This window comes from Acidimicrobiales bacterium (genome assembly GCA_016794585.1).
Lineage (GTDB): Bacteria > Actinomycetota > Acidimicrobiia > Acidimicrobiales > DATDAH01 > JAEUJM01.
On record JAEUJM010000001.1, the window covers coordinates 1 to 56930 of the forward strand.

At 72.8% G+C, this 56930-nt stretch carries 50 protein-coding genes (1 of these 50 running past the window's edge); 15 read left to right on the forward strand and 35 right to left on the reverse strand.

From position 1 onward, the window contains the following. Positions 1-4: 4 nt before the first annotated feature. On the reverse strand, positions 5-1312 hold the full coding sequence (locus tag JNK12_00005) for an ISL3 family transposase (GenBank protein ID MBL8774271.1): 1308 nt from the start codon (positions 1310-1312) through the stop codon (positions 5-7). Positions 1313-1475: 163 nt separating this feature from the next. Here JNK12_00005 and JNK12_00010 point away from each other — a divergent pair, with 163 nt between their 5' ends. Beyond that, positions 1476-2744, forward strand: coding sequence for an NYN domain-containing protein (locus tag JNK12_00010; protein ID MBL8774272.1), 1269 nt, complete (start codon positions 1476-1478; stop codon positions 2742-2744). Here the strand turns inward: JNK12_00010 and JNK12_00015 are convergent. Further along, positions 2737-4464: a hypothetical protein gene (locus JNK12_00015; GenBank protein ID MBL8774273.1), complete on the reverse strand. Its 1728-nt coding sequence runs from the start codon at positions 4462-4464 to the stop codon at positions 2737-2739. The two genes, JNK12_00010 and JNK12_00015, sit on opposite strands and share 8 nt — an antisense overlap. 129 nt (positions 4465-4593) lie before the next feature. Continuing rightward, positions 4594-5076, reverse strand: a complete 483-nt coding sequence (locus JNK12_00020; GenBank protein MBL8774274.1) for a universal stress protein — start codon at positions 5074-5076, stop codon at positions 4594-4596. 36 nt (positions 5077-5112) lie between these two features. On the opposite strand from JNK12_00020, the gene JNK12_00025 reads away from it, so the two are divergent. After that, entirely contained in the window at positions 5113-5577 is a 465-nt protein-coding gene (locus JNK12_00025; GenBank protein MBL8774275.1) for a universal stress protein, read from the forward strand. Positions 5578-5635: 58 nt separating this feature from the next. Here JNK12_00025 and JNK12_00030 read toward each other — a convergent pair whose 3' ends face one another. The 13 genes from JNK12_00030 to JNK12_00090 all read right to left on the reverse strand — a co-directional run bounded on the left by JNK12_00030 (position 5636) and on the right by JNK12_00090 (position 18271). Then, positions 5636-6367 (reverse strand): hypothetical protein, encoded by a 732-nt coding sequence (locus JNK12_00030; protein ID MBL8774276.1) that lies wholly within the window; start codon positions 6365-6367, stop codon positions 5636-5638. An 8-nt stretch (positions 6368-6375) separates the two neighbouring features. Next, positions 6376-7677: an MCE family protein gene (locus tag JNK12_00035; protein ID MBL8774277.1), complete on the reverse strand. Its 1302-nt coding sequence runs from the start codon at positions 7675-7677 to the stop codon at positions 6376-6378. After that, positions 7674-9059: an MCE family protein gene (locus JNK12_00040; GenBank protein MBL8774278.1), complete on the reverse strand. Its 1386-nt coding sequence runs from the start codon at positions 9057-9059 to the stop codon at positions 7674-7676. Before JNK12_00040 ends, JNK12_00035 begins: the two co-directional genes overlap by 4 nt. Continuing rightward, complete coding sequence (locus JNK12_00045) at positions 9056-10108, reverse strand: MCE family protein (GenBank protein MBL8774279.1); 1053 nt, start codon at positions 10106-10108, stop codon at positions 9056-9058. Before JNK12_00045 ends, JNK12_00040 begins: the two co-directional genes overlap by 4 nt. 191 nt (positions 10109-10299) lie before the next feature. After that, positions 10300-11412, reverse strand: a complete 1113-nt coding sequence (locus tag JNK12_00050; protein ID MBL8774280.1) for an MCE family protein — start codon at positions 11410-11412, stop codon at positions 10300-10302. Beyond that, on the reverse strand, positions 11409-12515 hold the full coding sequence (locus tag JNK12_00055; protein ID MBL8774281.1) for an MCE family protein: 1107 nt from the start codon (positions 12513-12515) through the stop codon (positions 11409-11411). Before JNK12_00055 ends, JNK12_00050 begins: the two co-directional genes overlap by 4 nt. Positions 12516-12552: 37 nt before the next feature. Next, positions 12553-13620 (reverse strand): MCE family protein, encoded by a 1068-nt coding sequence (locus tag JNK12_00060; GenBank protein MBL8774282.1) that lies wholly within the window; start codon positions 13618-13620, stop codon positions 12553-12555. Beyond that, positions 13621-14493: an ABC transporter permease gene (locus JNK12_00065; protein ID MBL8774283.1), complete on the reverse strand. Its 873-nt coding sequence runs from the start codon at positions 14491-14493 to the stop codon at positions 13621-13623. A 13-nt stretch (positions 14494-14506) separates the two neighbouring features. Next, positions 14507-15235, reverse strand: coding sequence for an ABC transporter permease (locus JNK12_00070; GenBank protein ID MBL8774284.1), 729 nt, complete (start codon positions 15233-15235; stop codon positions 14507-14509). A gap of 267 nt (positions 15236-15502) precedes the next feature. Then, positions 15503-16183 carry a DUF3618 domain-containing protein gene (locus tag JNK12_00075; protein ID MBL8774285.1) on the reverse strand — a complete coding sequence of 227 codons (681 nt, stop codon included), beginning with the start codon at positions 16181-16183 and terminating at the stop codon, positions 15503-15505. Positions 16184-16197: 14 nt separating this feature from the next. Further along, positions 16198-16620 (reverse strand): phage holin family protein, encoded by a 423-nt coding sequence (locus JNK12_00080; protein MBL8774286.1) that lies wholly within the window; start codon positions 16618-16620, stop codon positions 16198-16200. Then, entirely contained in the window at positions 16620-17414 is a 795-nt protein-coding gene (locus tag JNK12_00085; protein ID MBL8774287.1) for a hypothetical protein, read from the reverse strand. The genes JNK12_00080 and JNK12_00085 overlap by 1 nt, the downstream gene beginning before the upstream one ends. A gap of 41 nt (positions 17415-17455) precedes the next feature. Further along, entirely contained in the window at positions 17456-18271 is an 816-nt protein-coding gene (locus JNK12_00090; protein MBL8774288.1) for a hypothetical protein, read from the reverse strand. 195 nt (positions 18272-18466) lie between these two features. Here JNK12_00090 and JNK12_00095 point away from each other — a divergent pair, with 195 nt between their 5' ends. Continuing rightward, the gene (locus tag JNK12_00095; protein MBL8774289.1) at positions 18467-19504 is read left to right on the forward strand and encodes a DNA topoisomerase IB; all 1038 of its coding nucleotides are present in this window, start codon (positions 18467-18469) and stop codon (positions 19502-19504) included. Positions 19505-19529: 25 nt separating this feature from the next. Here JNK12_00095 and JNK12_00100 read toward each other — a convergent pair whose 3' ends face one another. Next, the gene (locus JNK12_00100; protein ID MBL8774290.1) at positions 19530-20543 is read right to left on the reverse strand and encodes an alpha/beta hydrolase; all 1014 of its coding nucleotides are present in this window, start codon (positions 20541-20543) and stop codon (positions 19530-19532) included. A 54-nt stretch (positions 20544-20597) separates the two neighbouring features. Here JNK12_00100 and JNK12_00105 point away from each other — a divergent pair, with 54 nt between their 5' ends. From JNK12_00105 to JNK12_00115, 3 genes are all read left to right on the forward strand, one after another. Beyond that, positions 20598-21779 carry a sulfotransferase gene (locus tag JNK12_00105; GenBank protein ID MBL8774291.1) on the forward strand — a complete coding sequence of 394 codons (1182 nt, stop codon included), beginning with the start codon at positions 20598-20600 and terminating at the stop codon, positions 21777-21779. Positions 21780-21867: 88 nt separating this feature from the next. Then, positions 21868-23190, forward strand: coding sequence for an aminotransferase class III-fold pyridoxal phosphate-dependent enzyme (locus JNK12_00110; GenBank protein MBL8774292.1), 1323 nt, complete (start codon positions 21868-21870; stop codon positions 23188-23190). A 5-nt stretch (positions 23191-23195) separates the two neighbouring features. Continuing rightward, on the forward strand, positions 23196-24254 hold the full coding sequence (locus JNK12_00115; protein MBL8774293.1) for an NAD(P)-dependent oxidoreductase: 1059 nt from the start codon (positions 23196-23198) through the stop codon (positions 24252-24254). 200 nt (positions 24255-24454) lie between these two features. On the opposite strand, the gene JNK12_00120 is transcribed toward JNK12_00115, so the two are convergent. From JNK12_00120 to JNK12_00130, 3 genes are all read right to left on the reverse strand, one after another. Further along, complete coding sequence (locus tag JNK12_00120) at positions 24455-25417, reverse strand: GNAT family N-acetyltransferase (protein MBL8774294.1); 963 nt, start codon at positions 25415-25417, stop codon at positions 24455-24457. A 73-nt stretch (positions 25418-25490) separates the two neighbouring features. Further along, on the reverse strand, positions 25491-26123 hold the full coding sequence (locus JNK12_00125; GenBank protein ID MBL8774295.1) for a hypothetical protein: 633 nt from the start codon (positions 26121-26123) through the stop codon (positions 25491-25493). Further along, positions 26120-27685, reverse strand: a complete 1566-nt coding sequence (locus JNK12_00130) for a succinate-semialdehyde dehydrogenase (NADP(+)) (protein ID MBL8774296.1) — start codon at positions 27683-27685, stop codon at positions 26120-26122. Before JNK12_00130 ends, JNK12_00125 begins: the two co-directional genes overlap by 4 nt. A 141-nt stretch (positions 27686-27826) precedes the next feature. On the opposite strand from JNK12_00130, the gene JNK12_00135 reads away from it, so the two are divergent. The 3 genes from JNK12_00135 to JNK12_00145 all read left to right on the forward strand — a co-directional run bounded on the left by JNK12_00135 (position 27827) and on the right by JNK12_00145 (position 31482). Next, on the forward strand, positions 27827-28246 hold the full coding sequence (locus tag JNK12_00135) for a pyridoxamine 5'-phosphate oxidase family protein (GenBank protein ID MBL8774297.1): 420 nt from the start codon (positions 27827-27829) through the stop codon (positions 28244-28246). 90 nt (positions 28247-28336) lie between these two features. Continuing rightward, the gene (locus JNK12_00140) at positions 28337-28807 is read left to right on the forward strand and encodes an SRPBCC family protein (protein ID MBL8774298.1); all 471 of its coding nucleotides are present in this window, start codon (positions 28337-28339) and stop codon (positions 28805-28807) included. Further along, positions 28804-31482 carry a sulfatase-like hydrolase/transferase gene (locus JNK12_00145; protein ID MBL8774299.1) on the forward strand — a complete coding sequence of 893 codons (2679 nt, stop codon included), beginning with the start codon at positions 28804-28806 and terminating at the stop codon, positions 31480-31482. Before JNK12_00140 ends, JNK12_00145 begins: the two co-directional genes overlap by 4 nt. A gap of 27 nt (positions 31483-31509) precedes the next feature. On the opposite strand, the gene JNK12_00150 is transcribed toward JNK12_00145, so the two are convergent. The 5 genes from JNK12_00150 to JNK12_00170 are packed head-to-tail and all read right to left on the reverse strand — an operon-like array spanning position 31510 to position 37282. Further along, positions 31510-32151, reverse strand: coding sequence for a TetR/AcrR family transcriptional regulator (locus JNK12_00150; GenBank protein MBL8774300.1), 642 nt, complete (start codon positions 32149-32151; stop codon positions 31510-31512). Positions 32152-32178: 27 nt separating this feature from the next. Beyond that, positions 32179-33000 (reverse strand): maleylpyruvate isomerase family mycothiol-dependent enzyme, encoded by an 822-nt coding sequence (locus JNK12_00155; GenBank protein MBL8774301.1) that lies wholly within the window; start codon positions 32998-33000, stop codon positions 32179-32181. Further along, on the reverse strand, positions 33000-33701 hold the full coding sequence (locus JNK12_00160; GenBank protein MBL8774302.1) for a DsbA family protein: 702 nt from the start codon (positions 33699-33701) through the stop codon (positions 33000-33002). The genes JNK12_00155 and JNK12_00160 overlap by 1 nt, the downstream gene beginning before the upstream one ends. Beyond that, positions 33698-35998, reverse strand: coding sequence for an arylsulfatase (locus JNK12_00165; protein ID MBL8774303.1), 2301 nt, complete (start codon positions 35996-35998; stop codon positions 33698-33700). The genes JNK12_00160 and JNK12_00165 overlap by 4 nt, the downstream gene beginning before the upstream one ends. Before the next feature lie 57 nt (positions 35999-36055). Further along, on the reverse strand, positions 36056-37282 hold the full coding sequence (locus JNK12_00170; protein MBL8774304.1) for an aspartate aminotransferase family protein: 1227 nt from the start codon (positions 37280-37282) through the stop codon (positions 36056-36058). 108 nt (positions 37283-37390) lie between these two features. Between JNK12_00170 and JNK12_00175 the strand changes: the two genes are divergently transcribed. Beyond that, on the forward strand, positions 37391-38386 hold the full coding sequence (locus JNK12_00175; protein MBL8774305.1) for a bifunctional DNA primase/polymerase: 996 nt from the start codon (positions 37391-37393) through the stop codon (positions 38384-38386). Between the two features lie 144 nt (positions 38387-38530). Here JNK12_00175 and JNK12_00180 read toward each other — a convergent pair whose 3' ends face one another. From JNK12_00180 to JNK12_00210, 7 genes are all read right to left on the reverse strand, one after another. Further along, positions 38531-39343, reverse strand: coding sequence for an alpha/beta fold hydrolase (locus tag JNK12_00180; protein ID MBL8774306.1), 813 nt, complete (start codon positions 39341-39343; stop codon positions 38531-38533). A gap of 64 nt (positions 39344-39407) precedes the next feature. Next, entirely contained in the window at positions 39408-40274 is an 867-nt protein-coding gene (locus tag JNK12_00185) for an LLM class F420-dependent oxidoreductase (GenBank protein ID MBL8774307.1), read from the reverse strand. Positions 40275-40295: 21 nt separating this feature from the next. Next, positions 40296-41849, reverse strand: coding sequence for a hypothetical protein (locus tag JNK12_00190; protein MBL8774308.1), 1554 nt, complete (start codon positions 41847-41849; stop codon positions 40296-40298). Between the two features lie 135 nt (positions 41850-41984). After that, complete coding sequence (locus JNK12_00195; protein MBL8774309.1) at positions 41985-42452, reverse strand: DsrE/DsrF/DrsH-like family protein; 468 nt, start codon at positions 42450-42452, stop codon at positions 41985-41987. 62 nt (positions 42453-42514) lie between these two features. Further along, entirely contained in the window at positions 42515-42832 is a 318-nt protein-coding gene (locus JNK12_00200; GenBank protein ID MBL8774310.1) for a TusE/DsrC/DsvC family sulfur relay protein, read from the reverse strand. 17 nt (positions 42833-42849) lie between these two features. Next, positions 42850-44112: an NAD(P)/FAD-dependent oxidoreductase gene (locus tag JNK12_00205; protein ID MBL8774311.1), complete on the reverse strand. Its 1263-nt coding sequence runs from the start codon at positions 44110-44112 to the stop codon at positions 42850-42852. A gap of 95 nt (positions 44113-44207) precedes the next feature. Further along, positions 44208-44477, reverse strand: a complete 270-nt coding sequence (locus JNK12_00210; protein ID MBL8774312.1) for a metal-sensitive transcriptional regulator — start codon at positions 44475-44477, stop codon at positions 44208-44210. 49 nt (positions 44478-44526) lie between these two features. On the opposite strand from JNK12_00210, the gene JNK12_00215 reads away from it, so the two are divergent. Both JNK12_00215 and JNK12_00220 read left to right on the forward strand, forming a co-directional pair. Then, positions 44527-45921, forward strand: coding sequence for an MBL fold metallo-hydrolase (locus JNK12_00215; protein ID MBL8774313.1), 1395 nt, complete (start codon positions 44527-44529; stop codon positions 45919-45921). Beyond that, positions 45918-46754, forward strand: coding sequence for a sulfite exporter TauE/SafE family protein (locus tag JNK12_00220; GenBank protein ID MBL8774314.1), 837 nt, complete (start codon positions 45918-45920; stop codon positions 46752-46754). The genes JNK12_00215 and JNK12_00220 overlap by 4 nt, the downstream gene beginning before the upstream one ends. On the opposite strand, the gene ppsA is transcribed toward JNK12_00220, so the two are convergent. Beyond that, positions 46751-49093: a phosphoenolpyruvate synthase gene (ppsA, locus tag JNK12_00225; protein ID MBL8774315.1), complete on the reverse strand. Its 2343-nt coding sequence runs from the start codon at positions 49091-49093 to the stop codon at positions 46751-46753. The genes JNK12_00220 and ppsA overlap by 4 nt on opposite strands. A gap of 182 nt (positions 49094-49275) precedes the next feature. Here ppsA and JNK12_00230 point away from each other — a divergent pair, with 182 nt between their 5' ends. From JNK12_00230 to JNK12_00240, 3 genes are read left to right on the forward strand one after another with little or no spacing between them, the layout of a single operon-like run. Further along, entirely contained in the window at positions 49276-51924 is a 2649-nt protein-coding gene (locus tag JNK12_00230; GenBank protein MBL8774316.1) for a cation-transporting P-type ATPase, read from the forward strand. Between the two features lie 11 nt (positions 51925-51935). Continuing rightward, the gene (locus JNK12_00235; protein ID MBL8774317.1) at positions 51936-52739 is read left to right on the forward strand and encodes an HAD-IA family hydrolase; all 804 of its coding nucleotides are present in this window, start codon (positions 51936-51938) and stop codon (positions 52737-52739) included. A 12-nt stretch (positions 52740-52751) separates the two neighbouring features. Beyond that, positions 52752-55217 (forward strand): glycoside hydrolase family 65 protein, encoded by a 2466-nt coding sequence (locus tag JNK12_00240; protein MBL8774318.1) that lies wholly within the window; start codon positions 52752-52754, stop codon positions 55215-55217. Here the strand turns inward: JNK12_00240 and JNK12_00245 are convergent. Both JNK12_00245 and JNK12_00250 read right to left on the reverse strand, forming a co-directional pair. Next, positions 55214-56452: a M15 family metallopeptidase gene (locus JNK12_00245; GenBank protein ID MBL8774319.1), complete on the reverse strand. Its 1239-nt coding sequence runs from the start codon at positions 56450-56452 to the stop codon at positions 55214-55216. The genes JNK12_00240 and JNK12_00245 overlap by 4 nt on opposite strands. Then, positions 56449-56930: the final stretch of a hypothetical protein gene (locus JNK12_00250; GenBank protein MBL8774320.1), read on the reverse strand. The gene runs 1471 nt beyond the window's last position; the window shows 482 of its 1953 coding nt (coding positions 1472-1953); the start codon falls outside the window, past its right edge — the gene reads right to left on this strand; its stop codon occupies positions 56449-56451. The genes JNK12_00245 and JNK12_00250 overlap by 4 nt, the downstream gene beginning before the upstream one ends.

The window sequence follows — 56930 nt, forward strand, 5'->3', positions numbered from 1 at the left end:
GGCTCTACGCGACTGAGTGGGGAGAGCGGGTTCGGATCCGGGGTGGGCGTGGGCGGGTGGGCCAGGTGATCCCGCCGGCGTGGAGCAGGACTCGGAGCCGGTAGTTCTCGAACGAGCGGAAGCCGTGACCGCACCGCTTGACCTTCTTGACGCACAGGTTCAGCCCTTCGGTGGGTCCGTTGGAGGCGCCGGTGGCGTGGTGGGCGAGGATCTCGGTCTTCCAGTTGGCGAGGGTCTCGCCGAGAGAGCGGATCTCTTCGACGTCGTCGGCGGCGCAGCCGGCGATGGTCTTGGTGAGCAGGGTCCGGGCGGCCCGTCGGGTGGGGGCGAGGTAGACGTCTCGGACGTTCTCCTTGGCGAGCCAGGCGCCGAGGACCTCGTCGTAGGGGTCGCCGTAGCGCAGGCCGAGCAGCATCCGGTCGCGGCCCCGGTCGTCGAGGCGTTCGTCGCCGGCGAGCATGATCTTGCGGATCCGATAGAGCGGGTCGTGCTTGCGGCCCCGGTGGCCGAGCTCGCGTTGCTGCACCCGGCGGCGCACTTGGTCGAGGCACCGGTTCGCGGCCCTCACCACGTGGAACGGGTCCGCCACGCGGGTGACGTGGTCGAGGTGCGGCGACAGGCCGGCCCGGTAGCTGTTGGTCAGATCGGTGGCCACCACCTTGATCTTGGCGAGCCAGTCCGGGTCCTGGGTGGCGCACCATCTCCGCAGGTCAGCGGCCGAATTGCCTTCGGTCATGTCGATCAGGATGTGGCGTTGCAGGTCGACCAGCCCGGTCGCGAACAGCGTCGGGTGGTCCCGGGTCGCGGCCAGGAACGAGGTCTCGTCGACGCCGAGCTGGCGGACCGTCCCGACCCGGCCGGGGTCATCGACCAGCGGCTGGCCGTGCTCGCGGACCGCGCCCATGACCGTCCACCAGCACACCCCCAACTCGACGGCCAGGCCGGCCACCGGCCGGGCGCACTCACCGACCTGGCGGCACGCGTCCATGCCCGCCCGCCGGGTCAACACCACCCGCGACGAGATCTCCGGGTGGGTCTCGGTCCACGTCCTCGCCGGACACAGCTCCTCGCGGCACCGCCACCGCCGCTTGTTCCACACCAGGCGCGCCGGCCGCCCGAAACACGCCAGATCCCTGATCTCGACCGGCATCCGATCCTGGGACTCCGCCCGCACCCCACACGACGCGCACCCCACCACCTGCACCGTGGTCTCGACCCAGATCACCACCTCGCCCGGGTCCTCCCGGACCTCGAGCACCCGGAACCCGGGCAGTCCCAACAACGCCTCCGCCAGACCAGTACCGTCGCTCACCGTCAGGGGTTCCTCTCTCGTCGCAGCCTTCAGACAGCCACGACGATGGCGGGACCCCTGACCCGCGTGGTGGACCCTCAGCTACCCCTCACTCCCCACTCCAACGCGGAGAGCCAGATTGCTAAGGTCGGCCTCTTCGCTTGTCCGAGGCGGGAGCATCGACGTGGCAGAACGGTTTCGATCGGCGCTCTTCGTCGATTTCGACAACATCTTCGGGGGCCTTCTGGACCTCGACCGCGCGGCGGCGATGGCGTTCGTCAACGAGCCGCACGAGTGGATCGAGCGCATGGCCGTCCTCGGCCTCCCTCCCGGCGACCGCCGTGACTTCCTCGTCCGACGCGCCTACCTCAACCCGGCTGGCTGGCGGATGGACCCGGAGCTGGGGAAGGACGCGGGACGCCTCGTCTTTCAACGTTTCCGCCCCAACCTCACCCGGGCGGGCTTCGAGGTCGTCGACTGCCCGGCCCTGACCTCACGGCACAAGAACGCGGCGGACATTCGCATCGTCATGGACGTGCTCGACTGCCTGGACGCCCGGACCCACTACGACGAGGTGGTCCTGGCCTCGAGCGACGCGGACTTCACCCCGCTGTTGCAGCGGATCCGCTCCCAGGACCGCCGCACCGCCCTCATGTCCGCCGGGCCGGCGGCTCCGGCCTACCGGAGCGTGGCGGACTGGTACCTCGACGAGGAGGCGCTGATCGATCTGCTCTTGGGCGAGCCCGAGCCGACGCACGAGGAGGCCGGCACCGTCGCTGGCGGTCCACTGTCGCCCGTCGACCGCGAGCCGGTGGAGCGCCTCGTGCGGGCGGTGCTGCAGCGCTCCGCGGCGCCGGTGCTGCTCTCGCAGATGGGTCTCGAGCTCCGCGACCACATGGGCGCGGAGATCACCGCCACCAAGTGGTTCGGGGCCCGGACGCTCGGCGAGTTCCTCCGCTCGATGGAGCCGCCGCTGGGTCTGGACAGCCGCTGCGTCTGGGACCCAGAGCGCCACGAGGCGCCCGTCGCCGCACCTCTGAGTGCCGACCCCCCGGCGAACACCAACGGGCTGCCGCCGCTCATCGTCAACGTGTGCCAGGTGACCGACCTCCCTCGCCTCGACACGGCGGTGTGGCCTCGGGTGCTGGCGGCCCTCGCCGAGTACGTCCGCACCCACGACTTCAACTTCAACGAGAGCAGCGCGTGGGTGAGGGATCAGCTCGCGGCGACCGAGCTGCCGGTGGGTCGTACCCCGGTCGTCCACACCGTCCGTGCCGCTCTCTACGGCGGCGCCTCGTTCAACGGCGATCCTGCGCCGTCCGCAGAAGACCTCCTGAGCGCGGTGCTGACCAACACCATCGACCGGGCTCAGTCTGCCGGCCTCCCTCTCACCGAGGCCGAGGTCGAGGAGCTCGAACAGTGGCTCCGCGGAAAGGGCGCCGCCGCTAGCTGATCTGAGACGTCCGCCGCTGGAACCACCAGAGCGCCGCCGCGCCCAGGAGCGCCAGGGGCACGAGCACCAGGGGTGACCGCTCGGAGGGTCCCGATGTCGCCGGCTGGGCGTCTGACTCGGGGAGCAGGCAGTGGGTCGGCAGGGGCAGCAACGGGGTGCCCGGGGGGCAGGTGGGCAGGCCCGGGATCGTGGGCAGCGGTGGCAGGGTCACCGGCGGCAGGGTGGGGGTGGGCAGCGGTGGCAACGGGACAGGGGAAGAGGGGACGGCGGGGAGGGGCGATGAACCGCCCCCTCCGGTCCCGCTGCCACCGCCACCCGTGCCACCTCCACCGGGCGCCGGCGTTGGGGGCACCGGAGCAGCAGGGGAGGAGGGCGTGCGCGGTGCGGGGGCGTCGCGGTCGTCGTCGTCGCCCAGGTCGCGCCGGTCGGCGGGTGTGAGGTCCGGCGCCTCGCCGTAGGCGAGAGGGCCGTCGTACTCGGGGAGGATGGCGGCGGGCCCGAACTGGCCGAGCCCGAAGCGCTCGAGGACGTCGATGCGCCAGAAGCTGGTGGCGCCCTGGCCGCCGTCCACGTCGAAGCTGATGTGCACGTGGTCCGTGTGCGCGTTGGGCCCGGTGTAGGGCCGCCACCCGGCGGCGGCGTCGTAGGCGCTCCAGATGTGGCCGTTGAAGATCACGTACATGACCCCGAGGCGGCGGGCCATGGCGAACTGGTGGCCGTACTCGTCGGTGGCCAGCAGCCAGCCGATCACCTCGGCCGCGGCCTGCTTCTGCTCGGGCCGATCGACGTGGACGCCCCAGTCCCAGGCCCGGCCCTCCTTGTGCTCGCTGCGACCACCCTGGGCGCAGTCGCGGCTGATGCCGAAGTCGCTCGAGCCCGGGTACGTGCGCAGGACGAGGTCGTGGAAGCCGACGGTGCCCGGCTTCGGGCTGGGGGAGCAGACCTGCTGCGGCTCGTAGTCGGCGAGAGGCTCGATGGTCTCGTCCCACAGACCCGCCCAGGGCGAGTCGGGGCCGAAGGTCGTGGCGTCGACCGGGCTCTCGCCGGGGACGAGGGCGGGGGCGCCGGCGCCGATGTCAGGCACGTCCACCAGGCTGGGCGCCGTCGTGGTCGACGTGTCCGGGGCGTCGTCGTCGTCGGCCGGATCCTCGCTGCCGGCGGGGCCGTCGCCGCCGGCCGGATCATCGCCGGCCCGGTCGTCATCGGGATCGGTGGCGGTCACGTCGGGGGAGATGGGATCGTCGCCCTCGGTCTCGTCGAAGCTGGGGACGAGGTTGATCTGCCAGCGGCCCTCGTCGTAGCGGGCGGTGAACCCGGCGTACGAGAATGCCGACCGGCGGCACCGCACGACGCCGTTCACGCGCCGCGTGCCCTCGTCGGGGGCGGGGCCGATGGGGGTCACGTGGGAGCCGCGATAGAACTCGCCGTCCGGGTCGCTCCAGCTCACGTCGAGGCGGTCGTCCGGGCAGGTGCCGCCGCGCCGCAGCGGCACGGCCTGCAGCTCGCTGGCCATCGCCACCGCCGACTGCTCGGCGCCGTCGCGGCCGGGATCGGTGCTGCCCTGCGGCAACGGCGGGCGAGGGCGCTCCGTGGCGACGGCCGGCGCCTCGCTGTCGGACAGGGTCGCGGCCAGCACGGCGACACCGCCGAGCAGGGTGACCAGCACGACCGCCACCAGGGTGACCACCCATCGTCGCTGTGTGGTGAACCGTGCCCGCATGTCCCTCCCCGGTGCCTGGCGCGTCCGGCGCGCTGCCGTCCCCCGACGGCATCCTGATGTTACATCACGACAAAGGTTGTAACAAGTGGAACTTGCCGCCCTGGTCGGGCGGCGCACTCGGCGAAGTGGTCAGTCGGTGGTCTGGACCACGAGCACGTCGCAGGGCGCGTGGTGGAGGACGGCTTGGGCCACGCTCCCGAGGAGGCGGCGGGGGCCCCGAAGGCCCACCGAGCCCACCACCACGAGATCGGCGTCGTGCAGCTCCACTGTCTCGAGCAGGACCGCCGCCGGGGCGCCGCTGTCGCTCGTCACCGTCACCTCCTCCGCCCCGGCCGCACGGGCCTCCCGCCGCCCCGCAGCCGCCGTCGCCTCGGCCTGCGCCCGGTCGGTCACCGTCCACTGGAGCTCGGCGGGGACCGTGGCCTGGCGGCTGGCGACCGCGGTGGACGGGGTCCCCGCGAGCTGTGCCAGCGCGTCGGCGTGGTGGGGGGTGAACGCCGTGGCGATCACCAGACGGGCGCCCTCGACGCCCGCCAGGAGGCCCGCTTCACGAACCGCACGGGTGGCGGTCTCGGACCCGTCCGTGCCCACCACGATGGTGCGATAGGTCATGCTGACACTCTAGACAATATGACCTAAAGTGTCACTATGTCTCCCACGGGTGGTACTGGCTCCGGCGGCGACCGCTCCGACGGCGACCGCTCCGAGGGAGGTCCGACCACTGGCGGCGAATCGGCGCCCGGGCGCTATCGGCGGATCCTCGTCGGCACCGACGGGTCGGCGACGGCTGCCCGGGCGGTGGACCGTGCGGTCGGGGTGGCCGCCGTGCACGGTGCCCAGCTGACCATCCTGTCGGCGGGGCGCGGCGCCGACCTCGTCCTCGATCGGGAGGTCGCCCGGCTGGCGGACCACCGCGTGGCCGTGACCACCCTCGCCACGCGGGGCGATGCCGCCCGGGCCCTGCGCGAGGAGGCGGTGCACGGGGGCTACGACCTGCTCGTGGTCGGCAACAAGGGCCTCCATGGCCTGCAGCGCCTCAACCCCCTGGGATCCGTGCCGGGGCGCATCAGCCACCAGGCCCCCTGCTCGCTGCTGGTCGTCAAGACGACCTGACGGAGGCGTCCGACACGGCGACACGGCGCCCCGGCGCCGTCGGTGGACGCCGCCGCGGTCAGCCTGCCGGTGCGGTGGTCGGGGTCGTCGCCCCCGCGGCGCCGGTCGGGCCGTCGAGTCCCTCCTGGGTGGTGGCGAGGAAGGTGAGGTCGTCGGCCCTCCACGCCCCACCCTCCTCGACGAGGTCGACCCGGACGTACGAGCCCGCGAGCCGGCGCGTGCCGATGGTGCTGCGGATCACGGCATCGAAGGAGACCACCGCGGTCGCGGTGCCGTCGCTCACGTCGCTCACGTACACGTCCCGCACGTGCACCCGGCCACGGGCCCGCAGCTCGTCGACCACCGGCTGGAGCTCCTCGAAGAAGGCGTTCTGGTACGTCTCGGCGTACTCGGTGGTGGCCAGATCGGTCACGGCGGCGAGGCTGCCGTCGAGGTCACGGTGGTCGTAGCTCATGGTCGCGGAGGCGAACTCGCCGGCCACGCTCGCCGCCGCTCGGCGGTCGTCGCGCTCGTCGGCGAGGCCGTCGGCGCGCAGGAACGACCAGGCGGCGATGCCCAACATGGCGACGCCCCACACGAGGAGGGCCAGGAGCAGCCAACGGGGGGGTCCACTGGACGCCGACCCCGGGTCGTCGCGGTGGTTGCTCCGCTCGCCGTCGACCGCCCGCGGTGTCGCGGTGGCGTCCCTCGCGGGTCGGTCGTCGCCGCCTTCGAGGTGCTGCTCGGCGCGTTCGGTCGGTCGTTCGTCGGTGACGGTGGTCATGTCTTCGCCCTCCGGTTCCGGGGTCATGGTTCGGGTCATCCGCCGCGTCGCGGTAGCCAGCGCCAGGGGCGCACCGCCGCGAGCGCGGCCAGTGCCAACAGCGCCAGCACGAGCACGAAGGGGTTGAAGCGGCTGCGGTCGTCCGCCTGGCGGGACGACTCCTGGTCCGCGGCCGCTTCCTGCGGCGCGCCCGGGTCCACGGCCGGGCTGTCGCCCGTCACGGCCCCGTTCCCCGAGGCGGCGAGCGTCGGGCTGGCCGCCGGCGCCTCTACGGGCTCCAGGTCCGGGCAGGCGGCCACCGCGGGAACGTCGGGCAGCTGACGAACCTCGTCGTAGACCGGGACGGGCTCCTCGCCGCCGATGTTCAGCGGGGGGATGGCGCGGATGTACGGGCCGTCGTCCTCGTTGGCGACGACGCCGCCCTGGCTGGAGTCGGTGAACACCTGAGCGGCGGCCGGCCCGGTGGCCAGCAGTTGCTCGATGGCTCCCAGCAGGTCGGGTCGGCCGAGGCGGACCGCCAGCGCGCCGAGGTCGCCCAGCACGCAGCTGACCTCGGGCTTGGCCGCCGCGAGCAGGTCGGCGGTCCGGTTCGAGAGGGAGTCACCGTCCTCGAGCACCCGCTGGAGATCGGCGTTGGCCTCCGCGAGGCTGCCCGTCACCACCTCCGCGTTGTCGAGGCCCCGGCCGAGCGCCTCGCGGTGATCGCTCAAGGTGCCCACGAGGTCGGCCATGTTGGCGGTGAACTCCTCGATCAGCTCGCTGTGGTCGGCGAAGGTGGCGAGGGCGTCGCTGCTGCCCGTGATGAGGCGGCGCAGGTCCTCGGAGCGGCCGTCCAGGCCGACGGCCAACTCGTGGAGGAGGGTGTCCAGGTCCTGGCGGGGCACGGCGCTCACCAGGTCGTCGAGGGCGTCGAACAGCTCCGCGTACGCCAACGGGGTCGACGTCCGCTCCCGGGTGATGTGGGCGCCCGGCTCGAGGAACGGCCCGTCGACGCCGGCGCCGGCGGGCGGCACCACGTCGACGTACGGCTCGCCGATGGCCGACTTCCGCCGCACGGCCAGCGAGGAGCCCTCGGGCACGTGGTGACCCTTGTCGATGGCGAGGGTGACGGAGACGCCGCCGTCCTCGAGGTCCACGGCCCGCACCCGGCCGATGGGGGTACCGAGGTAGCCCACGTCGAACCCTGGCTGGAGGCCGGGCGAGCTCTCGAAGTCGGCGGTGAGGGTGTACGGGCGGTCGACCAGATCGATCTGCAGGACGTTGCCGACCGCCCAGTAGGCGAGGACGGCGCCCAGCAGGGCGAAGACGGTCAGGTTCACGGCCACGCGGCGGTTCATCCGCCCACCCCCGGGAGGGGGAGGGGCAGCTCGCCGCCACCCGAGCCGCCTGAGCCCCCGGTGCCGGGCACGGGGACCGGTAGCGGGCCCTGACCCCCCGGCGCCGTCCCGCCCGGTGAGGTGCTCCCCCCGTCGGCAGGGCACACCTGGGGGAGCTGGGCGGCCAGGCCGAGGGCCAAGGTGTCGTCGACGGTCTGCTGGAGGCCGACGAGCTGGTCGCAGACCTCGTCGGGGAGGGTCACGCCCGGGAGCGCCCCCAACAGCCCGAGGATCGAGGCCACGAGGTTGTTGACGTCGTCGAGACCGTTGCGGGGGTCGGCGGGTGCCGCTACGGGCGGGGCGACCGGAGCCGGGTCGGTGGGCACGGGCGGCTCGGCGTCGCCGACGGTGCCGGAGGGCGTGGCCAGGCCCCGCGCCCAGATGTACTGGGCCTGGGCGGCGGCACCGGTGTCGCGGGCGGCCACGTTGTTCGAGATCTTGACCAGGAACTGGTTGACCGACTGCAGGAGGGACTCGATGAGCGGTCGCTGGCCCGCCACGGTCGCCACGATCGGGTCGAGGTCGCGCAGGGTCGAGATCAGGTCGTCGAGATGGGGGAGGAGCACGGTGTCGGTGCTGACCTCGCTCATGTCCCGGATCCCGGCCAGCGCCGTGAGCATCCGATCGCGGTTGGCGGCGAGGGTCACGGAGGCGCCGGCAAGGTCGTCGACGAGGCCGGCGACCTGCTCGTCGTTCGCGGCCAGGTCGCGGCTGAGCCGAGCGAAGCCGTCGATGGTCTGGGCGATCTGCTCCCGCTGGGAGCTCAGGTCGGTGACCACTGCGGAGAGGTCGCGCAGGAGGCCGTTGAGCTCACGCCCCCGGCCGCCGACGGCCTGGGCCCCGGTCGACACGATCGTGTTCAGGTCGCTCGCCGTGACCGCGCCGAGGAACTCGATGGCCCGCTCGGTCACCTCCTCGAACTCGGCCTCGGTGGTGGTCCGGGTGATCTCGTCCCCGTCGTGGAGGAGACCCGCGGTCGTGGGCAGGGAGCCGTCGGGAGGGCGTAGCTCGATGTACTGCTCGCCCAGCAGCGACGTCTTGGCGAGGACGGCGGTGGTGCCCACGGGCAGGGGGTGCCCGTCCTCGATCGACATCGTGACCTCCGCCCGGTAGCCGTCGAGCCGGACGTGGGTGACGGTGCCGATGGTGACGTCCGCGAGCTTGACCGAGTGGCCGACGACGAGGTTGTGGACGTCGTCGAAGGTGGCGGTCAGGCCGAGGTCGCCCTTGGGCGACCCGGCCGTGCGCAGCGAGCACCCGCCCGCGGTGAGCGCGACGGTCAGGCCCACGGCGGCGAGCCGGGCCCAACGCGGTGGGCGGGGCGGACGCGACGTGCGGGTCACGGGCAGGTCACCCCCGGCTGGGGCACGCACGGCGCCTGGAGCTGGAGGCCGAGGGCGGTGAAGAGCGGTCGCAGCACCTCGGCGGTGATGGGCGTGAGGTTGATGCGCTGCACCAGGACGCCCAGGCCCTCGTCGTAGGCGCCGATGAGGCCCTGCGAGTTCTGGTTCAACGCATCGACGAACAGCGCGACCGCGTCGAGGTTGGTGTGGGCCGATCGGGTGAGTCGGGCCAGCTGGGCGAGGTCCTCCGGGAGGTGGTCCTGCGCCGATCGCACGACGGCGTCGCCCTCCTGGGCGAGCTGGCCGAGGCCGGCGAGCAGGGCCTGGATGTCCTCGCGCTCGTCGGCCAGCACCTGCGACGCCGTGGCGAAGGACTCGATGACGTGCCCGAGCTGCTCCTCGCGGGTGCCGAGGGTCCCGGCGAGCTCATCCAGGTTGGCGGCCACGGCCACGAGCGAGTCGTCCTCGTCGGCGAGCAGCTGCGAGAGGTCGCCCATCTGGCGCAGGCCCTCGTTCAGGACGTCGCCCCGACCGTCGAGCGTCTCGGCCCCTTCGTGCACGAGGCGGGCGACCTCGTCCGGGTCGAGGCCCCGGGCGAGGTCGGTGAAGGCCTGGAGCGCCTCGTCGGGCTCGGCGGGCACGGTCGTGCGCTCCATCGGGATGACGTCGCCGTCCTGGGCGCGTGGGTCACCCTCCTGCCACGCCGGGAACAGGGTGACGCTCCGCTCGCCGATCAGCGACAGGGGCACCACGGAGGCCTTGACGTCGGCGGGCACGGGCACGTCGGCGTCGACCGAGATCTCGACCCGGACCCGGTCGCCCTCGGGCACGACCTCGTCGATGGTGCCGGCGGGCAGGCCGAGCACCCGCACGCTGGACCCGGGGTAGACCGCCACCGCCCGCCGGAACTCGACGGTGAGGTGGGTGCTGGACGCCGTGTCCCCGCCGCCGGCCAGCGAGCAGCCCCCGCCCGCGAGGGCGACGACACACGCCACGGCGACCGCCTTGAGCCGGGCCGCTCGGGCCCCGCCCTCGTCCCTCGGGCTCACGTTCCCCGCTCCTGGCTCGTTCCTCGCCGGGCCGCTCGGGCCCCGCCCTCGTCCCTCGGGCTCACGTTCCCCGCTCCTGGCTCGTTCCTCGCCGGGCCGCTCGGGCCCCGCCCTCGTCCCTCGGGCTCACGTTCCCCGCTCCTGGCTCGGTCCTCGCCGGGCCGCTCGGGCCCCGCCCTCGTCCCTCGGGCTCACGGGGTCCCCCCGGTGGTGGCCGTGGGGAGCGGCGACCCGCCCGCGGGCTGGCCGATCCCGAGCTGCGGGTACAACCGAGCGAGCGTGCCGATCACGTCGGGGCCGAGGGCGGTCGGGAGCACGTCGATGTAGGGCCCGTGCGAGGCGATGGCCGCCACCTGCTGGTAGGTGGGGCCCGACCAGGCGAGGAGTGTGTCGATGTCCTGCTGGTGCTCGGCGACCGCGTCGGTGGCGACGTCGAGGTCGGCGAGGACGGCCTCGAGCTGCGAGCGCCGGGAGGTCACGATCTCGGCGAGGCGGCGCACGGCGTCCGAGCCGTCCCCGAGGATGGTGGCCAGTTCGTCGCGCCGAGCCGCGATCTGGTCCAGCACGACGTTGCTGGCCTCGATGAGGCGCACGATGGCCTCGTCCTTGTCGGCCAGGGTGGCGGTCAGCACCTCGCTCTGGTCCAGCAGCTCCCGGATCACGGCCTGGCGCTCGTTGAACGCCCGCGAGACCTGGGTCAGCGCCCGGAGCACCCGCTCCACCCGCGGGCCGCTGTCCGTGGCGATGTCGGCGAACTCCGTGATCATGTCGTTGACGGCCTCGGTGTCGATCGCGTCGACGACGTCGGTCGCCTCGGTGAAGGTCTCGTTCACGGAGAAGGGCACGCTCGTGCGCGAGAGGGGGATGCGCCGTTCCTCGGCGGGCTGGTCGGCGAGGTGCGGGGTGCCCACGACGTCGCCGAGGCGCAGGTACTGCCCGCCCAGCAGCGTCGACAGGGCCACCCGGGCGGTCGTGCGGGGCCCGAGGGCGACGTCGTCCTCCACCTCGAAGGTGACGACCACCTGACCGAGACGACGGTCGGCCTCGAGCCCCGTGACCTCGCCGACCTCGACCCCGGCCAGGCGCACCAGCGACCCGGCTTTCAGGCCGGCGGCGTCGGGGAGGACCGCCCGCACCACGTAGCGGTGCTCGAGCAGGTCGAGCGTGCCGACCGAGAAGGCCGCGATGCACAGGGCGACGATGATCGACAGCGCGACGATGCCCACCGACCGTCGGTTCATCTCGGTGAACCGGCCCGGCACGAGCCGACCCGCCCATCGACGCACCTGCGTGCGGGCGGTCACGGTGCCCCTCCCGGGAGCAGGCCCTGGAGGGCGCCGGCGGAGGGCGACCCGGGGGTGGCCGTGCCCGACGGCCCCAGGGGGCCGAGGTTGGCGAGGGCGTCGGGTCCCGCCGCCACCGTGGAAGGCCCGGAGAGCCCGGGGAGGTCGGTGGGGGTGGGGCACGGGGGTGGGCCGGCGGCGAAGCACAGGGCCTGGATGACGATGTACTCGCCCCGGTTGGTCACCTCGTGCAGCGCCGCGAGGCCGCCGGGCAGGTTGGCCAGCTGCTCGCCGATGACGTCGATGTTGTCCGTGACGGTGTCGGTCACCGTCGCGAGGTTGGCGATGATGCTCTCGAGGTCCGCCTGGTTGGCCACCAGCACCTGATCGAGCGAGCCCGAGTACTGCGCCAGCTCGGTCAGGGTCGACCCGAGCAGCTCCTCGTTGCCGGCGAAGGTGCCCGTGAGGAGGGCGAGGTTGTCGATCATGGTGGCGATCTGGTCGTCACGGTCGGCCAGCGCGGCGCTCACGGTGTCGAAGTCGTCGAGCAGCTGGTCGATGGTGTCCTGGCGCTCGGCGAGGGTGGTCAGCAGATCGCCGGCGCTGTCGAGGAGGCGGGCCACCGCGGCCTCGTTGCCGTCGAGCGCCTCGCTCACCGCGGTCATGAGCGTGTTGAGCTGGGTCGGGTCGATGGCCGACACCAGGCCGCCCAGCTCGTTGATGAGCGCACCGATATCCACCACCGAGCGGGTCCGCTCGATGCGGTCGCCCTCTTCGAGCCTCCCCCCGGCGTCTCCGGGCTCGAGGTACACGACCCGCTGGCCGAGCAGGTTGCGCCAGCGCACGGACGCGACCGTGTCGGCGGGCAGCACCACGTCCGTCTCCAGCTCGAGGCGCACGACGGCGCGGCCCTCGGCGGAGGTGGCGATGTCGGACACCTGGCCGACCTTCACCCCCGCCACCTTCACGTCGTCGCCGTCGGTGAGCCCGGTGACGTCGTCGAAGGTGGCGACGATGCCGTAGGTGTCGCCGAACTGGACCTTGGCGATCTGGGCGCCGATCACCGCGGTGAGGAGCACCGTCAGCGCCGCGAACGCGCCGAACTTGAGCGCGGTCCGGATCACGGCGCACCCACCGGAACGATCATCCCGGTCATCCCGGTCATCCCGCGTCCGCCGCGGCCGGGCCGGGGTCGATGGTGGGCAGGCGGCACTCGGGGACGATCACGAGTGCCCGGCACGGGTCGGATCCCAGGAGGAACTGCTGGGTGGCCATGAGGTAGTTGGCGCTCGAGGAGGGCACCCGGATGACCTCGGCGAGGATCGAGCTGTAGTTCGAGACGAACTGGAGGTAGCCCACGAGCCCCGGGAGTTCGCCGGCGGTGACCCCCGCCAGGTCGGCGCCGGCCGCGGTGGCAGGCCCGAGCACGCTCCGGTTGGCGTCGAGGACCTCGGCGAGGTCGCGTGACAGCCGGGCGGTGCCGTCGAGGAGGCCGGCGAGCTCGTCCTCGTGCGACGAGAGCGTCTCGGCCGTCGGGTGGAAGCCCTCGGCGATGGCCACCACCGTCCGGCCCCGGTCGGCCAGTTCGCCGGAGAGCGCCGCCATGGCGTCGAGGAGCCGGTGGCGGTCCGGCGTGCTGTCGAGCGTGGCCCGCAGCACCGTCCGGGCATCCCGGATCGATCGGGACAGGGGCCCCTCGAGCCCGTCCAGCCCGTCGGCGAACGTGCGCAGGATCACCGTGAGGTCCTGCGGGTCGACGGCTCGGAGCAGGGCGTCGGCGTGCGCCAGGACGTCGCTCAGCTCGAGGGCGGTCTCGGTCCGGGCGATCTCGTCGCCGTCGCCGTAGAACGGGCCCTCCCCCTCGTCGCGGCCGGGGACGAGGTCGACGAACTTCGGCCCGAAGATCGAGATGGGCCGGATGGCGGCCACCGCGGTCCGGGGGACCTCCGTGCCCGGGTCGAGACGCATCGTCACGACGGCGCGGCCGTCCTCGCCGACGTCGATGCCGGTGACGCGGCCGACGTTGACGCCCCGCACCTTCACGTCCGACTGGGTGTCCAGGTTCTGGCCGGCTTCCCCGAAGTGGGCGGTGAGGGTGTACCCGGGGTCGAAAGCCCCGAAAGCGGCCTTCATGGCCACGGTCACGGACACGGCGAGCACGAGGGTGGCCACGACGCCGACGAGGGCCTGCTGGTTGCGGCTGATTCGCTCGAGCACGTGCGTCCCCATTCAGCCCGTCAGCGTCACCGTGCTGCCGTCGCCCCAGAAGAGCAGGGACAGCACGAAGTTGATGACGACGATGGTGACGATCGAGGCCCGGATGGCCCGGCCCACGGCCACGCCGACGCCCGCCGGCCCACCGGAGGCGTAGTAGCCGTAGTAGCAGTGGATCAGCGTCACGACGATCGTGAACACGATCATCTTGAGGACGCTGTAGACGATGTCGATGGGCGGCAGGTAGAGCCGGAAGTAGTAGTCGTAGACGCCCGGCGAGAGCCCGTAGAACTCGGTGGTCACGAGCTTGGTGGCCCAGAAACTGGCCAGCAGCGAGATGAGGTAGATGGGGATGAGGGCGATGAGGGTCGCCGTCACGCGGGTGGCCACCACGTAGACGAGCGGCGGGACGGCCATGACCTCGAGGGCGTCGATCTCGTCGGAGATGCGCATCGCGCCGATCTCGGCGGTGAAGCCGGCGCCCACCTGCGCGGCGAGGGCCGTCGCGGCGATGAGCGGGGTCACCTCACGCACGTTGGCGAAGCTGCCCACCAGCCCGGTGAAGGCCTCGGCGCCGATCTGCTCGAGGCCCTTGTAGCCCTGGAGGCCCACCTCGGTTCCGGTGAAGAACGACATGGTGAAGACCACGAACACCATGCCCGCGCCGAAGATCCACGCCCCCGAGCCCACGGCGACGTTGCTGACGTGGCGGGCGACCTCGCCGCGGTAGCGCTGGCGCACGATGATGTCGGTGCCGACCCGGCTGAGGACCCGCACGTAGAACACGAGGTGCCCGCCGAGCTCCGCGAACAGGTCCCGGGTGCCGCGGAACACGCCCACGAGCGCGGCGAGCGGACTGGGCAGGGGCGTGGTCGTCGGCGCGGTCATCGTGGCTGCCCCCTCACGCCGTCGCCGGGACGAGGACGAAGTACAGGGTCGTGATCACGTAGTTCGCCGCGAAGATCAAGAGGAAGGTGAGCACCACGGCCTGGTTGACGGCACGGCCCACGCCCGCCGGACCGGTCTCGCAGTTCATGCCCTTGTAGGTGGCGACCATGGCGGCGATGAACCCGAAGATCCAGGCCTTGAACAGCGAGGCCAGCAGGTCGGAGAGCTGGAGCAGTGACGTGGCGCCCTCGAAGTAGGCGCCGGGGGTCACGCCCTGGAGGACGACGTTGAAGAAATAGCCGCCGGCGACGCCCGAGAAGATGACCAGCGAGACGAGCAGGACGCCCACGGTGCTGGAGGCCCAGAGGCGGGGGGTGACGAGCCGGTAGATGGGGTTGACCCCCATCACCTCCATCGCCGCGAGCTCGTCGCGGATCCGGCGGCTGCCGAGGTCCGAGGACATCGCCGACCCGCCGGCGCCGGAGATGAGCAGTGCCGTGGCCACGGGGGCGACCTCCCGGACGATGGCGAGCACCACGGCCGACCCGGTGGCCGAGCCGGCGCCGAGCTGGCGGGCGAGCTGGCCCACCTGGAGCGAGATCGTCGCCCCGAGCGGGATGGCGATGAGCATGACCGGGAGGGTCGTGACCCGAACGAGGAACCAGCACTGGACGAGCCACTCGCGCCACCAGCTCTTCACGGCCCAGGTGTGGCGGAACCCCTCGCCCGCGATGGCGAACATGGTCCCCGTCTCGTCGAGCGTCCGTGCGACACGCCCCGGCATCGAGCCTCCCCAGTGCTCCCTCGGTGCGACCCGGCGGACCGCACCGCCGCCACGATGTCACAGAGTGGCAGAATCTGTCAATCCGTCACATCACGCGTTCCGGGAGGGCGGGGAGGGGACTCGACAACTCCTCGAGGGAAGGGTCCAGGGACGCAGTCGCGACGCGGCTCGGGCCACCCCCGGAGGGGCGGCCCGAGCCGAGACGGTGGGTTGGAGCGTGTGTGCTCAGCGGGCGGGCGGCGCCGCCGGCGGGGGACCGTCGCCCCGCACCTGATCGGCGGCGGTGCGCGCCTGGTCGGCCACCTCACCGCCGGCCTGCGTGGCCTGCTCGCGGACCTGCTGGGCGGCGTCCGTCGCCGATCCCTGGAGGTCCTGAGCCGCGGACCGTGCAGTCTCGGTGGTCGCCGCCATCGCTTCCTGGGCCTCGGCCTGCGCGGTGTGCGCCACCTCCTGGCCCAGGTCCCTGGCCTCGGCCTTGAGGGGCTCGAGCACCGGCTCGCTCAACTGCTCGGCCACCTGGGCCTCGACCCCGGTGCTCGGGGTCATCGACCCCACGAGCAGGCCGACGCCGAAGGCGACGGCACCGGCGGCGAGTGGGTTGCCCTGGGTCCCCGACTCGATGCCGTGCTCGATGCGTCCGGGTGCCGCCGCCACCGTTCCGGCGGCACCCGAGGCCGCGTCCGAGACGGTGCCGGCGACGCTGCCGACACCGTCACGCAGCGACCCCGCGGCGCCGCCGGCGGTGTCCCGGACGCTGCTCGCCGCCGACTGCGGCGTGCCCATGACCCGCTGGCCGGCCCGGGAGGTTGCCGCTCGGACCCGGTCCATCCGTCGCTGCACGACGCGCCCGGGACTCACCCGCTCACCGATCTCGTCGAGCGTCGTGCTCATGTGGTCGCGGGTCATCTCGATGTCCCGCCTCAGTTCCGCTGTTCGCTCAGCCACTGCTTGTCCTCCTTGAGGGTCTGGATGGTCTGTTCCGGGACCGGGTCGACGGTCTCGAGCTGCTTCTTGCCGGCCAGGAAGGCGGCGGTCGCCACGGCGACCAACAGGACGGTCACGATGAGGAAGGCGACCCAGGTGGGCATCACCTCGTCGAGGAGGAACCCGAGGGTCATGACCAGGCCCACGCCGGCGAGGATGCCGGCGTAGGCGGCGGCGCCGAAGCCGCCGCCGGCCCGGGCGGCCTTGGAGACCTCGACCTTGAGCTCCTCACGGGCCAGCTCGACCTCCTTGCGCAGGAGGGTCGACACGTCCTGGGTCATGTCGCCCACCAGCTCCGAGAGGCTGCGCTCGCGGACCTGGCCGTTCGCCACCGGGCGATCGGCGGACGGGGCCGCCATCAGAACGTCCCTCCCGCGGGGCCGGCTCCCGTCGGTCCCTGCTGGGGGACGGCGGGGGGCGGCGGCGGCGGGACCTGCCCCCCGGCGGGGCCGGGGACCGGACCCCCGGTCGAGGTGGGGTCCACGCCCAGCGGGGCGGTGGCCCCCATGGGGGTGGGGGCGGTGTCGCCGAGGGGACGAGGGCTGCCGAGCGGCGTGGTCGGCGCGGTCGCCGTCGGCGTCATGGCGCCGGACGACGACGAGCCACCCGCCTCCTTCGTGGCACGGGCGAGCCTTCCCACGAGGAGGCCGGCGCCGGCGGCACCGGCGAGGAAGAGCAGCGGTCGACGGCGGGCGAACTCCGACACCTCCTCGACCATCCCGCGCACGCCGAGGTCGTCCACCCGGTCGGCCATCGAATCCAGGCGCTCGCTCGCCTTCAGTGCGAGGTCCCGGGTGGTGCCGGCCTCCTCGGGACGGCCCTCGGCCAGGGCGCGGAGCTCACGGGAGCGGGAGCGGGCCATCTCGGTGGCGTCGCTGAGCCGCTCGTCCACCTGGCTGGTGATCTCGTCACCGGTCGTGGACAGGGCCCGACGGGCCTGATCACGGGCCTCGCTGGTGACGGTCCCCAGCTGCTGCTTGGCCTGCTGAGTCAGGTCCTTGGCCTGGTCGGCGGCCGTGCTGGCGAGCTCGCTGCCCTGCTCAGCCGCCTTGTGGGCCGTGTCGCGGGCGGCGGTCTGGGCGTGCTCGGCGGTCCCGCCTCCCGCCGCCGCGGGCTGACCGGTTCCGATGGTCTGCATGGTGTCGTTGCTCATGGATGTCTCCTGATGGGGGTGGCGGAAGCGGGACTACGGGACTAGAAGGTCGTGCGGCCGGCGGCGTGCTCGGCACGCTGGTGCTCGGCCCACTCGGCGGCGGTCAACCGCTCGTCGGACGGCGAGGCGGCACGGTCCCGGAGATCCAGGTGCTCCTCGTCGCGACGGGGAGCACCCGTCCGGTGGTCCGCCTCGGCCCGGGCGACGGCGGCGTCGCGCTGGAGGGCGGGGTCATGCTCGAGGCGACGCTGGGCGGCCACCTCGGCGGCGGCGGCCTGGTCCCACGCCTCGGCCTGGGGGCCGTAGGCGGGGTCGACGGCGCGCCGGGCCAGCTTGGTGTGCCAGTGCTCACCCAGCCACGACCCGACCAGCGAGCCGAGGAGGATGGCGACCAGGGAGACGATCACCCCGGCGATCGCGACGCCGGTGACCTGGTCGGAGCTGGTGGGGATGCCGATGCTGCGGAGGTTCTGCTCGAGCTCGGCGTTGTCGGCGATCCCGGTGACGACGGCGCCGGCGATGGCGCCGATCACCAGCGTCGTGACGAACACGGCGACGCCGTGCAGGATGGCCGCTCGGCGGGCCATACGACCGGCGACATAGCCGCCGAAGAGGTACGCCACGAACAGCACGACGGCGGTGATGGCCGAGGCGGCGGCGCCGCTGCTGGTCCAGTCGTCGGTGCGGAACTCGGTGGCGATGTCCGCCGCGTTGGTGACCGCGCCGGCGATCGCAGCGACCACGGCGAAGGTGCCGTAGGCGCAGACGACCCCCGCGAGCACGCTGAGGACGGAGACGGAGCCGAACCCGGCGTCGCGGGCGGTCTCCTTGTGGATGCGATGCGTTGCCTTGGCCATTGGGCTTCTCCCTGCCCGTTCACGGAACGGTCTCGTCTGTTGGAGTTCCCGGTGCGGCGGTGGCGTCGGCACGTCGCTCGGAGGTCATCTCGTTCGGATGTCGCCGGCACCGCCCCCCGACGCCAGGTCCCTACCCGCCCCCTCCGCCGAATGACCGGTCTGTCGCGCGTGCCGGAGGGGAAGGGGGCGCGACCCATGACCGACACGGCGGAAGCGGCAGAGCAGGCGGGACTGCACTACGTCACGGACGCGCCGCCGGGGATCCGAAGGGTCCGGAGGGGCAAGGGGTTCAGCTACCAGAGCCGAGACGGGCACGCGGTCGACGACCGGACCCGTGAGCGGATCCGGGCCCTCGTCATCCCGCCGGCGTGGACCGACGTCTGGATCTGCGCCGACCCTCGTGGTCACCTGCAGGCGACCGGACGGGACGCCCGGGGCCGCAAGCAGTACCGCTACCACGACCGGTGGCGGTCCGTGCGCGATGCCGACAAGTACGACCGGCTCCTCGACTTCGGTCACCACCTCGAGGCGGTCCGCCGCCAGGTCGACGAGGACAGCCGCCGTCCCGTGCTCGATCGCGACAAGGTGCTCGGTCTCGTCCTCCGCCTGCTCGACGAGACCCTGATCCGGGTCGGCAACCAGGAGTACGCCGACGACAACGACAGCTTCGGGCTGACCACCCTGCGCCACGAGCACGTCGAGGTGGGCACCCGACGGGTGAGCTTCGAGTTCGTGGGCAAGGGCGGCATCGAGCACGAGATCCGTGTCGACGACCCCCGACTCGCCCGGGCCGTCCGCCGCTGCCACGAGCTGGGAGGCAAGTCGCTCTTCGCGTACGAGACCGAGGCCGGTCCGGTGACGGTGACGTCGGCCGACGTGAACGAGCGCCTACGCGAGCTCGTCCCCGGTGCCGACGTGTCGGCGAAGGACTTCCGCACCTGGGGGGCGACGGTGCGCACCCTCGAGCACCTCGCCGGGGAGGAGGCTGCCGAGGACGAGCGGGGACGGGAGGCCCAGGTGCTGGAGGCCATCGACGAGGCCGCCCTGCTGCTGGGGAACACCCGGACCGTGTGCCGGTCCTGTTACGTGCACCCCGCCGTGCCGGCCGCCCACCTCGACGGCTCGTTGCCGGAGCACTGGCGCTCGTCCCGGGCGACCTCGTGGTATCGCCGTGGCGAGCGGGCGACGCTCTCGCTCCTGGAAGCGTCCCCCGCGACGCTGCCCGCCTGCTGAGCGCGGCCGGGCCGCACTTTGCGCTTCAGCGGCGGGTGAGCGGCTCGGAGTGGTCCCAGTCGGCGAGCAAGGTGCGCAGCGCGGTGAGCACCAGGAGGGGCTCGTCGAGCATGGCGTGGTGGCCGGCCTCGGGGATCTCGATGACCGGGGCCACCCGGCCGAGGCGCTCGTACATCGACTCGCCGATGGTCTCGGTGACGAGGCCGTTCTCCGAGCGCAGGAGCGCGAAGCGACAGGTGATCGACGCGAGGTAGGGGAGCGCGATCGAGCGCATGCCCTGGCTGAACTGGCTGAAGATGCGCCGGTCGAACTTCCACTGCCACCCGCCGTCGGTGGGCTTCATCGAGCGCCGCCCGACGTGGTCCATCACGTAGTCGAGGTAGTGCTCCTGCGCCGGCACGGTGCGGAAGCGGGCGAGGGCCTCGTCGACGTTGGCGTAGGTGCGGGGCCGGCCGAAGGCCTCGTTGAGCCGGAAGGAGGCGATCTCGGGGTCGGGCTCGCTCACCGGCGAGTCGCAGATGACCACGCCGGCGACCTGGTCGGCGTGCAGCGAGGCGGTGGCCATGGTGACGAAGCCGCCCATGCTGTGGCCGATGATCACCGGGTGCCCGGCGATCTCGGCGTCGCCGGCGGCCGCCATGACCTCGTGGGTCCACTGCTCGAGGGCGTAGACGTCGCGGTGGCCGCTGTCGCCGTGGCCCGAGAGGTCGACGGCCACCACCCGGTACTGGCCGGCGAAGGTGGCGGCCACGTGGGTCCACCAGTGGGCGTGGGCGCCGCCGCCGTGCACGAACACGAGGCCCCGGCGGCCCGGCTCGCCCCAGGCGAGGTAGTGGACCGGGCATCCCTCGACATCGACGGTCCGGTCCTCGAAGGGCACCGCCAGCGCCCGCCGGAACCACTCGGGGGCGTCGGCGTGGACCGGCATGGAGGCTCGCGTCTCGTGCCCGCTGCCTTGCGCCTCCTTCGTCGGCGCCCCTTCGGGATCCGAGGGCAGGCCCTGGGGCTGCTCCGCTCCGCTCCGCAGCGTCTCGTCCATCGCGCCAGTCAAGCCGACCGCCGGGGCAACGGTGCACTCCTACACTCGGCGGCCATGGCGATCCCGCGGTGGGCCGACCGCGAGCAGGAGCTCCACGAGCGCGCCGTCGCCTGCGAGGGCGGGGCCGACGACTTCGGCGACCCGTCGTACCTCGAGCCACTGCGCATCCTGCTCGACAGCTACGACCACGAGGCCCGCTTCACCCGCACCGGCAAGGTGATGGCCGAGTACTTCCTCGTGAACATCCTGCGGGGCCGCCTCCGGGCCGAGCGCTGGTGGGACCTGCGCCCGTCGGCGCTCGACGTGCCCGTCGAGCGACCCATCATCATCACCGGCCTCGTGCGTACCGGAAGCACCGCCCTGCACTACCTGATGGGCTCGAACCCCGACACGCAGTGCCTCGCCTACTGGTTGGCCACCCACCCCCAGCCGCGACCGCCCCGCCACTCGTGGGAGGCGGCCTACGACTACGCCGCCACCGAGTCCGAGCTCCGCATGATCTACCTCGGCGGCGAGAAGCTCGAGTCGATCCACCACATGACCGCGCCGGGCCCTGAGGAGTGCCGCCACTTCCTCGCCCAGAGCTTCACCGACGACTACTTCGAGGTGGCCAGCACGGTCCCCACCTACGCCGAGTGGTACCGCTCGCACCACCACGTCGAGTCGTACCGACGCCACAAGAAGCTGGTGCAGCTCGTCGGGTCGTACGCCGTCGGCACCCGGTGGCTGCTGAAGTACCCGGTGCACATCCGCCACATCGACGCCCTGCTCGAGGTCTACCCCGATGCGTGCATCGTCTGGACCCACCGCGACCCGGCCTCGGTGCTGGCGTCCTACGTCGGGCTCTGCGAGGGCTTCCGCACCCTCCAGGAGGTGCCGCCCGACCGGGAGCAGTTCGCCCAGCACCAGCTCGACGTGTGGTCCGAGGCCATGACCCGTGGCCTCGCCGCCCGGGCCGGTCGGGAGGACCAGTTCCACGACGTGTGGTTCGACGATCTGCTCGCCGACCCGATGGGCACCATCGCCGCCATCTACGACCACTTCGACGAGCCCCTCTCGGCCGAGGCCGAGCGCACCATGGCGGCCTGGCAGGCCGACAATCCGCCCGGCAAGTTCGGCGAGCACACCTACGGCAAGGACGACTTCGGCCTCACCGCCGGCGCCATCCACGAGCGCTTCGCCGACTACGTCGAGCGCTTCTTCCCCGACCTCCCGGCCGCCGGGGTGCCGTCGTGACGACCGACCGCTCGTTCCGTGTGCCGGACATTCGCCGCGCCGAGCCGGGCTCCGTACTCAGACGACAGGGTGGCGGGGTGACCCGCTGATGGCCGGGCTGTCGCCGAGGCGGCCGCGCACCGCGGAGGAGGCCGCACTGCTCGACGAGGCGCGCCGGCTGTTCCCCGAGGGCACCCGGGGCCCGTCGCTCGACGAGGGCCGCAAGTTCATCGTCGAGCGGGCCGCGGGCAGCCGCCTCTGGGACCGCAGCGGCAACGAGTACGTGGACTTCCTCCTCGGGTCGGGGCCCCACGTGCTCGGCCACGCCCATCCGGCGGTGCTGGAGGCGATCGGTCGGGCCGCCGCGGGGGGCACCTCCCATCTCGTCCTCACCGCCTCGGCGGTCGAGCTGGCCCAGGCGCTGTGCGAGACGGTGCCGTGCGCGGAGAAGGTGTCGTTCCACTCGACCGGCTCGGAGGCCACCTTCTTCGCCCTGCGCCTGGCCCGGGCGGCCACCGGGCGGGACAAGGTGCTCAAGTTCGAGGGCGCCTTCCACGGCATGCACGACTACGCCATGGTCAGCACCCAGTGGAACTGGGACCCGCCGCCGTTCCCCGCGGCCGTGGCCGACACCTTCGGCATCCCCGCCGCGGTGGTGCCCGAGGTGCTGGTGGCGCCCTTCAACGACCTGGCCACCGCCGAGGCGATCATCGCCGAGCACCGAGACGAGCTCGCCGCCGTGATCGTCGAGCCGATGCAGCGCACGTTCGTGCCCGCGCCCGGCTTCCTCGAGGGCCTGCGCCGGGTCACCCGCGACGCCGGCATCGTGCTCGTCTTCGACGAGGTGGTCACCGGGTTCCGTCTCGCCCTCGGAGGCGGCCAGGAGCGCTACGGCGTCGTGCCCGACCTGTGCGCCCTCGGCAAGACCATCTCCGGAGGCGTGCCCTTCGCCGCCATCTGCGGTCGGGCGGATCTGCTCGAGCTGGCCGACCCGGTGCGGCGCATGTCCGGCCTTCCCTTCACCATGCAGACCGGGACGTACTCCTCGAACCCGGTGGCGATGGCCGTGGCGCTGGCGGTCATCGGCGAGCTGCGCCGACCGGGCTTCTACGACGAGCTCGAGGCGACGGGCCGCGCGCTCATGGCCGGCGTCGGCGAGGCCATCACGGCGGCCGGCCTGCCCGTGCAGGTGCTGGGCGAGCCGGCGGCGTTCCACACGTGGTTCACCGACCAGCCGGTGGTGGACCACCGGTCGAGTCTCGCCGCCGACGCCTTCGCCAACCTCTGCTTCTCGGACTTCCTGCTCGACCGCGGCATCCTCCGGGCCCACGAGAAGTTCTTCGTGTCCGCGGCCCACACCGGCGAGGACGTCGCCCTCGCGGTGGCTGCCGCTCAGGAGGCCGCGGTCGCCGTAGCGGAGGCGCTCTCGTGAGGCCGATGGTGCTGGTGACGGGCGCCTGCGGGAACGTCGGCGCGGCGACGGTGCGCGAACTGGTCGACCGGGGCCTGCGGGTGCGGGCCCTCGACCTACCGTCGAAGGCGAATCGCGCCGTCGCCGCCGGCTTCAGCGCCCGGGTCGACCGGTGCTGGGGCTCGATCACCGACCGTGACCTGCTCAGCCGCGCCGTCGGCGGGGTCGACCACGTCCTGCACCTCGCTGCGGTCATCCCGCCCGCCACCGACGCCGACCAGCTCGCCGCGTACGCGGTGAACGTCGGCGGCATGCGCGCCCTGCTCGACGCCGCCGCCGCCTCGGCCACGCCGCCCGGGATCACCTTCACCTCGACCGCGCAGGTCTATGGGCGCAACGCCGACGCCACGGGCCCGCGCACCGTGGACGAGGAGCCCCACCCCGAGGACAACTACTCCCGGCAGAAGGTGGAGTGCGAGGCCCTGGTGCGGGCGTCGGGCCTGCGCTGGACCGTCTTCCGGCTCGGCATGACGCCGCCGGTGGCGCTGGTGCCCATCATCCCGTTCGTGTTCGAGCTGCACCCCGAGACCCGGGTGGAGTTCACCCACCCCCGGGACGTCGCCGCCGCGCTGGCGGCGACCGTCGGGAACGAGGCGGTGGCGGGCAAGACCCTGAACATCGCCGGCGGCGCCGACAAGCGGGCCCTCTACCGGGACTGGCTCAACGAGAGCCTCGCGGTGATGGGGGTGGCCCCGCTGCCCGTCGACGCCTTCGGCGACCGCCGCTTCTACACGGACTGGCTCGACACCGACGAGAGCCAGGCCCTGCTCGGCTACCAGCAGCGCTACTACTCGGACTACCTCGACGACATCCGCGGGCTCCTCGGCTCACGCCTCGCGGTCATCCGCGCCGCGGCCCCGGTCGTGCGCCGCTTCATCCTCGCCAACTCCCCCTACGCCGCCGGCGTCGACGCCCGCCGCCCGGTGGTGGCGGCGCGGGGCCAGGCCGCCCGCGCCCGCCGTGCCACCGCCGCCGTCGGCCCCTGGCTGTCCGACTACCGCACCCACCTCACCCGCCGGCGCTGACCGAACCCTTCGTTCTGGTAGCGAGTTGGCAACGCAGGGGGCTGTCGTGCAATGGGACCAGAACGCATAGCCATGCTCGGACCTGCGCGACGATGCATTCCCACCAGGGGAAACGCTCGGCCGCGCTGGCCGTATGCAGGCGCCGCTGGAAAGATCGACGCTCCCCAGGTGTTGCACGCGAGGCACCAGAACGGGTGGCGTCAGGTGCCGGGGCGGCGCCAGGCGTCGATGACGAGGACTGGTCGCATGCCGAGATCCAGGTAAAGGTCGAGCGCCGGCGTCGTGTTGTTGGTGTCGACGTGCAGGAGGGTGCCGGCCCGCGCGCGAGCGGCGTCGGACGCGAAGGCGGTGTGGAGGAGCAGCTTGGCCAGGCCCCGTCCCCGGAACTCGGGCAGGACGCCGACGTGGCTCACGTAGCCGCAGTCCTCGTCGGCCAGGAACCCGTCGTGGGCGTGGAGCATCGCCGCCGGCGTGCCGTCGACGTCGGCCACCCAGAGCTGCTCCCAGTCCCGGGTGGGTGAGGCCTCGACCTGGGCGTGCCAGCGCTCGTACGGCTCGACGACGTGGCCGAAGTGGTCGCGGAACGAGGCCTCCTTGATCTCGTGGGCCGTGCGGCGGAAGGCCTCGTCGCCGGGCCCTTGGCGGACGACGACGCCCGCCGGGGCCGCCGGCGGCTCGACCGGCGAGGCGGCGGCGTCGTGGTCGATGCGCATGCGGTGGAAGGTGGTGGCCGACTCGTAGCCGTGCTCGGTGAGCAGGGCGCGTCGGGCCTCGTCCTGCCGGTAGACGCCGAAGATGATCGTGGCGGCGCGGTGCCCCGCGGATCGGGCGAGCTCGTCGGCCCTCGCGGTGACCTCACCCAGCAGCCACTGGGTGATCTGATCGTCCAAGGCGAAGACCTCGGCGCCCACCTGGTCGTCGCCCTCGTGCTGGACGCACCCGAAGCCGACCAGGGCGCCGTCGGCGTCGACGACCAGCCAGCCGTCCCGCTCGGCGTCGAAGCCGGGCTCGCCGAGCTGCTCGACGGCGTCGTCGAGCGTCCAGTCGGCGACACCGATGACCGCCTCGTTGCACGCCGCCACGAGGGCGAAGACCGCGGCGGCGTCGTCCTCGGGGTCGGCCGGCCGCCGCCACGTCCAACCGTCGGGCAGCGCCGGCGTCATGTCCCCATCGGAGCAGCCGCGCCACCTGACGGCCACCGATTTCCGGTCGCCGGCCGGACGGGCACCCGACCGGTCAGCAGCCGAGGGCGGCGGGATCGAAGGGAGGCGCGGCGGCCTCGAGGAACTCGAGGCTGCTGAGGTCGGCCTCGATGGCTCCGTCGCTCCACAGCTGCACGTTGGCGAAGAGCCGGCTGGCCGGCGCCGCCACCGGGATCGCGGTGGTGTAGACGTACACGTCCCGGCAGGTCTCGACGGTGCCCTCCGCAAAGGTGCCACCCGCGCAACCATCGTCGGCGGTCGGGGCCATGGTCTGTCCCTCGAACTCGGTGAAGGCCACCGTCTCCAGGGCATTGGTGAGGCAGAGCGCGGGCCCGCCGATCGGGAGGCCCCGGTACACCGCCACCATCGCGCCATCGCCGGCGTACCACTCGACGGTCAGGTCGTGGTCCTCGGCCCAGAGCGAGAGCTCGTCGTCGGCGTTCGGGCCGGCGCCGCCGACGCGTGCCACCGGCACCCCCGCCGCCGCGGGCGGCGCGGTCTCCGGGGGAGCGGTCGGCGGCGGTGTCGTCGTGGTCGTCGTCGCGTCCGGAGCCTGGGTCGTGGACGCGGCGTCGTCGTCCTCGCCACTGGAGCAGGCCACGACGGCCAGCGAGAGGGCGAGGCCCGCCAAGGCCGACGCCGTGACGCGTCGGCGCCGGGTCGTCACCGCAGCCCCGGAACGTGCTTGAGGAGGCGGAGGGCCTTGGTCATGAGGCCGGCCCACCTCTCGACCGACAGGCCGGCGAAGGGGGCGATGGGCACGAGGTGCTGGACAGCGACGGTCTGGGCGTCGGTGTACTTGGCGATGCCTTCGCGGCCGTGGCGCCGGCCGAGGCCCGACTCCTTGAAGCCGCCCATCGGCGCGTCGAGCGAGCCCCACGCCGCCGCGTAGGCCTCGTTCACGTTGACGGTGCCGGCCTGGAGGCGGGCTGCGATCTCGCGGCCCCGCCGGGTGTTCTTGGTCCAGACGCTGGCGTTGAGCCCGTACACGCTGTCGTTGGCCCGCTCGATGGCCTCGTCGACCGTGGCGAACCGGTAGGTGGACACGACGGGCCCGAAGGTCTCGCTCCGGCACACGTCCATGTCCTCGGTGACGCCGTCGAGCAGGGTGGGCTCGTAGAAGTAGGGGCCGAGGTCCGGGCGGGCCTTGCCGCCGGCGAGCACCGTGGCCCCGGCACCCACGGCGCCGTCGACGTGCTCCACCACTGTTGCCAACTGCTTCTTCGACACCAGCGAGCCCATCTCGGATCCCCATCCCAGCGAGGCGCTGAGCTCCATGGCCGAGATGCGCTCGGCGAAGCGGCGCACGAACTCGTCGTGGATGCCGTCCTGCACGTAGAGGCGCTCCATCGAGATGCAGAGCTGGCCGCCGTTGGAGAAGCAGGCCCGCACTGCCCCCTCGACGGTGGCGTCGAGGTCGGCGTCGTCGAGCACGACCATGGCGTTCTTGCCGCCGAGCTCCATCGAGGCGCCGATGAGGCGCCCGGCGGCCTCGGCGGCGATCAGCTTCCCCGTGGCGGTGCTGCCGGTGAACATGATGTAGTCGACCCGCTGGATCAGCGGGCTGCCGAGCGACGAGCCCTGGCCGGTGACGACCTGGACGACCTCGTCCGGCAGGCCGCACTCGACCAGCGCCTCGACCGCCCACAGCGCGGAGAACGGGGTCTGGCGGTCGGGCTTGATCACGCAGGCGTTGCCCGCCAGCAGCGCCGGCAGGGCGTCGGCGATGCCCAGGACGAGGGGATAGTTCCACGGGGTGATGAACCCGATCACGCCCTTGGGGTGGTGCAGCTCGGTCGTGCGGGTCAGCGCCGGCAGGGCGCCCCGGCGGCGCTTGGGTGCGACGTGGGCCTTGCCGTGGAAGGCGTAGTAACGGGAGGTGAGGGCGGCGTCGAGCACCTCCTCGAAGGCGTGGCGGCGGGCCTTGCCCGACTCGAGCTGGATGAGGTCGAGGATCTCGTCCTGGCGGTCGAGCACCAGGTCGTGGAAGCGGAGCAGGACCTTGGCCCGGTCCCGCCAGGGGAGCGCGGCCCACGCCGGCTGGGCGGCGCGGGCCCGACGGACGGCCTCGTCGATGTCGTCCTCGGTGCCCGCCGGCGTGCGGCCGAGCAACTCGCCGGTGAAGGGGGCGATGACCTCGATCTCGTCGCGGGCGTCGCCGGCGAGGGTGACCCGCTTGCTCAGGCGCTCGACCAGTGCGGCACGGGCGTCGGTGACCAGCTCGGACATTGGGGCCTCCTCGCAGCAGGCCGCGCGGCAGCGCGCGGGCCGGGACGACGAGTCTACGACGGAGGCGCCGCGGCGGCCCCGGTGGCCACTCGGGACCAACGGCCCTGGCCCGCCCGCAGGGGCCGGACGACCATCAAGGCCATGCAGCTCATCGACGACCGCACCGGCATCGAGCGTCTGGGCAAGGACGACTGCCTCGCGCTCCTGCGGGACCAGCAGGTCGGGCGTCTCGCCGTCGTGTCGCACGGACGGCCGCTGATCTTCCCGGTCAACTACGCCATGGACGGCGACGCGGTGGTGTTCCGCACGGCCCCCGGCTCGAAGTTCGACGGCGCGGTGCGGGAGACGGCGGTGTCGTTCGAGATCGACGAGCTCGACGTCGACCGCCGCGAGGGATGGAGCGTGGTCGTCGCCGGTCGGGCCGAGGAGGTGGTGAGCGAGTCCCACCGCAGCCGCCTCGCCCATCTGCCCCTGCGCCCCTGGGCGGCGGGGGAGAAGGACCACTGGCTCACCATCACGGCCACGTCCATCACCGGGCGGCGGGTGTCCCAGACGACCTGAGCCCGGTCACGAAGGCGGCCGGGCGCCACGGGCAGATCGCCGCTCGTCCGGCAGGACCATCTCGGCAAGTTCCGGCATAGGCTCTGCCACATGAACGAGGTGACCCTCGAGCGATCCGCCACCATCACGGCGGCGCCCGACGCCGTGTGGGCCACGCTGGCCGCGTTCGACCAGATCAGCCAGTGGGCGGGAAAGGTCGATCACTCGGCGGCCACCACCGAGGCCACCGAGGGCGTCGGCGCCGGTCGACGGGTGCAGGCGGGTCGGGTCGTGCTCATCGAGACCGTCACCGTGTGGGATCCGCCGCAGGCCCTCGCGTACACCCTCGACGGTCTGCCGCCCCTGGCCAAGCGGGTGGAGAACCGGTGGGACCTCGCCGCCGTGCCCGGTGACGCCCGGGCCACCGCCGTCACCCTGACCACCACGATCGAGCCGCTCGGCGGGCCCCGCGGCCGCATCGGCCAGCGCATCCTCGGGCGCGTGCTGGGCAAGGCGGCCGACGACCTCGTGGCGGGTCTCTCCGCCCACGACCACACCGATCCGGAGGCTCCGCGGTCATGACCGATCACGCGACCAACAACGGCAACGGCCGTACCCCCGCCGGTGGCACCACCCCGATCGGCGCCGCCGACGGCCGCCCCGACGTCGTGGTCATCCTCACCGATCAGGAGCGGGCCGTTCCGCCCTACGAGGCGCCCGAGGTGCTGGCGTGGCGCGAACGTGCCCTCCCCGGTCACCGTTGGTTCGACGAGCACGGCGTGAGCTTCCGGCGTCACTACACGGGGTCTCTGGCCTGTGTGCCGAGCCGTCCCACGATCTTCACGGGGCAGTACCCCGACGTCCACGGCGTGACCCAGACCGACGGGCTCGGCAAGCGGGCCGACGACTCGCGCATGCGCTGGCTCCGCGAGGGCGAGGTGCCCACTCTGGGGCACTGGTTCCGCGCCGCGGGCTACGACACCCACTACGACGGCAAGTGGCACATCACCCACGCCGACCTGCACGACCCCGAGACCGGCGGCTCGCTGGCCACCAACACCGACGACGGCACGCCCATCCCCGAAGGCGTCCAGGCGTACCTCGACGCCGACTGTCTCGATCCCTTCGGCTTCTCCGGCTGGGTCGGCCCCGAGCCCCACGGATCCAAGATCGCCGACTGCGGCGTGCGTCGCGATCCGCTCATCGCCGACCGGGTGGTTGCCTGGCTGGAGGATCGTTACGCCCGTCGCCGCGCCGGCGACACCGACGCACTCAAGCCCTTCCTGCTCGTGGCCAGCTTCGTGAACCCCCACGACGTGGTGCTGTACCCCGTGTGGCGGCGGAAGAACCCGCTCGACCCGTCCCCCCTCGACCCGCCCGACGTCCCGCCGGCCCCGACCGCCGACGAGGACCTCCGCACCAAGCCGGCGGCCCAGATCGCCTACCGCGACGCGTACTACACGGGCTACGGGCTCGCCCCGGGGATGAAGCGCCTCTACACCAAGGGCGCGCAGCTCTACCGGAACCTCTACTACCGGCTGCACGCCGAGGTCGACACTCCCCTCGACCGGGTGCGCAAGGCCGTCACCGATGGTGGCTCGGCTGAGGCGGTGCTGCTGCTCAGTGCGGACCACGGCGACCTGCTCGGGGCCCACGGCGGGCTGCACCAGAAGTGGTACCAGCTGTACGACGAGTGCACCCGGGTGCCGTTCTCGATCGCCCGCATCGGCGAGCGGGCCACCACGGCCACCGTCGTCGACGACCTGGCCACCTCCCACGTCGACATCGTGCCGACCCTGCTCGCCGCGGCGGGCATCGACGAGGCCGCGGTGGCCGAGGAGCTCCGCCCGGACTTCACCGAGCTGCACCCGCTGCCCGGCCGGGACCTCACGCCCCTGGTGGACGGGGACGACGCCGCCCGCCGAGACGCCGAGGCCCGCGCCGTGTACCTGATGACCCGCGACCACATCCTCGAGGGCGACACCGGGACCTCCGCCGTCGGTCGCCTGTTCGGCTTCGACGAGCACGCCCCCCTGCCGTTGCGTATCGCCCTGCCCGCCCACGTGGGCTCGAACTTCGAGGGCCTCGTCGCCCGCGTGCCCGAGGACGTCGCCGCCGGCGGCGCCGGCCACCTCTGGAAGATCGTCCGCACCTTCGACGACCCCGCCGCCTGGAGCGAGCCCCACGAGCGCCAGCGGGCGGCCAACGGCCCCGGTGGCACGACCCACCGGGACGCACCCCTCGCCGACGAGTGGGAGCTCTACGACCTCGAGGCCGACGCGGTCGAGGCCGACAACCGGGCCAAGGATCCGGCCGCGGCCGCCGTCCTCGCCCACCTCCGTGAGCGCCTGGCCGACGAGCGCACCCGCTCGGTGCCCGAGCGCAACACCCCCTGGCCCTACGCCATCAGCGCCGCCCACGACGCCAAGCGCCCGCCGTTGCCGGCCCGCCTGCTGCGCAAGGGCCTCCAGCGCCTGGGCATGCACCCCGAGGACGAGGTCGAGCCCGACCACCACCTCGACGTGGCCGGACGGCGCGCCCTCGTCGTCTGCACGAACCACGGCGTGCTCGACATCGGCAAGGCCACGGGCGTGTACGCCTCCGAGATGACGGTGCCGTACTACGCCTTCCTCGACGCCGGCATGGACGTCGACGTCGCCAGCCCCCTCGGCGGCACCATCCCCGTCGACCCGCTCTCGCTCAAGCCGGTCCTGCGGAGCCCGGCCGACGACCGTTTCCTCGCCGACGAGACCCTGAAGGGCAAGGTGTCCGACTCGCTCGCGGTGGGCGAGCTGGACATGGACCGGTACGACCTCGTCTACCTGGCCGGGGGCTGGGGGGCGGCGTTCGACTTCGGGTTCTCCGACGAGCTCGCTGCCAAGGTCACCGAGGCCAACGCCGCCGGCAAGGTCATCGGCGGCGTCTGCCACGGGCCGCTCGGCCTGCGCAACGCCACGACGCCCGACGGCCGCCCGCTGGTCGAAGGGCGCAAGGTCACGGCCGTCACGGACAAGCAGGTGCAGGAGCTGGGCATCGAGTCCACGCCGCACCACCCGGAGACCGAGCTGCGGTCCATGGGCGCCGACTTCGAGTCAGAGCACGCCTTCCGTGACCCCTTCGCCAACCACTGGGTGGTCGACGGCAACCTCGTGACCGGCCAGAACCAGAACGCGGGCCCCATGGTCGCCCGCGAGATGATGGCCCTCTTGGCGGCGCAGGACCACGCTGCCGACGAGGACCTCGCCGCCGCCCACTGACGTCCGGCCGGGACGTCCGCGCTCGGATCAGGTGAGCAGGCGGGCGAGCGTGGCGCGCAGGACGCGGCGCGTCTCGGCGCCGCTCAGGCGACGGGTGCGGCGGAGCTGGTCGTAGGACTCGAAGGTGAGCAGGAGGTCGAGCGCCGGCGCGACGGTGGCCCGGACCTTCGGGTCCAGGGCGTCGAGCTCGGGGGCGAACAGCGCCTCGACCTGGCGGTCGAGCAGGACCCGGGTGCGCTCGAGCTGGTCGGCAAGGATGGGGTTCGAGGCGGCCCGTTGGATGGCGGCCCGCCGGGTGGCGCCCACGGCCTCGTAGAGGCGCAGACGGACGTCGACGATGCGGTCGATGCGCTCGTCGAGGGTGCCGCTGCGATCGTCGGCCAGTGCGGCCAAGGGGGCGAAGCGCTCGGTCTGGCGGGCGATTGCCGCCCGGGCCAGGGCCTCGAGGTCGTCGAAGTAGCGGTACACCGACCGCAGCGAGACGCCCGACCGCTCGGCCACGTCGGCGGCCACCAGCTCGACCTGACCCTCGGTGAAGAGCTCGATGACGGCGTCGAGCACGGCGTCCCGGTTCCGGTCGCGACGCGCCGTGCGGCCGTCGACGCTCGTGGTCTCGACGGCGCCATCGTCGGTGGCGGTCGCAGGGGATCGGGTCGTGGGTGTGCTCATGGGCAGAGGCGGGAGGGGACGGGCCGCTCAGATGGTGAAGGCGAGATGGGTGGCGAGCTGGCGGGCGAGGTCCTCGTCACCCGACAGCAGTATGTCCGACCCCAGGTGCGGCTCGGCCTGCTGGCGGCCGGCGGTGAGGCGCAGCCACAGCATCGTGGGCAGGCGGAGGCCGACGGTGGGCTCGCCGTCGAGCTCGTCCACCACCCGGGCCCGCTCGGGGATGTCGACGAAGTAGGTCTGGTCCACCGAACCGGTCAGGTCGATCCGGATCCGCGTTCCGACGGGCATTCCCGCCTTGCGGCCCACGATGTAGCCGATGCCGGTGGCCACCTCGTCGAGCGCCGACCGCACGTGGTCGGGGTCGTCGCGGTCGGGCGCCCCGACCGCGGCGCGGGCATCGTGCTCGTGCACGAAGCAGTCGTAGTGGCGGATGCGCATGAAGCGGCCGTACGTCTCGTCCGGGCCGGCCGGCGTCCACGAGGGGGCGTCGAAGTCCGCCTGGCTCATGGCGCCGAGGGCCTCGAGGCGGCGGCCGGTCACGTCCCGCCACCGGGCGAGCACGTCGGCCGGGGGCGTCGCCCGCACGCTCTCGACCCATGCCTCGTTGGCCTGGGCGATGGGGTTGCGCAGGTGCTCGAAGCCGGAGACGTCGACGTCGGGCATCGGCTCGCCGAGCAGCGAGGCCTCGGTGCCGAGGAGGTGGGTGAGCTGGTCGCGCACGGACCAACCGGGCAGGCAGGTGGGCAGCTCCCACTGCTCGGCGGAGAGCCCCGAGTACAGGTCGCCCAGCGCCGAGAACTGCTCGGTGAGGAGGCGGACGGTGAGGTCACGGTCGACGATGGTGGCCATCAGGGGGTCTCCTTCTGGATGCTGATCCAGTCTCGGGCTTCGAGATACGGGCGGAACGCGGTGGCGATGGCGGCGATGTCCTCTCGTCGCTTCGGCCGTTGCAGCTCGTAGACGTGGGGGAACTCCCGCCAGCCGAGGACGAGGTCCCACAGGCGCACCGCGGCGGCGCCGGCCGGCGGGTCGATCAGGACCGGCCCGAAGAAGGTCTGGTCGTCCTCGAACACGAGGGTCGGCACGCCCCACCCGCCCCGCTCGACCACGAACTGGTAGTCGGCCATCACCTCGTCGTGGGTGGTCGGGTCGTCGATGGCCTCCTGGACGTAGGCGGGGTCGAGGCCCAGTTCCACCAGCAGCGCCTCGGCCACCTCGGGCCGATGGGGCTTGCGCCCGTCGACGTGCAGTGCCGTGCCCGCCGCCAGGTACCAGCGGTCGAGCAGGTCCATGTCGATGCGGCGCAGCAGTGCCCCGATGCGCATCATCGACCACCCGTACGACCACGGCCGCTCCCACGGGTGCTTCTTGCCCTCCTCGCGGTTGATGTCCTCGAGGCTGAAGAAGCGCCAGGCGACATCGAGGTCGAGCGCGTCGCGCACCGTCCGCATCCAGATCGACGTCTGGTAGGCGTAGGGGCACATGATGTCGAAGTGGAACGCGACCGATGTCGGCGCGGCGGACGGCACGGGCGGCGGCGCTTCGGTCACTGGCGCGACATCGTCGAGCGCTCGTCGGTGGCGGCGTCCTCCGCGGCCTCGACCCGCGCCGCGGCACCGTCGCCGCCGGGGGTGACCAGGGCGATGTCCACCCGCTCGAGGCGCCCTTCGAAGGCGAACTCGCCCGCGTAGCGATCGCTCACGGGCGAGCCGTGGTCGTAGGCCACGCTGGGGCCGACGCTGCTCATGATGCGCATGGCGAAAGGCAGGTGCAGCTCGCCGACCTCGGCCCCATCGATGACGAGGGTGGCGTCGGCCTCGCTACCGGCGCGTCGGAAGCGGACCCCCACCACCGACCGTCCGGTGGGCACGGGCACGCTCGACGTGGCCACGTGGTGGTCGCCGAAGCAGTTGTAGTCGAACACCAGGTGGTCGTCCTGGACGAACACCGACAGGCCGGAGTTGGCGGTGCCGCTGGCGTACAGCACGCCGCCGGCGCCCTCGGGGCGCTCGATGGTGGCCTCGAGGTCCCAGCTGCGCCCACCGATGGCGGCGGCCACCTGGGCGGGCAGCGGGGTCATGGGCGGGTAATAGGTGTACCGACGGCTCTCTGGGTGGGGGGAGCCGTCCCGGAAGCGGGTGCCGAAGAGCTCGATGAGGCGGTCGTCGACGGGCAGGACGTTGTGCGCCTCCGCCTCCCGCCACCACAGCTCGACCAGCTCCGCGAGCTTCTCTGGGTGCTCGGCGGCGAGGTCGTGGCACTCGGAGCGGTCCACCTCGTAGTGGTAGAGCTCCCACGGGTCCTCGTCGAGGGGGACGCCCTGGGTGTGGCGGGTCACCGCCTTCCAGCCGTCGGCGTAGATGGCCCGGTGGCCCATCATCTCGGAGTACTGCACGCCCTTCGCACTGGGCGCGTCGGCGTCGTCGAACGAATAGCGCATCGAGGTTCCCGTGACGGGGATCTGCTCGTAGCCCCGGTACACCTCCGGGGCGGTGGTGCCGACGGCCTCGTAGATGGTGGGCGCCACGTCGTTGACCCAGTGGAACTGGTCGCGCACCCCGCCGGCGTCGCTGATGCCGGCCGGCCAGTGGACGATGAAGGGCACGTGGACGCCGCCCTCGTGGGTGTTCTGCTTGTACCACTTGAACGGGGCGTTGCCGGCCTGGGCCCAGCCCCATGGGTAGTTGGCGTGGCTGTTCGGGCCGCCGATGTCGTCGAGGCGCTTCACCGCCTCGTCCGGGGTCTCGATCAGGAAGTTGAAGAACTTCATCTCGTGCATGACGCCGAAGGGGCCGCCCTCCTGGCTGGCCCCGTTGTCCGAGAGCACCACGATGATGGTGTTGTCGAGCTGGCCGAGCGCCTCGAGCTCGTCGACGACGCGCCCGATCTGGTCGTCGGTGTGGTCGAGGAACGCCGCGTACGCCTCCTGGAGACGGGCGGCCAGAAGGCGCTGGTTCTCGGGCAGCTCGTCCCACGGCTCGACCCCGGGGTTGCGGGGGGCCAGCTCGGTGCCCTCGGGCACGAGGCCCCGCTCGACCTGCTTGGCGAACCAGCGCTCACGGGCGACGTCCCAGCCCTCGTCGTAGCGGCCCCGGTACTTCTCCAGGTAGGAGGCCGGCGCCTGGTGGGGGGCGTGGGTGGCGCCGAAGGCGAGGTAGAGGAAGAAGGGTCGGTCGGGGCGGATCGACACGGTGTCGTGCACGAAGCCGATGGCGTGGTCGACCAGGTCCTCGCTGAGGTGGTAGCCCTCCTCGGGCGTGGCCGGGGGCTCGACCATGTGGTTGTCGTAGACCAGCTCGGGGTGGAACTGGTCGGTCTCGCCCTCCATGAAGCCGTAGAAGCGGTCGAAGCCCCGCTGGCACGGCCACTGGTCGTAGGGGCCGGCGGCCGAGGCGTTCTCCATGGCGCACAGGTGCCACTTGCCGACCGCGAAGGTGGTGTAGCCCTCGTCGCGGAGCACCTCGGCCATCGTCGTGGCGTGGTTGGTGATGTGGCCGCGCATGTGCGGGAAGCCGCTCGAGAAGTTCGAGATCGAGCGCATGCCGACCTCGTGGTGGTTGCGGCCGGTCAAGAGCGCCGCCCGGGTGGGGGAGCAGACCGGGGTGACGTGGAAGTTCGTGTACTGCAGGCCTCCGGCGGCCAGGCGGTCGATGTTGGGGGTGTCGATGTCGGACCCGTAGCACCCGAAGTGCGAGTACCCCAGGTCGTCGATGAGCACGACCACGACGTTGGGGGCGTCCGGTCCCGGGTGGGGCGGGGTGGGCCACCACGGGGTGGAGTCGGCCAGGGTCCGGCCGATCACCCCCTCGAACGGCTCGAACGACTCGAACGTCTCGTTGGTCGGCATGCGCCGATCTTATGACACAGCGAGCGACAAAAGATAGGGGTCCGGGTGGCGTCCCCGTCAGTCGGCGCTGGTGCCGAAGGTGCCCCGCACGATGGCCACGATGGCCTCGACGTCGTCGTCGGTGGCGGTGAGGGGCGGCTTGAACTGGAGCACCCGGGGGTCGAACGAGGCGAAGAAGGCGTAGAGACCGGCGTCGAAGAGCCGCTTCATGGCGGTCATGGCCCCGTGCTCCTCGGCGAACTCGAGGCCGAGGAGCATGCCCCGGCGGCGCACCCCGAAGGGGAGGTCGGCGAACGACGCCTCCAAATGGGCGCCGACGGCCTGGACGCGCTCGGCGAAGCCGGGCTCACCGATGATGTCGCACACCTCGGCGGCGGCGACGCACCCGAGATCGGCGCCGCCGTAGGTGGAGACCTGGGAGAAGGGGTGCTCGCCGAAGAACCGGTGCAGGTCGGCGCTGAGCAGGGTGGCGGCGATGGGGTACACGCCGCCGGAGAGGCCCTTGCCGGTGACGAGGGCGTCCGGGGTGACGCCCTCCTGCTGCACGTACCAGGTGGTACCGGTGCGGCCGAGGCCGGTCTGCACCTCGTCGATCACGAGCAGCGCACCGACAGCGTCGCACGCGGCGCGCACGCCGGCGAGGTAACCGGGCTCGGGCATCGGGAAGCCGGCGGTGGCGGGGATGGCCTCGAGGATGACCGCGGCCGTGCGCTCGTCGACGGCCGCGACCATGGCGTCGAGGTCGTTGTAGGGGACCTTGGCGAAGCCCGGAAGCTCGTTGTGGAACAGCGCCCGCTCGCTGCCGGCGCCGGCCGCGAGGGCGAGGCCGGTGTGGCCGTGGTAGGCGCCCTCGACCGACACGATGGTGTTCCGCCCGGTGTGGGCCCGCGCCAGCTTGAGCGCGAGGTCGACGGCTTCACCGCCGCCGACGGAGAACACCACGCCGGGGAGGGCGCCGTCGGTGGTGGCGGCCAGGCGCTCGGCCGCCGCCGCCCGGTAGGGGCTGACCAGGTGGTGGTTGCCGATGTCGGCGTGGCCCATCGCCGCCTGGACCGCGGCGAGGACCCGGGGGTTGCGGTGGCCCAGGTTGAACACGCCGCCGTTGCAGTGGCAGTTGTAGAACCAGCGGCCCGAGTACGCGTCCTGGAAGCGGGCGCCCTCGCGATCGCCCATCACGAGCTGGAGCCCGCCCATGCGCCAGATGTCGACCTTGCCGGGGTCGACGTGGGCGGCGAAGGCCGTCTCCAGTGCCGCTCGATCGGGATAGTCGCCGGGTCCGATCACGGCGCGAGCCTACGACGGCCTGGGAGCGCCCCGTGACGGGCGGGCGAGAGCTCCGGAGGCGCACTGAGGTTGACTGGTGGGGTGGACGTGCCTCGGGCCACTCCCTCGATGCTGGACGCAGCCCTCGCCGCCGCGGTGCGCGGGTGGTCGGTGGTGCCGGCGCGGGTGGACCCGGCGACCGGCGCGGTGGAGGCGCTGGTCGACCTCGAGCCGGCCGAGCACCACCGGGCCACGGCCGACGAGCTGCGCCGTTGGTGGCGGCGCCACCCCGCGGCCGGGGTGGGGGTGGTCACCGGCATGCTCTCCGGGCTGCTGGTGGTGACCGTCGACGAGACCGGTGGGGGCGACGGCACCCTCGCACACCTCGAGGACGAGCTCGGCCCGCTGCCGGCCACCGCCGAGGTCCGTCTCGCCGGGAGGGAGCGCCAGTGCTGGTTCCGCCACGAGGGCCCTCGGGTCCTGAGCGGCCCGGTGGCCCACGGCGTGTCCGTGCAGGCCGACGGCGGCGGCGTCGTGATCTGCCCGCCGTCGGCCCATCCCGCGGGTGACGCCTACCGATGGGTGCCGTCCGAGCCTCCGGCCGACGCCCACCTCGCCGCCGCGCCCGACTGGCTCCTGGACCTGGCCCGCCACCCTCGGGTCGAGCGCCCCCCACACCTCGAGCAGCTGCACCTGCCGGTCGACGACCTGCTCACCGCGCCGTCGCCCCCCAGCCCCCACGGCGCCACGACCCTGCCCTTGGGCCCGGCCGTCCCGGTCGTGGGGGAGTCACGGCACCAGCGCGAGCTGCTCGAGCTGGCGGGGGGCCGCCGGCCCCACGGCGTGGACCTCGCGGTGACGGCCGAGCTCGTGCCCCTGCCCGGCAACAGCCACGACCCGAACCCGCTCGGGGTGCGGATCCACGGCGTGGACGTCGGCCGGGTGGTGGGGGACCACGCGGACCGTTGCCGGCCAGCGGTGGTGGCCGCCATCGGTCGCTACGGCATGGCCACCTGCGCCGCCCGGATCCGCGGCGGCTGGGACCACGACCGCATCGACCGCGGTCGCTTCGGCGTCACCCTGTACCTCTCGCCCGACCTCCCCGCCGACCCACCCCCCGGCTGAGCCGCGTCGCGCCGCGCCGCCCTCAGCTCCCGTTCTGGTACGTCCCCTGCAACGCCAGCGTCGCCGACGGGGTACCAGAACGAGGGAAGGTGGGGGCGCTGGCGCGGGCGCGGGGCGGGTGGGCGCCGCCGGCCATCGTCGCGGTCAGACGCGGTCGAGGAAGGACGCGATCTCGCCGGTGAGGCGCTCGGGGAAGAGGCGCAGCTCGGCGGAGCTGTGGGCGGAGAGGAGGTCGGCGTCGGGGAGCTGCTCGACGAGGTTCTCGGCGTCGGAGAACGGGTGGATGAGGTCGCGCTTGTGGGCGATCACCAGGGTGGGGGCCTTGATGTGGCCCCGCTCGTCGGCCGACGGTGCCACGGGCCCGACGAGCACACCGTGCAGCACGGCGGCCAGCACGTCGGGGGACGACGAGAACCCTCGCACGGTGCTGTTGAGGGCGGCGATGGGCGTGTCCGGGAAGCGGCGGGCCACGGCGGCGAGGCCGGTGAACAACGGCCGGGCGTAGTGCAGGCCGAGCACGAGGGGCGTGAAGAGCATCGCCGCAGCGGGCACGGCCCACTCGAGCACGGGCATCTCGAGCACCAGCGCCGTCACCCGGCCGGGGGCGCGCACGGCCACCTGCAGGGCGACGTTGGCGCCCAGCGACACGCCCCCGATCACGGCCTCCTCGACCCCGAGGTGGTCGAGACAGGCCGCCACCTGGTGGGCGTAGGTGTCCATCCGGTACTCGCTGGCGTGGGTGGGCTTGTCGCTCTGCCCGTGGCCGAGCAGGTCGAGCAGCACCACTCGGTGGCCCCGGGCCGCGAGGGCGGCGGCGAGGTCGCGGTTCATCTCGGAGTCCATGAGGATCCCGTGCATGTACAGCAGCACCTGGTCGCCCTCGCCGTACTCCTCGTAGGCGAGGCGGCGGCCCTCCCAGGAGAAGGTGCCGTGATGGGGCGCGATCGACGTGGTCATGGCCGAATTGTGCGCTCGGCCGCTGCGGCCGCCTACGGCCGAAGGTCCCGAGCTGGGGAGACGGTCAGCCGTTCACCGGGGCGATCATCTTCTCGCCGAATTCGGCGAGCTGCTCGGCCGGGTTGCCGAGGAAGATGAACGACGGGACGACCACACGGTCGATGCCCTGCGCCGCCAGCTCATCGACCTTCTCGGGGCCGGGCACGGTCATCAGCTCGGCGTCGCCGTAGGTGATCTCGATCGATTCGGGGTCCCGGCCGGCGTCGGCCGCGCTCTGGCGCACGATGTCGACGAGCTCGCGGATGTCGCCCTTGCCCGGGAAGAAGCCGTCGCCGAGGCGGCCGGCCCGCTCCGCGGCGAAGCGGCTGTGCCCGCCGATGTGGATGGGCACCCGCCCGTTCGCGGGCTTGGGGTTGCTGCTGACGTCGGTGAAGTCGACGAACTCGCCGTTGTAGGAGGCGTGGTCACCGTCCCACAGGGCGCGCATCGCCTCGATGTACTCGTCGGTGCGGGCGCCGCGGCGGGGCCACGGGATGCCCAGCGCGTCGAACTCCTCGCGCAGCCAGCCCACACCGATGCCCAGCTCGACCCGGCCCCCGGAGAGCGAATCCAGAGTGGAGAGCTCCTTGGCCAGGACCACGGGGTTGCGCTGGGGGAGGATGAGGATGCCGGTTCCGAGGCGCAGCGTCGTGGTGGCGGCGGCCACGAAGGCGAGCCAGATGAGGGGGTCGGGCATCGGGGTGGAGGCGTCCGCCATCATCTTCCCGCTCGGGTCGTACGGGTACGACGACTCGTAGCCCTCGGGGTAGATCACGTGCTCGATGGTCCACAGCGACTCGAAGCCGGCGGCCTCGGCGCTCTGGGCGAGGGTCACCAACCCCTCGTGTTGGGTGAAGGTGACGATGTTGGCGAAGGCGATCCCGAACTTCATGGTCGGAGAAGCTAGCCCGGGTCAGTCGGCCGGGATCGAGGACTGCGCCGCGGCGGCCTTCAGGTTGGCGGCATCCGCCTCGAGGATCGCACCGGCGTCCACCGCCTCGTCCACCGCCGTGTCCCACGCGTCCACGAAGGCGTCGTGGTCGTCGTAGCGGTCGGCGAGCTCGGCCGGGGAGAAGGGCACGGTGGTGCCGAAAAGCCCGCAGAAGCCGTTGGGGGGCTGGCCGGATCCGGAGAGCACCGCGACGGGCACGTCGACCTGTGGTGTGCGGATGCCGCCGACGGCGATGCCGTCGCCGTCGACCACGACTTCGTCGGTCGCCTCGTCGAGCTCGATGCGGGGCATCTCGGGTGGCGCCTCGCCGGTGCGCGCCCAGCCGTCGAGCGCAGCGGCGGCCGAGCGGGCGGCGTAGGTGAAGGGGCCGGCGTTGAAAGGCCGGTCGCAGGAGATGATGTTCCCGTAGATGGCGCTCGGGGGGTCGGACATGGCGTCGAAGAGGGCGACGTCGGTGGCGCCGTCACCCGTGTCGCTCGCCCCGACGACCAGGCCGTAGGCGTCGTAGTGCGCCGTGCCGGCCACCTCCCAGCCCCGGAACCGGTCGGTGTCGGGCTGGCGGGCCCCTGCGTAGCTGAGCCCGCCGCCCAGGTCGGTCTCGGAGGTGATCACGAGCACGGGCACGTCGAGGTCCTCGCGGAACAAGGTGGGGGAGGGGGCGGGCACCTCGGCCTGAGGCTCCTGCGAGAGGGCGGCGCCGTCCACGCTGCGGCTCACGATCAAGAAGCCGTCGTAGACGTGGTCGCGCGGGGCGATGGCGTTCGCGTAGGTGCTGAGTCGGAAGGCCGACTGCGACTCGCCGGTGGCGAGGACCCGCTCGGGCTCGAGCCCGCCGAGGACGGTCTCCGGTTGCGTCCGCACGGCCGCGCCCACCTGGCTGAACAGGTCGTAGGAGAAGCTGTCGCCGGGGTGGGAGAGGTCGGCGTAGCGGATCGGGTCGGCGTTCTGGAGGCGGAGTGCCGACCCGAGGCCACCGTCCCCGGAGATGCCGGCGGTCTGCGCCGACACGCCGATCCAGGCCGAGCCGGAGCGCAGGATCTCGACCTGGGCCTGCGTGAACACCGCCGGCGCGTCGAGGCCGCCCGTGACGTTCAGCCACTCGACGAACACGGTGCCGTTGAAGTCGGCGGCGTCGGCCGGGCGCCGCACGAGGATGCGGGTGGTGTAGTCCGCCGACTCGTCGGGCTCGACCGTCCACTCGCCGTCGCTGGTGAGGGGCTCGGCGCTCGTGTACGACGACGCCGTCCCGGAGACGAAGAACTCCTCCTCGACGTAGCCCTTGGCGGCGAGGTCCGGGGTGCCCTGGGCCAGCACCGCCTCGCCGGCGCCCCCGGTGACGGGACCATCCACGGTGACCTCGCCGACCGCGGCGGGATCGAAGGCCGCCGTCGTGGTCGTCGTGGGGGCCGACGTGGGGTCAGTGGTCGACGAGGCCGACTCCCCCGACGATGAGCAGGCGGCGCTCACGAGGAGCACCGCCAGCACGACGAACAGGGGGACTCGGCGACGGCACACGGCCAGCACCGTAGGTGATCGCTCGAACCCCTCCGATCAGTCCTCGCGGGAGTGGGTCACGTGGCGGAGCAGAGCGAAGCCGCGGCACCGATGAACCGGATCGCCGAAGGCGCTCCGACGAAGGAGGAGCCAGTGCTACGTGAAGATGATCTCGCCGCCGGCGGCCATCTCGTAGAACTCGCCGACGGTGATGATCTCACGGGCCTGTTCGATGAGGTCGTTCTCGGTGAGGCCGAAGAGGTCGACCGACGCCTTGCAGGCGTAGAGGCCGGCGCCCGTGTCGGCGATCATCTCGACGAACTCGGGGATGGAGGGGATGTCGAGCGCCTCCATCTTGTGCTCCATGTAGTGCGTCATAACGCTCGACATGCCGGGGATCCCGCCCGCCCAGGTGGCCAGGTGGAGGCCCGGGTTGCCGACCGTCGAGATCTTGATGTGGTCGTGGCGCTTCTGGTGGATGGCGTCGAGGCCAAAGAAGGTGAAGAAGAGGTTGGCCTCGATGCCCTCGGCGCGGGCGCCGTTGGCCATGATCAGGCCGGGGTAGATCCCGTCCAGGGAGCCCTTGGAGATGATGATCGAGACCTTCTCGATGGCGTCGCCCATGGCGGCAGCCTCCGTTCGTGGTTGGCGGGTGGGTGTCGAGGCGGGTGTCCGCCGCGGGTGGATCAGATGCAGCCGCGGGGCTTGGGGATGCCGGCGATCTTGGCGGCCATCTTCGCCGGGCCCTTCGGGAAGAGCAGGTAGAGCTCCTTCACCGAGACGCCCGAGGTCTTGCCGAGGACGCGGACCGTCGGGCCCGTGCCCTTCTCGAAGTACTGCGAGCGCATGAACTCGAGGACCGTCCAGTGATCGGGGGTGAGCTCGTCGATGCCGGCCTCCTGGGCCAGCTCGACGGCCATCTCCTTGGTCCACTCCTCGGGCTCGGTGAAGAACCCTTCGTCGTTGACGTCGACGGTGGTGCCGGCGAGGGTGCGGGTGGGCATGGTGCCTCCTGTGTCGGTCAGTTGGCGGTGGGCGAACTGGGGGTGGGGGCGCCGGCGGACTTGCCCGCTTCGGGCATGTCGGCGCCGATGCCGGGGATGTCGCGGCCCGGGAGCAGGGCGTGCCAGTAGAACCACTGGAACATCAGCTTCCCGAGGTGGTTCATGCGGGACTCCTTCAACAGGGGCATGCCGACCGCGGCGGGGAAGTGGCCCGGGAGCGGCTCGGTCTCGTAGTTGAAGTCGATGAGCAGGGCCTTGTGGAACCCCGTCTCGATGAAGCAGTTGGCGTGGCCGTCGTAGCCGGCATCGAGCTCCTCGCCGGCCAGGAAGCGCTTCACGTTCTCGACCAGCACCTCGCCCTCGAAGTGGGTCACGGACCCGGCCTTCGAGGCGGGGACGTTGGTGGCGTCGCCGATGGCGAAGACGTTGGGGGCCACCTTGGACTGGAGCGTGTGCTCGTCGGTCGGGACGAAGTTGAGCTCGTCGCCGAGGCCCGGGGAGCGGCCCACGTACTCGGCGCCGCTGTGCAGGGGGATCACGACGGCGAGGTCGAAGGGCACCTCACGTCCGTCGAACCCGGTCAGCGTGCCGGCGGTGCCGTCGACCTCGCCCGTGTTGAACTCCGTGACGAGCTCGATGTCCTTCTCCGCGAGCAGGCCGCTGAGGGCACCGGAGGCGACCGGCTTGGTGAAGGCCCCGTCGAGGGGGGTCACGTAGGTGATCTCGATGCCGCGGCGCACGCCCCGCTCGCGGAAGTACCAGTCGGCGAGGAAGCAGAACTCCAGCGGCGCCACGGGGCACTTGATGGGCATGTCGACCACGTTGACGACCAGGCGGCCCTGGCGGAACGAGGCGAGGGCGGACTCGAGGGCGGCGGCACCCTCGGGCGTGTAGAAGGTGAAGACCTTCTCCATCCACCCGGGCCCGTCGAGACCCTCGGTCTCCTCCGGGGTCAGCACGGCGCCCGTGGCCACGATCAACACGTCGTAGTGGAGGGTGGTGCCGTCGTTCAGGTGGACCTCTTGTCCCCCGATGTCGACGCGGTCGATGCCGTCCTGGCGGTAGTCGATGCCCCGGTGCAGTTGGCGCTTGCGGGAGCGCACGATGTCTTCGGGGTGGGTCAGGCCGAACGGCACGAAGAGCAGGCCCGGCTGGTAGACGTGCGAGTCGTCCTGGTCGACGACGGTGATGTTCACGTCGTCGGGGAGCTCGCGGCGCAGCCGGTTGGCGCCGAGCGTGCCGCCGGTGCCGCCTCCGAGGATCACCACATGTCTGGTCACGAACCCAGCGTGCCCGCTGGCTTCCCCACCGGGTAGGTACGAAAGTCCCTACTCCCGGGGGTATTGGTCCCCTCCCGAGGGAGGACCCTGCCGCTTCAGGAGAGGCTGAGGAACATCTTCTGGACGTTCTCGAGGTCGTAGCCCTCCTCGGCGGACCGCTCGGGGTCGCTGAGGCACCACGTGAGCCCGGCGGTGATGAGGACGAAGCCGGTGCGCTGAAGGGCCTTGGTGGCGGCCGCGAGCTGCTGGGCGATCTCCCGGCAGTCCCGCCCGTCCTCCAGCATCTGCTGCACGCCTCGGAGCTGGCCCTCGGCGCGGCGGAGGCGCTTGGTCAGGTCGTCGACGGTCTCGGGGGGCAGTTCCACGGTTCCTCCAGGGGTGCGAGCTCGGTCGGGCCAGGATACCCTATGGGGTATGCACTTCACCCAGTACTACCTCGATTGCCTATCGCAAGCGTCGTACCTGATCGGTGACCAGACCACGGGTCGGGCGGTGGTGGTCGATCCTCGCCGCGACATCCAGGAGTACCTCGATGACGCCGAAGCCGCCGGCCTGGTCATCGAGCTGATCATCGAGACGCACTTCCACGCCGACTTCCTGTCGGGCCACCTCGAGCTGGCGGAAGCCACCGGTGCGGCCATCGGCTTCGGCGAGGTGGCCCAGGCCGACTTCCCCATCCGCCGCCTCGGTGACGGTGAGCGCATCAGCCTCGGGGAGGTGACGTTGGAGATCCGGGCCACGCCGGGACACACGCCCGAGTCCATCAGCGTGGTGGTCTACGAGCGCCCCGCCGACGAGGTGCCCTACGGGGTGCTGACCGGCGACACCCTCTTCATCGGCGACGTCGGCCGACCGGACCTGCTGTCGTCCATCGGCGTCTCGGCCGACGACCTCGGCCGCCAGCTGTACCACTCACTGCACGAGAAGCTGCTGACCCTGCCCGACGTGACCCGGGTGTTCCCCGCCCACGGTGCGGGGTCGGCCTGCGGCAAGAACCTGTCCACCGAGACGCAGTCCACCATCGGCGAGCAGCGGGCCACGAACTACGCGTTGGCCCCGATGACCGAGGCGGAGTTCGTGGCCGTCGTCACCGAGGGCCAGCCCTCGGCACCGGGGTACTTCGCCTTCGACGCAGGCCTGAACCGCCGCCAACGCGAACTGCTCGACGAGACCGAGCCCCCGGAGGCCCTCACCCTCGACGCGGTGCTCGAGCATCAGCGGGCGGGTGCGGCCGTGCTCGACACGCGCGACGCCAACGAGTACTCGATCGGGCACCTGGCCGGGTCGCTCAACGTCGGCGCCGGTGGCCGGTTCGCGGAGTACGCCGGCAGCGTCGTCGGGCCCGACACCCCCATCGTCCTGGTCACCGACCCGGGCGGGGAGCTCGAGGCGAAGGTCCGCCTCGCCCGCATCGGCTTCGACACCGTCGTCGGCGCCTTGGCCGAGCCCGTGGCCTCCTTCCTCGCCCACCCCGACGTGGTCGAGACGAGCACCCGCGTCACGGCGGCCGAGCTCGAGGCGGCACTGGGGGAGGTCACCCTGGTCGACGTGCGCAACCCGGGCGAGGTGAAGCTGGGCATGATCGACGGGGCCCGCCACGTCCCCGTGGCCGAGCTGCGGGACCGTCTCGGCGAGCTCGACCCCGAGGCACCCACGGTCGTCTACTGCGCCGGGGGCTACCGCTCGATCCTGGCGTCCAGCCTGCTCCGCTCGGCGGGCTTCACCCAGGTGTCCGATCTGCTCGGGGGCTACGGCGCGTGGATGACCCACCTCAGCCGTGACGAGGTGGGCGCCGGCACCTCGTCGTGAGGGCGCTCCTCACCTCGCCGTTCGGCTTCCTCATCGGCCTGTCCCTCGGCGCGCTGGGCGGCGGGGGCTCGATCCTCGCCGTGCCGGTGCTCGTCTACATCGCGGGGGAGAGCCCGCAGGCGGCCACGACCACCTCGCTCATCGTCGTCGGCCTCGCCGCCCTGGTCGGCATGGGCGAGCACCTCCGGGCCGGTCGGGTCGAGGTCCGTCCCGGCCTCCTGTTCGGGCTGGCCGGCGTCGGTGGCTCGTTCCTCGGCTCCGCGTTGAACCGCGGGCTCGACCCCGACGTCCTGCTCCTGGCCTTCTCCGGGCTCATCGTGATCGCCGCGTGGCGGATGCTGACCGGCTGCCCCACCTGCACCCGGGTCGGCGAGGAGGCCGCCGAGCGGGCGGCGGGCCTCGGTGGTGGGAGCGGGGCCGGCGGTGGGAGCGTGGGCGTCCGCCTGCGCCTCGACGCCGCCACGGTGGCCAAGGTGGTGGCGGCGGGCACAGCGGTGGGCTTCTTCACCGGCCTGTTCGGCGTGGGTGGCGGCTTCATCATCGTGCCCGCGCTCACGCTGCTGCTGGCCTTTCCCATGCCCAAGGCCATCGGCACCTCACTGCTCATCATCGCCATCAACTGCGCGTGGGCGCTTTTGGCCCGGGTGGGCCACACCGAGGTCGACTGGGCCGTCACGATCCCCTTCGCCGTCGCCGCCCTCGCCGGCGTGCTGACCGGGACCCGCATCGCCGATCGCCTGCCGGCACAGACCCTGCTGCGGTGGTTCGCCGGCCTGCTCGTGGCCGTCGCCGCCTACACCGCGGTGTCGTCGTTGCTGAAGCTGCTGGGCTAGGCCTGCCGGGCCGCTTCGACGAGCATGCGCCGCTCGGACGCGGCGAGCACGCGTCGGGTGGCGAGCGCCGCATCCGGGGTGACCGACACCGACGTGATGCCGAACCGGACGAGGTGCTCCGCGAACGCGGGGTCGTTCGACGGCGCCTGGCCGCACAGCGAGCTGGTGAGCCCGTGGGCCCGTGCCTCGGAGATGATGGCGCCGATGGCGGCGAGCACGGCGACGTCGTTGGCGTCGAAGAGCTCGGCACAGATCTCGGAGTCGCGGTCCACGCCGAGGACGAGCTGGGTGAGGTCGTTGGAGCCGATGGAGACGCCGTCGATGCCGGCCCGGGCGTAGTCGCCGATGCGGTAGACGACCGAGGGGACCTCCGCCATCACCCAACGGTGCAGGCCGCGCTGTCGGCCGAGGGGGCTGCGGTCGACGAGCTCCAGGCAGGCCTCGAGCTCCCAGAGCGTCCGCACGAACGGGAGCATCAGGTGGAGGTTCGGCGTCTCCTCCCGCACCCGTGCGAGCACCTCGAGCTCCATGGCGAAGACCTCGGGCTCGCGCACGTAGCGGTAGCAGCCCCGGTAGCCGATCATCGGGTTGTTCTCGACGGGCTCGTACTCCTCACCGCCCTCGAGGCCTCGGAACTCGTTCGTGCGGAAGTCCATGGCCCGGTACACGACCGGACGCGGCGCGAAGGCGCGGGTCACCTGGGAGAGCGACGCGGCCATGGCGTCGACGAAGGTCTCGCGCCGACCGTCGGCGAGCAGCTTCTTGGGGTGGATGCCGCCAAGCGCGTCGGTGATCATGAACTCGGCGCGGAGCAGGCCGACCCCGTCGACGGGAAGGGCGGCGGCCTCCTCGGCGTGCGCGGCCATCGCGAGGTTGACGTGGAGCCGGGTGGCGAGGGGCTCGTCGGCGCCGCCGCCACCCGAGGCGGCCGGTGCCACCGGCGCGCCGGGCGCGACGGTCGGGGGCGCCAGGAGCGAGGCGGACACGTCGCCGGCCCACACCTCACCCTTGGCGCCGTCGATGGTGACGACCTCGCCGTCGCGCAGGGCGGTGGTCGCCGTGCGGGCGCCCACCACCGCCGGGACTCGCAGCTCTCGGCTGACGATGGCGGCGTGGCAGGTCATCCCGCCGCCGTCGGTGACGAGGCCTGCCGCGCGTCGGATGGTGGGCACCCAGTCCGGGTTGGTCATGGGGGCCACGAGGATCTCGCCGTCCTCCAAGCGGTGGCCCTCGTCCACCGCGCGCAGGACGCGTGCCCGGCCGACCGCGACGCCGGGCGCCGCGGCGAGCCCCCGCACCAGCGCGCCGGCGGCGTCCGTCGCGCCGCCGGCGATCGCGCCGCCGGCCTCAGGGGCGGCCGGGGGCGGGCCCTGGTCGAGGGTCGTGATGGGTCGGGATTGGACGAGGCGCAGCTCGCCGCTCGGGGTGATGACCCACTCGGTGTCCTGCGGCGACCCGTAGTGCGCCTCGACGTCGCGCCCGAGCGCGGCGATGGCCACCACCTGGTCGTCGGTGAGCACCCGTCGGGTGCGCTCGTCGCCGGCGAGCGCGATGGTCTCGTCGCCGCCTCCCGCCGCCCGCACGATCTTGTGGCTCTTGATGCCGACCCTCGCCTCGCGCACGTCGAGCGTGTCCTTGGCCACCAGGTAGGAGTCCGGCTCGACCTGGCCACCCACGACGACCTCGCCCTGCCCGGGCGCTCCCTCGATGACGAGGGTGCTGCGGTCGCCGTCGGCCGGGTTGGCGGTGAACATCACCCCGGAGGCGACGGCCTCGGCCATCTCCTGCACCACGACCGCGATGGCGGGCTCGTCGGTCAGGTGCTGGCTGGCCCGGTAGGCGAGGACCCGGGCGCTGAAGGCGGAGGCCCAGCAGTCGGTGATGGCGGTGAGCAGGGCCTCCGGGCCGCTGACGTTGGTGAAGGTGGCGTTCATGCCCGCGAAGGAGGTGCCGGCGGTGTCCTCCGCCGTCGCCGACGAGCGCACCGCCACGGCCACGTCGTCGCCGAGCGCGGCGTATGCGTCGAGGACCTGGGCCCGCAGGTCCCCGGACACGCCCGAGTCCCGCACGAGCGCCTGGCAGCGCTCGGCCAGCGCGTCGAGAGCGTCGGGGTCGAGGTCGGCGGCGGTGGGGACGAGGGTGCGCAGCTCGTCGCGGACCTCGCCGGCGTCCATGGCGCGTAGGTAGGCGCCCGCGGTGACGACGAAGCCGGGCGGCACGGGGAACCCCGCCTGCAGCAGCTCGCCGAGGTTGGCGCCCTTGCCGCCGGCGGTCCCGACCGAGTGGCGATCGAGTTGGTCGAGCGGCAGGACCAGCGGGGCGAGGGGGTCAGCGGCCATGGCGGTGCCTCCGGATCTGGCGCGAGGTGGTGGACGGGCGATGGCGCAGGGAGCTGCACTCGACGTCCGTCGTGGCTCCACTCAAGCCCCTGGCGATGGGGAAGGGAAGGGGAGAAGGTCCCAGGGCGCAGCGTGACCATCGACCCTGTGCCGAGCCTCGACCGTGCGGGGAAGATGGCCCCGTGACGGGAACGCAGGCCGGGGACGTGCCCCGGAAGGTGCCGACGGGCCTGTCCGCCGTGGAAGCCGGTTCGCGCCAGGAGGCCCAGGGGCCAAACCGGCTCCCCCCGCCGCGTGCAGTGCCCGCCTGGCGCAAGCTGGGCGCGGAGTTCGTCAACCTGTTCGCGCTGATGCTGTGGGTGGCCGGTGGGCTGGCCCTGCTGGGTGGACTGGTGCCCCTGGGGTTCGCCATCTTCGCCGTCGTCGTCCTCAACGGGGTGTTCGCGTTCGGGCAGGAGTACCGGGCCGAGCGCGCCGCCGCCAGCCTGCGCGACCTGCTCCCTCGGCGCGCCACGGTGCTGCGGGACGGGCAGCGCCGGGACGTCGACGCCAGCGAACTGGTGGTCGGTGACACGGTCTGGCTCGAGCCCGGCGACCGGGTCTCGGCCGACCTCGTCCTCGGCGAGGCCCACGGCATCCTGGTGAACACGTCGACGCTGACGGGGGAAAGCGTTCCGTCGCCCGCGGACGAGGGCGAGGAGCTCTTCGCCGGGACGTTCCTGGTCGAGGGCACCGGGTTCGCCACCGTCGAGGCCATCGGGGCGGACACCCGTCTGGCGTCGATCGCCCAGCTCACCACCGGCGCCTCCCGTCCCCGCACCCCGTTGCACCGTGAGATCCAGCGTGTGGTTCGCACGCTCGCCGTCATCGCGGTGTCCCTCGGCTCGGTCTTCTTCGTCCTCTCGCTGCTCCTCGGCCAACCCGCGAGCGACGGGTTCCTCTTCGCCATCGGCGTCACCGTCGCCGTGGTGCCGTGCGGCCTGCTGCCCACCGTCACGCTCTCGCTGGCGGTCGGGGCCCAGCGCATGGCCGCTCGCCACGCACTCGTCCGTCGCCTCGAGTCGGTCGAGACCCTGGGGTCCACCACCTTCATCTGCTCGGACAAGACCGGCACCCTCACCCGCAACGAGATGCAGGTGGTCGCGGTGTGGACGCCGTCGGGCTCGGTCGAGGTCGACGGCGTCGGCTACGAGCCGGTGGGCCAGGTGCGGGACGAGGGCCAGGCCAGCAGGGAGAGGGCGGTGGTGGCTGCGGGCGCGGCGGTGGCGTGCTCCACCGGGTACGCCGTCGAGCGCGGCGGCGAGTGGGTCACCCAGGGGGACCCGATGGAGGTGGCCCTCGACGTCGTCGCCCGTCGGCTGGGGGTCGACACCGAGCCGATCCGGGCGACGGCCCCCGATCGGATCTTCCCCTTCGACCCCCGCCGCCGGCGCATGTCGGTGGTCCGCGACGGGTGGGTGCTGGTGAAGGGCGCACCGGATGCCGTGCTGCCGCGCTGCGCCGCACCCGCCGACGCCCAGCGCCCGCTCGACGCGCTCTCCGCGCGCGGCCTCCGGGTGATCGCCGTCGCCCGCCGTCGCGACGACGGGCCGGAGGACGCCGAGGAGGCCGAGCGCGAGCTCGAGCTGCTCGCGCTGATGGCACTCGAGGATCCGCCGCGGTCGGGCGCCGCCCACGCGGTGGCCGCTTGCCGACGGGCGGGCATCTCGGTGGCGATGGTCACCGGGGACCACCCGGCGACCGCACGAGCGATCGCCGATCAGGTCGGGCTGCGGCGGCCGCACGACCCGGTGATCACCGGCGCCGACCTGCCGGCGGACAGCGAGGTGCTGGCTGCGCTCATCGATCACGACGGCATCGTCCTCAGCCGGGTGACGCCCGAGGACAAGCTGCGCATCGCCCGCGCCCTGCGTTCCCGCGGCCACGTCGTGGCCATGACCGGTGACGGGGTCAACGACGGTCCGGCACTCCGAGAGTCCGACATCGGCATCGCCATGGGCCGCTCCGGCACCGACGTCGCGAGGGATGCCGCCGACCTGGTCCTGCTCGACGACGACTTCGCCACCATCGTGGCCGCCATCGAGCAGGGCCGGGCCACCTTCGCCAACATGCGCCGGTTCCTCACCTACCACCTCACCGACAACGTGGCCGAGCTCACGCCCTTCGTGATCTGGGCCCTTTCCGGGGGTCGCTTCCCCCTTGCCCTCGGGGTGCTCCAAGTGCTGGCCCTCGACATCGGCACCGACACGCTGCCGGCGGTCGCCCTCGGCGGAGAGGCCCCGACGCCCGGCGTGCTGGACCGGCGGCCGTCCGAGGGGCGACTCATCAACTCGACGGTCGCCTTCCGGGCCTTCGGGGTGCTCGGCCCGACCGAGGCGCTGGTGTCGATGACCGCGTTCGTGACCGTCTTCCTGGCCATGGGGTGGTCCCCGGGTGAGCCGTTCCCCGAGGGGCACGTGCTGGACATGGCGTCCGGGGCCGCGTTCACCGCGGTCGTGGTCGGCCAGATGGCCAACGCCTTCGCGTGCCGCAGCACCACCCGGTGGCCGGGCCGCCTGGGGTGGACCAGCAACCGCCTGCTGCTCTGGGCGGTCGGGTTCGAGGTGCTCCTGGCCGCCGCCTTCATCGGGTTCGCGCCCCTGGCCGACCTGCTCGGCCAGGCGCCGCCACCGCTCGCGGGGTGGCTCGTCGTCGCGTCGGCCGCACCCGCCGTGCTCGCCGCCGACACGCTCGCGAAGGTGGCGCTGCGCCGGCGCGCCCGCCGGCAGCGTCACGGTCTCACCTCCGACGACGGTCGAGGCGTGCCCGCCGCGGTCCGCGGCCATCGGTGAGACTGGATGCGATGAGCTCGCTGGGCCGCTTCGACGCCGTTGTCTTCGACACCGACGGGGTGCTCACCGACACCGCGGTGGTCCACGCCGCCGCGTGGCAGCGGCTGTTCGACGAGTTCTTCGAGCGGTGGGCAGGGGCCGCGACCGGTGGCGCGCCGCAGGCGCCGTTCGACCCGGTCGGGGAGTACCTCGCTCTCGTGGACGGCAAGCCCCGCTACGACGGCGTGCGCAGTGTGCTCGCCGCACGGGGCATCGAGCTGCCCGAGGGCGACCCCGACGACGAGCCCGGCGTCGAGACGGTGTGCGGCCTCGGCAATGCCAAGGACGCCTACTTCCACGAACGAATGCGGGCGGACGGCGTCCGAGCGTTCGCCGACGCCCGCCGCCTGCTCGACCGGCTGGAGGCCGGCGGCCGCCGATCCGCGGTGGTCTCGGCCAGCCGCAACGCCCGTGAGGTGCTGGCCACGGCGGGCCTGCTCGACCGCTTCGCGGTGGTGGTCGACGGCGTCGACAGCGATCGACTGGGCCTGGCGGGCAAGCCGGACCCGGCGCTCTTCCTCACGGCCGCCGACGGCCTGGGGGTACCGCCGCACGCCGCCGTGGTGGTCGAGGACGCGGTCGCCGGCGTCGAGGCCGGCCGGCGCGGCGGGTTCGGCCTGGTGGTGGGGGTGGACCGGGTGGGTCAGGCCGAGCACCTCCACGCCGCCGGGGCCCACCTCGTGCTCCCGGACCTCGACCACCTTCACGTCGAGGCCGAGGGGCCGACGGGTGAGGGGGACCCGGAACCGGGCGCTCGTCCCGGGCCCGGCGGGTAGAGAGGAACGACCATGACCACCGTCGGCGGCGGGATCATCCCGGAGCTACCACCCGAGGGCCACTGGTGCCTGCGCTTCGAGGGCTTCGACCCGGACGACGAAGGTCGTCGGGAGGCGCTGTGCACCCTGGCCAACGGCTACTTCTCCGTGCGGGGCGCGGCTCCGGAGGCCGAGGCGGACGGGGTGCACTACCCCGGCACGTACGCCGCCGGCGTGTTCAACCGCCTCGAGGACGACGTGCAGGGCCGCGCCGTCACCAACGAGAGCCTCGTCAACCTGCCCAACTGGCTCCTGCTGCGCTTTCGGGTCGCGGACGGTGACTGGTTCCGCCTGGACGAGGCCGACCTGCTCGACCACGTGGTCGAGCTCGACACCCACCGGGCCGTGCTGCGCCGCCACCTGCGCTTCCGGGACGGCGACGGCCGGGTCCTCCGGGTCGACCAGCGTCGCTTCGTGCACCTGGACGAGCACCACCTGGGCGCCCTCGTCACCACGTTCACGGCCGAGAATTGGAGCGGGCCGCTCGTGGTGCGCTCGGGTGTCGACGGTCGGGTCACCAACGACAACGTCGAGCGCTACCGGTCGCTGTCGTCCACCCACCTCCTGCCCGTCGGTGAGGAGGCGGTGGACGACGAGACCCTCCTCGTCCAGGTGGCCACCACCCAGTCCCAGGTGCGGGTGGCGGTGGCGACGCGCACGCGCGTGCTCGACGGCGACGGGGGCGTGCCGGAGCCACCCCGCCACCTCCTGCACGAGCCCGGCTTCCTGGCCCACGACCTGACCCTCACCCTCGTCGAGGGCCATCCCGTCGAGGTCGAGAAGGTGGTGGCCCTGTTCACGTCTCGGGACCAGGCCATCAGCGAGACCGGGATCGACGCGGTGCGGGCCGTGCAGGCGGCACCGGACGCAGCCACCCTCGAACGACGCCACGCCGTGCACTGGGCCCACGTCTGGAAGCGGGGCGACATCGAGATCGAGATCGACGACGGCGACGAGGAGCCGCCGCCGGAGATCGCGTTGCGGGTGAACCTGTTCCACCTGCTGGCCACGGTCACCAAGAACAGCGCCGACCTGGACGTCGGGGTTCCCGCTCGGGGCCTGCACGGCGAGGCCTACCGGGGCCACATCTTCTGGGACGAGCTGTTCATCTTCCCGTACCTCAACCTGCGCTTCCCCAAGCTCACCCGCGGCCTGCTGCTCTACCGGTTCCGCCGCCTGCCCGAGGCCCGCCGCGCGGCCGCGGCGGCGGGGTACCGGGGGGCGATGTTCCCCTGGCAGAGCGGGAGCAACGGCGAGGAGGAGACCCAGACCTGGCACCTCAACCCCAACTCGGGGCGATGGCTGCCGGACGGCTCCCACCTCCAGCGCCACGTCAACATCGCCATCGCCTACAACGTGTGGCAGTACTACGACGCCACCCACAACTACGAGTTCCTCTCGTTCTACGGTGCCGAGCTGCTCCTCGAGATCGCCCGCTTCTGGGCCAGCGCCGCGGTGCTCGACCCTGCGGACGGCCGCTACGACATCGACGGGGTGGTCGGCCCCGACGAGTACCACGAGGCCGTTCCCGGCGCGGACCGACCCGGGCTTCGCAACAACGCGTACACGAACGTGATGGCGGCCTGGGTGCTCGGCAAGGCCGTCGCCCTCGCCGACGTGCTGACCGACCACCGGGTCGCCGAGCTCCACGAGAAGCTGGGGATCGACGACGCCGAGCTCGCGTCCTGGGACGAGATCGGCCGCCGGTTGCGGGTGCCGTTCCACGACGGCGTCATCAGCCAGTTCGAGGGCTACGGCGAGCTCGCCGAGCTCGACTGGGACGCCTACCGCGAGCGCTACGGGGACATCCGCCGGCTCGACCGCGTGCTCGAGGCCGAGGGCGACACCACCAACGCCTACAAGCTGTCGAAGCAGGCCGACGTGCTGATGCTTCTCTACCTGCTGTCGGCCGACGAGGTGATCGCCCTGCTCGGCCACCTGGGCTATGACGTCGACCACGACGTCCTGCGCGCCACGACGGACTACTACCTGGCCCGCACCTCGCACGGCAGCAGCCTGAGCGGCGTGGTCCAGACCTGGCTGAGGGTACGCGCCGGCATCGAGCCGTCGTGGCCCCTCTTCAGCGAAGCCATGGAGAGCGACCTCCGCGGCGGCGACGGCGGCACGGTGCGCGAAGGCATCCACCTCGGGGCCATGGCGGGCACGGCCGACCTCGTCCAGCGCGGCTACGGCGGCGTCGCCCCGCGCGACGGGGTGCTGTGGATCGAGCCGGCGCTCCCGCCCGAGATCACCCGGCTGCGCTTCAACGTGGGCTACCGGGGCAGCTCCGTCACCGTGGCCCTGGAGGACGGGCACGGCACGGTCACCGCCCACCCGAACGCGGGGCCCATCACCGTCGGCATCGCCGGCGAGGTCGTCGAGCTCGCCCCGTGCGAGGAGCGGCGCTTCCCCGTGCCCCGCCGCACCGCCGGCTCCTAGGGACGCGGCGGGCCGATGTACTCGAAGTGCCCGGCGTCGGGCACGAGCCATCCGTCGCCGGACGCGAACCCCCACCGACCCATGACCTCGACGAGGCGCGGGTCCTGGATGGACGTCGTGCCGGTCCGGTTGCCGCTGAAGTTGAGGTCGATGGCGGCGCCCCAGGCATGGCGCGAGATCGAGCCGCCCTCGGTGACGAGTCGGGCGTTGTAGCAGCCGTCGTAGCTCTGGATCAGTCCGGCCAGGTTGCGGTCGGCGAGCTCGCGCAGGGCGCCGCTGAGGGCAGGCACGAGGTCTCGGTGGCATCGGACCCGACCCAGCACCGGAACGTCCGCCGAGACGATCTCGTCGGCCACCCAGGACGGGTCCTGGACGAGGTCGCGCCCGCTCGTCGGGGGGACGTAGGCGAACTCGCCGAAGGTGGCCTTGATCCGGGACTGGGGGAGCACCGAGTCGCCGTGGCGCAGGTAGGGCGTCTGGCCTTCGACGCGGACTCGGGGCGGTCGGGCGGGGTCCGCCACCGTGCGCACGGCGGCCGCCGTCTCGTCGGCGGTGCGGCGGGGCCGTGCGAGCACGTATCTGTCGGTGTCGATGCCGGCGGCGACGGCCCCGCCCGTGGGGACGACCAGCTCGGCGGCCCCCACCGAGGCGTCGGCGACCACGGCGGTGACGCGCACGGTGGCGCCGGTGGTGAGGGCGACGACGTCCCCCGGGCCCCACGAGTGCAGCTCGGCCGAGGTGGCGCCGACCACCGCGTCGCCGGGCTCGAGGCGCCGGAGCGCGTCGCGGTCGGCCGGCTCGGCGAACGGGGGGTAGGTGGCGGGGTCCACGGCGATCGCGTCCAGGCCGAGGACCATGCCGGCGGGAGCGGCGGGCGCCGGGGCGGTCACCAGGTCGCCCTCGACGACGGTCGAGCGGGCCACCTCAGCCAGTCCCGCGACTCGCGTGGCCAGCGCGGGGTCGAGCCCGTTCGCCGTCCAGACGAGCACGGTCGGTGGGTGGGCACCGACCGGAGCGGCGCCGGCCGAGGCGGGAACCTCGGCGCCCGCTCCCGGGTCGCCCGGGTCGCCTCGGTCGGGGGACGCGGCGTCGGTCCCGTCGACTGGCTCGCGAGCTGCGGCTCTGGTTCCGTCGCCCGCGGCGCCGCCCTCCCGGGCCTGGACCGTCAGCGTCACGCCCGCACCGACGAGGACGCCCAGGACGGCGATCGCCAGCAGCGCCAGCGCGCGCCTCACCCCGGCTCCAGGAGTGCGGCGACGCCGACGAGCTCGGCGCGGGAGAGGCTGAAGCTGCGCAGCCGGTAGACCCGGTCGGCCTCGAACCATTCGAGCATCCCCTGTGCAGGCAGGTAGCGACCGGACGTCCCCCGGACGGCGACCGCCTGGACGTCACCGGCGACGACGGGCGGCGGGAGCTTCGCCGCCGGTGCCTGGTCCAGGACGAAGGCCCGGTCACCCGCCCCCGTGAAGGCGGCGATCACCGTCTGCCCCTCGACGCGGAGCGCGGGGGCGCCGAATCCGTCGAGGCCCCGGGGCAGGAGCAGCGGGTCGATTGCCGCCCGCGCGGTGGCGATGTCGGCCGTGGCCGCCTCGGCCCACGACGGTGGGACGTCAACCCCCTGCAGGCCCAGCCGCGACGCGACCGCCACCAGGTCCTCCCGGCCCACGCTGCCGCTGACCACCACGTCCACGCCCTCGGTGTGCAGGCCCACGC

What these genes read in the sequence shown, in the direction of transcription:
- JNK12_00015 (MBL8774273.1), bottom strand. Translation starts at nt 4,464, where the DNA reads ATGCGGGCACGGTTCACCACACAGCGACGATGGGTGGTCACCCTGGTG.
- JNK12_00020 (MBL8774274.1), bottom strand. Translation starts at nt 5,076, where the DNA reads ATGACCTATCGCACCATCGTGGTGGGCACGGACGGGTCCGAGACCGCC.
- JNK12_00025 (MBL8774275.1), top strand. Translation starts at nt 5,113, where the DNA reads ATGTCTCCCACGGGTGGTACTGGCTCCGGCGGCGACCGCTCCGACGGC.
- JNK12_00030 (MBL8774276.1), bottom strand. Translation starts at nt 6,367, where the DNA reads ATGACCCCGGAACCGGAGGGCGAAGACATGACCACCGTCACCGACGAA.
- JNK12_00035 (MBL8774277.1), bottom strand. Translation starts at nt 7,677, where the DNA reads ATGAACCGCCGCGTGGCCGTGAACCTGACCGTCTTCGCCCTGCTGGGC.
- JNK12_00060 (MBL8774282.1), bottom strand. Translation starts at nt 13,620, where the DNA reads ATGGGGACGCACGTGCTCGAGCGAATCAGCCGCAACCAGCAGGCCCTC.
- JNK12_00065 (MBL8774283.1), bottom strand. Translation starts at nt 14,493, where the DNA reads ATGACCGCGCCGACGACCACGCCCCTGCCCAGTCCGCTCGCCGCGCTC.
- JNK12_00070 (MBL8774284.1), bottom strand. Translation starts at nt 15,235, where the DNA reads ATGTTCGCCATCGCGGGCGAGGGGTTCCGCCACACCTGGGCCGTGAAG.
- JNK12_00075 (MBL8774285.1), bottom strand. Translation starts at nt 16,183, where the DNA reads ATGACCCGCGACCACATGAGCACGACGCTCGACGAGATCGGTGAGCGG.
- JNK12_00080 (MBL8774286.1), bottom strand. Translation starts at nt 16,620, where the DNA reads ATGGCGGCCCCGTCCGCCGATCGCCCGGTGGCGAACGGCCAGGTCCGC.
- JNK12_00085 (MBL8774287.1), bottom strand. Translation starts at nt 17,414, where the DNA reads ATGAGCAACGACACCATGCAGACCATCGGAACCGGTCAGCCCGCGGCG.
- JNK12_00090 (MBL8774288.1), bottom strand. Translation starts at nt 18,271, where the DNA reads ATGGCCAAGGCAACGCATCGCATCCACAAGGAGACCGCCCGCGACGCC.
- JNK12_00095 (MBL8774289.1), top strand. Translation starts at nt 18,467, where the DNA reads ATGACCGACACGGCGGAAGCGGCAGAGCAGGCGGGACTGCACTACGTC.
- JNK12_00100 (MBL8774290.1), bottom strand. Translation starts at nt 20,543, where the DNA reads ATGGACGAGACGCTGCGGAGCGGAGCGGAGCAGCCCCAGGGCCTGCCC.
- JNK12_00105 (MBL8774291.1), top strand. Translation starts at nt 20,598, where the DNA reads ATGGCGATCCCGCGGTGGGCCGACCGCGAGCAGGAGCTCCACGAGCGC.
- JNK12_00110 (MBL8774292.1), top strand. Translation starts at nt 21,868, where the DNA reads ATGGCCGGGCTGTCGCCGAGGCGGCCGCGCACCGCGGAGGAGGCCGCA.
- JNK12_00115 (MBL8774293.1), top strand. Translation starts at nt 23,196, where the DNA reads ATGGTGCTGGTGACGGGCGCCTGCGGGAACGTCGGCGCGGCGACGGTG.
- JNK12_00120 (MBL8774294.1), bottom strand. Translation starts at nt 25,417, where the DNA reads ATGACGCCGGCGCTGCCCGACGGTTGGACGTGGCGGCGGCCGGCCGAC.
- JNK12_00130 (MBL8774296.1), bottom strand. Translation starts at nt 27,685, where the DNA reads ATGTCCGAGCTGGTCACCGACGCCCGTGCCGCACTGGTCGAGCGCCTG.
- JNK12_00135 (MBL8774297.1), top strand. Translation starts at nt 27,827, where the DNA reads ATGCAGCTCATCGACGACCGCACCGGCATCGAGCGTCTGGGCAAGGAC.
- JNK12_00140 (MBL8774298.1), top strand. Translation starts at nt 28,337, where the DNA reads ATGAACGAGGTGACCCTCGAGCGATCCGCCACCATCACGGCGGCGCCC.
- JNK12_00145 (MBL8774299.1), top strand. Translation starts at nt 28,804, where the DNA reads ATGACCGATCACGCGACCAACAACGGCAACGGCCGTACCCCCGCCGGT.
- JNK12_00150 (MBL8774300.1), bottom strand. Translation starts at nt 32,151, where the DNA reads ATGAGCACACCCACGACCCGATCCCCTGCGACCGCCACCGACGATGGC.
- JNK12_00155 (MBL8774301.1), bottom strand. Translation starts at nt 33,000, where the DNA reads ATGGCCACCATCGTCGACCGTGACCTCACCGTCCGCCTCCTCACCGAG.
- JNK12_00165 (MBL8774303.1), bottom strand. Translation starts at nt 35,998, where the DNA reads ATGCCGACCAACGAGACGTTCGAGTCGTTCGAGCCGTTCGAGGGGGTG.
- JNK12_00175 (MBL8774305.1), top strand. Translation starts at nt 37,391, where the DNA reads ATGCTGGACGCAGCCCTCGCCGCCGCGGTGCGCGGGTGGTCGGTGGTG.
- JNK12_00180 (MBL8774306.1), bottom strand. Translation starts at nt 39,343, where the DNA reads ATGACCACGTCGATCGCGCCCCATCACGGCACCTTCTCCTGGGAGGGC.
- JNK12_00185 (MBL8774307.1), bottom strand. Translation starts at nt 40,274, where the DNA reads ATGAAGTTCGGGATCGCCTTCGCCAACATCGTCACCTTCACCCAACAC.
- JNK12_00195 (MBL8774309.1), bottom strand. Translation starts at nt 42,452, where the DNA reads ATGGGCGACGCCATCGAGAAGGTCTCGATCATCATCTCCAAGGGCTCC.
- JNK12_00200 (MBL8774310.1), bottom strand. Translation starts at nt 42,832, where the DNA reads ATGCCCACCCGCACCCTCGCCGGCACCACCGTCGACGTCAACGACGAA.
- JNK12_00215 (MBL8774313.1), top strand. Translation starts at nt 44,527, where the DNA reads ATGCACTTCACCCAGTACTACCTCGATTGCCTATCGCAAGCGTCGTAC.
- ppsA (MBL8774315.1), bottom strand. Translation starts at nt 49,093, where the DNA reads ATGGCCGCTGACCCCCTCGCCCCGCTGGTCCTGCCGCTCGACCAACTC.
- JNK12_00235 (MBL8774317.1), top strand. Translation starts at nt 51,936, where the DNA reads ATGAGCTCGCTGGGCCGCTTCGACGCCGTTGTCTTCGACACCGACGGG.
- JNK12_00240 (MBL8774318.1), top strand. Translation starts at nt 52,752, where the DNA reads ATGACCACCGTCGGCGGCGGGATCATCCCGGAGCTACCACCCGAGGGC.